The 56,176-nt window shown below is 68.6% G+C and carries 53 protein-coding genes and 1 riboswitch (1 of these 54 cut by a window edge); of the genes, 38 read left to right on the forward strand and 15 right to left on the reverse strand.

The window, feature by feature from the left end; translation table 11 throughout:
- On the reverse strand, positions 1-221 hold a 221-nt coding region (locus BLR75_RS21765; protein WP_175469379.1), incomplete at its 3' end, for a transposase domain-containing protein.
- A 142-nt stretch (positions 222-363) separates the two neighbouring features.
- Here BLR75_RS21765 and BLR75_RS21770 point away from each other — a divergent pair.
- Positions 364-2,082: a C13 family peptidase gene (locus BLR75_RS21770; protein WP_084313282.1), complete on the forward strand. Its 1,719-nt coding sequence runs from the start codon at positions 364-366 to the stop codon at positions 2,080-2,082.
- Between the two features lie 43 nt (positions 2,083-2,125).
- Positions 2,126-2,767 (forward strand): Rossmann-fold NAD(P)-binding domain-containing protein, encoded by a 642-nt coding sequence (locus BLR75_RS21775; protein WP_084313283.1) that lies wholly within the window; start codon positions 2,126-2,128, stop codon positions 2,765-2,767.
- Positions 2,768-2,962: 195 nt separating this feature from the next.
- Here the strand turns inward: BLR75_RS21775 and BLR75_RS21780 are convergent, their stop codons facing one another.
- From BLR75_RS21780 to mpl, 3 genes are read right to left on the reverse strand one after another with little or no spacing between them, the layout of a single operon-like run.
- Positions 2,963-3,250, reverse strand: a complete 288-nt coding sequence (locus tag BLR75_RS21780) for a YceK/YidQ family lipoprotein (protein ID WP_084313284.1) — start codon at positions 3,248-3,250, stop codon at positions 2,963-2,965.
- 58 nt (positions 3,251-3,308) lie between these two features.
- On the reverse strand, positions 3,309-3,938 hold the full coding sequence (ubiX, locus tag BLR75_RS21785; protein ID WP_084313285.1) for a flavin prenyltransferase UbiX: 630 nt from the start codon (positions 3,936-3,938) through the stop codon (positions 3,309-3,311).
- A gap of 3 nt (positions 3,939-3,941) precedes the next feature.
- A complete protein-coding gene (mpl, locus tag BLR75_RS21790) occupies positions 3,942-5,294 on the reverse strand; it encodes a UDP-N-acetylmuramate:L-alanyl-gamma-D-glutamyl-meso-diaminopimelate ligase (protein WP_084313286.1) in 1,353 nt (450 codons plus the stop codon).
- A 348-nt stretch (positions 5,295-5,642) separates the two neighbouring features.
- Here mpl and BLR75_RS21795 point away from each other — a divergent pair, with 348 nt between their 5' ends.
- The 3 genes from BLR75_RS21795 (at position 5,643) to BLR75_RS21805 (ending at position 10,062) form a co-directional block, all read left to right on the forward strand.
- On the forward strand, positions 5,643-7,010 hold the full coding sequence (locus tag BLR75_RS21795) for a glutamine synthetase family protein (RefSeq protein WP_084313287.1): 1,368 nt from the start codon (positions 5,643-5,645) through the stop codon (positions 7,008-7,010).
- Positions 7,011-7,184: 174 nt separating this feature from the next.
- Complete coding sequence (locus BLR75_RS21800; protein ID WP_084313288.1) at positions 7,185-8,576, forward strand: aldehyde dehydrogenase family protein; 1,392 nt, start codon at positions 7,185-7,187, stop codon at positions 8,574-8,576.
- A 325-nt stretch (positions 8,577-8,901) separates the two neighbouring features.
- Positions 8,902-10,062, forward strand: a complete 1,161-nt coding sequence (locus BLR75_RS21805; protein ID WP_084313289.1) for an iron-containing alcohol dehydrogenase — start codon at positions 8,902-8,904, stop codon at positions 10,060-10,062.
- A 171-nt stretch (positions 10,063-10,233) separates the two neighbouring features.
- On the opposite strand, the gene BLR75_RS21810 is transcribed toward BLR75_RS21805, so the two are convergent.
- The gene (locus BLR75_RS21810; protein WP_084313290.1) at positions 10,234-12,138 is read right to left on the reverse strand and encodes a sigma-54-dependent Fis family transcriptional regulator; all 1,905 of its coding nucleotides are present in this window, start codon (positions 12,136-12,138) and stop codon (positions 10,234-10,236) included.
- A gap of 319 nt (positions 12,139-12,457) precedes the next feature.
- Between BLR75_RS21810 and exaC the strand changes: the two genes are divergently transcribed.
- From exaC to ispA, 12 genes are all read left to right on the forward strand, one after another.
- Positions 12,458-13,978 (forward strand): acetaldehyde dehydrogenase ExaC, encoded by a 1,521-nt coding sequence (gene exaC, locus BLR75_RS21815; protein ID WP_084313291.1) that lies wholly within the window; start codon positions 12,458-12,460, stop codon positions 13,976-13,978.
- A 185-nt stretch (positions 13,979-14,163) separates the two neighbouring features.
- Complete coding sequence (locus BLR75_RS21820) at positions 14,164-15,207, forward strand: methyltransferase domain-containing protein (protein ID WP_084313292.1); 1,044 nt, start codon at positions 14,164-14,166, stop codon at positions 15,205-15,207.
- Positions 15,208-15,467: 260 nt separating this feature from the next.
- The gene (locus BLR75_RS21825) at positions 15,468-15,932 is read left to right on the forward strand and encodes a GNAT family N-acetyltransferase (protein ID WP_084313293.1); all 465 of its coding nucleotides are present in this window, start codon (positions 15,468-15,470) and stop codon (positions 15,930-15,932) included.
- Positions 15,933-16,255: 323 nt separating this feature from the next.
- Positions 16,256-16,915, forward strand: a complete 660-nt coding sequence (locus BLR75_RS21830) for a DedA family protein (protein WP_084313408.1) — start codon at positions 16,256-16,258, stop codon at positions 16,913-16,915.
- Positions 16,916-16,921: 6 nt separating this feature from the next.
- On the forward strand, positions 16,922-17,740 hold the full coding sequence (locus tag BLR75_RS21835; protein ID WP_084313294.1) for a M90 family metallopeptidase: 819 nt from the start codon (positions 16,922-16,924) through the stop codon (positions 17,738-17,740).
- Positions 17,741-17,819: 79 nt separating this feature from the next.
- Positions 17,820-18,347, forward strand: coding sequence for an inorganic diphosphatase (ppa, locus tag BLR75_RS21840; RefSeq protein WP_084313295.1), 528 nt, complete (start codon positions 17,820-17,822; stop codon positions 18,345-18,347).
- Positions 18,348-18,609: 262 nt separating this feature from the next.
- Positions 18,610-19,359, forward strand: coding sequence for a hypothetical protein (locus tag BLR75_RS21845; protein WP_139207052.1), 750 nt, complete (start codon positions 18,610-18,612; stop codon positions 19,357-19,359).
- Positions 19,356-19,856 carry a hypothetical protein gene (locus tag BLR75_RS21850; protein WP_084313297.1) on the forward strand — a complete coding sequence of 167 codons (501 nt, stop codon included), beginning with the start codon at positions 19,356-19,358 and terminating at the stop codon, positions 19,854-19,856. The genes BLR75_RS21845 and BLR75_RS21850 overlap by 4 nt, the downstream gene beginning before the upstream one ends.
- A 106-nt stretch (positions 19,857-19,962) precedes the next feature.
- Positions 19,963-21,516, forward strand: coding sequence for a DUF3300 domain-containing protein (locus tag BLR75_RS21855; RefSeq protein ID WP_084313298.1), 1,554 nt, complete (start codon positions 19,963-19,965; stop codon positions 21,514-21,516).
- A 13-nt stretch (positions 21,517-21,529) separates the two neighbouring features.
- Positions 21,530-22,438: a DUF2950 domain-containing protein gene (locus tag BLR75_RS21860; RefSeq protein ID WP_084313299.1), complete on the forward strand. Its 909-nt coding sequence runs from the start codon at positions 21,530-21,532 to the stop codon at positions 22,436-22,438.
- Positions 22,439-22,530: 92 nt separating this feature from the next.
- Positions 22,531-22,773: an exodeoxyribonuclease VII small subunit gene (locus BLR75_RS21865; RefSeq protein ID WP_084313300.1), complete on the forward strand. Its 243-nt coding sequence runs from the start codon at positions 22,531-22,533 to the stop codon at positions 22,771-22,773.
- The gene (ispA, locus tag BLR75_RS21870; RefSeq protein ID WP_084313301.1) at positions 22,770-23,657 is read left to right on the forward strand and encodes a (2E,6E)-farnesyl diphosphate synthase; all 888 of its coding nucleotides are present in this window, start codon (positions 22,770-22,772) and stop codon (positions 23,655-23,657) included. Before BLR75_RS21865 ends, ispA begins: the two co-directional genes overlap by 4 nt.
- On the opposite strand, the gene BLR75_RS21875 is transcribed toward ispA, so the two are convergent.
- Positions 23,654-24,694 (reverse strand): helix-turn-helix transcriptional regulator, encoded by a 1,041-nt coding sequence (locus BLR75_RS21875; protein ID WP_084313302.1) that lies wholly within the window; start codon positions 24,692-24,694, stop codon positions 23,654-23,656. The two genes, ispA and BLR75_RS21875, sit on opposite strands and share 4 nt — an antisense overlap.
- Before the next feature lie 116 nt (positions 24,695-24,810).
- Here BLR75_RS21875 and BLR75_RS21880 point away from each other — a divergent pair, with 116 nt between their 5' ends.
- The 6 genes from BLR75_RS21880 (at position 24,811) to BLR75_RS21905 (ending at position 34,897) form a co-directional block, all read left to right on the forward strand.
- On the forward strand, positions 24,811-26,646 hold the full coding sequence (locus BLR75_RS21880; RefSeq protein WP_084313303.1) for a DUF1302 domain-containing protein: 1,836 nt from the start codon (positions 24,811-24,813) through the stop codon (positions 26,644-26,646).
- Positions 26,647-26,648: 2 nt separating this feature from the next.
- Positions 26,649-27,986, forward strand: a complete 1,338-nt coding sequence (locus tag BLR75_RS21885; protein ID WP_090416140.1) for a DUF1329 domain-containing protein — start codon at positions 26,649-26,651, stop codon at positions 27,984-27,986.
- A 61-nt stretch (positions 27,987-28,047) separates the two neighbouring features.
- Complete coding sequence (locus BLR75_RS21890) at positions 28,048-29,433, forward strand: DUF1254 domain-containing protein (RefSeq protein ID WP_084313304.1); 1,386 nt, start codon at positions 28,048-28,050, stop codon at positions 29,431-29,433.
- A gap of 198 nt (positions 29,434-29,631) precedes the next feature.
- On the forward strand, positions 29,632-30,675 hold the full coding sequence (locus BLR75_RS21895) for an AraC family transcriptional regulator (RefSeq protein WP_169720273.1): 1,044 nt from the start codon (positions 29,632-29,634) through the stop codon (positions 30,673-30,675).
- 108 nt (positions 30,676-30,783) lie between these two features.
- Positions 30,784-32,691 (forward strand): 1-deoxy-D-xylulose-5-phosphate synthase, encoded by a 1,908-nt coding sequence (dxs, locus tag BLR75_RS21900; protein ID WP_084313305.1) that lies wholly within the window; start codon positions 30,784-30,786, stop codon positions 32,689-32,691.
- A gap of 30 nt (positions 32,692-32,721) precedes the next feature.
- Positions 32,722-32,923, forward strand: a riboswitch (cobalamin riboswitch).
- Between the two features lie 90 nt (positions 32,924-33,013).
- Positions 33,014-34,897 carry a TonB-dependent receptor domain-containing protein gene (locus BLR75_RS21905; RefSeq protein ID WP_084313306.1) on the forward strand — a complete coding sequence of 628 codons (1,884 nt, stop codon included), beginning with the start codon at positions 33,014-33,016 and terminating at the stop codon, positions 34,895-34,897.
- 300 nt (positions 34,898-35,197) lie between these two features.
- On the opposite strand, the gene BLR75_RS21915 is transcribed toward BLR75_RS21905, so the two are convergent.
- From BLR75_RS21915 to BLR75_RS21935, 5 genes are read right to left on the reverse strand one after another with little or no spacing between them, the layout of a single operon-like run.
- Entirely contained in the window at positions 35,198-35,809 is a 612-nt protein-coding gene (locus tag BLR75_RS21915; protein ID WP_084313308.1) for an HAD family hydrolase, read from the reverse strand.
- Complete coding sequence (gene tesB, locus BLR75_RS21920) at positions 35,806-36,675, reverse strand: acyl-CoA thioesterase II (RefSeq protein ID WP_084313309.1); 870 nt, start codon at positions 36,673-36,675, stop codon at positions 35,806-35,808. Before tesB ends, BLR75_RS21915 begins: the two co-directional genes overlap by 4 nt.
- Positions 36,676-36,690: 15 nt before the next feature.
- On the reverse strand, positions 36,691-38,286 hold the full coding sequence (locus tag BLR75_RS21925) for a nitroreductase family protein (protein ID WP_084313310.1): 1,596 nt from the start codon (positions 38,284-38,286) through the stop codon (positions 36,691-36,693).
- Positions 38,276-38,839, reverse strand: coding sequence for a GNAT family N-acetyltransferase (locus BLR75_RS21930; RefSeq protein ID WP_084313311.1), 564 nt, complete (start codon positions 38,837-38,839; stop codon positions 38,276-38,278). The genes BLR75_RS21925 and BLR75_RS21930 overlap by 11 nt, the downstream gene beginning before the upstream one ends.
- A gap of 2 nt (positions 38,840-38,841) precedes the next feature.
- Positions 38,842-39,615 (reverse strand): GntR family transcriptional regulator, encoded by a 774-nt coding sequence (locus tag BLR75_RS21935; RefSeq protein ID WP_084313312.1) that lies wholly within the window; start codon positions 39,613-39,615, stop codon positions 38,842-38,844.
- A gap of 158 nt (positions 39,616-39,773) precedes the next feature.
- Between BLR75_RS21935 and BLR75_RS21940 the strand changes: the two genes are divergently transcribed.
- The 9 genes from BLR75_RS21940 (at position 39,774) to BLR75_RS21980 (ending at position 48,107) form a co-directional block, all read left to right on the forward strand.
- A complete protein-coding gene (locus BLR75_RS21940) occupies positions 39,774-41,273 on the forward strand; it encodes a class I adenylate-forming enzyme family protein (RefSeq protein WP_084313313.1) in 1,500 nt (499 codons plus the stop codon).
- Complete coding sequence (locus BLR75_RS21945; RefSeq protein WP_084313314.1) at positions 41,270-42,043, forward strand: citryl-CoA lyase; 774 nt, start codon at positions 41,270-41,272, stop codon at positions 42,041-42,043. Before BLR75_RS21940 ends, BLR75_RS21945 begins: the two co-directional genes overlap by 4 nt.
- Positions 42,044-42,120: 77 nt before the next feature.
- Complete coding sequence (locus BLR75_RS21950) at positions 42,121-43,074, forward strand: VOC family protein (RefSeq protein WP_084313315.1); 954 nt, start codon at positions 42,121-42,123, stop codon at positions 43,072-43,074.
- Positions 43,075-43,144: 70 nt separating this feature from the next.
- Positions 43,145-43,813 carry an alpha/beta hydrolase gene (locus tag BLR75_RS21955; RefSeq protein WP_084313316.1) on the forward strand — a complete coding sequence of 223 codons (669 nt, stop codon included), beginning with the start codon at positions 43,145-43,147 and terminating at the stop codon, positions 43,811-43,813.
- The gene (locus BLR75_RS21960; protein ID WP_084313317.1) at positions 43,810-44,874 is read left to right on the forward strand and encodes a maleylacetate reductase; all 1,065 of its coding nucleotides are present in this window, start codon (positions 43,810-43,812) and stop codon (positions 44,872-44,874) included. The genes BLR75_RS21955 and BLR75_RS21960 overlap by 4 nt, the downstream gene beginning before the upstream one ends.
- 15 nt (positions 44,875-44,889) lie before the next feature.
- Entirely contained in the window at positions 44,890-45,588 is a 699-nt protein-coding gene (locus BLR75_RS21965; RefSeq protein WP_084313318.1) for an NIPSNAP family protein, read from the forward strand.
- A 97-nt stretch (positions 45,589-45,685) separates the two neighbouring features.
- Positions 45,686-46,582, forward strand: coding sequence for a SphA family protein (locus tag BLR75_RS21970; protein WP_084313319.1), 897 nt, complete (start codon positions 45,686-45,688; stop codon positions 46,580-46,582).
- Between the two features lie 12 nt (positions 46,583-46,594).
- A complete protein-coding gene (locus BLR75_RS21975) occupies positions 46,595-47,140 on the forward strand; it encodes an antibiotic biosynthesis monooxygenase (RefSeq protein WP_084313320.1) in 546 nt (181 codons plus the stop codon).
- A 46-nt stretch (positions 47,141-47,186) separates the two neighbouring features.
- The gene (locus BLR75_RS21980) at positions 47,187-48,107 is read left to right on the forward strand and encodes a histone deacetylase family protein (RefSeq protein ID WP_084313321.1); all 921 of its coding nucleotides are present in this window, start codon (positions 47,187-47,189) and stop codon (positions 48,105-48,107) included.
- Here BLR75_RS21980 and BLR75_RS21985 read toward each other — a convergent pair whose 3' ends face one another.
- On the reverse strand, positions 48,108-48,608 hold the full coding sequence (locus BLR75_RS21985; protein ID WP_084313322.1) for a hypothetical protein: 501 nt from the start codon (positions 48,606-48,608) through the stop codon (positions 48,108-48,110).
- A 259-nt stretch (positions 48,609-48,867) separates the two neighbouring features.
- On the opposite strand from BLR75_RS21985, the gene BLR75_RS21990 reads away from it, so the two are divergent.
- The 6 genes from BLR75_RS21990 to BLR75_RS22015 all read left to right on the forward strand — a co-directional run bounded on the left by BLR75_RS21990 (position 48,868) and on the right by BLR75_RS22015 (position 54,746).
- Positions 48,868-50,103 carry a TIGR03862 family flavoprotein gene (locus BLR75_RS21990; protein ID WP_084313323.1) on the forward strand — a complete coding sequence of 412 codons (1,236 nt, stop codon included), beginning with the start codon at positions 48,868-48,870 and terminating at the stop codon, positions 50,101-50,103.
- 36 nt (positions 50,104-50,139) lie between these two features.
- Positions 50,140-50,589, forward strand: coding sequence for a DMT family transporter (locus BLR75_RS21995; protein WP_084313324.1), 450 nt, complete (start codon positions 50,140-50,142; stop codon positions 50,587-50,589).
- Positions 50,590-50,918: 329 nt separating this feature from the next.
- Positions 50,919-52,175, forward strand: a complete 1,257-nt coding sequence (locus BLR75_RS22000; protein WP_084313325.1) for a DUF1835 domain-containing protein — start codon at positions 50,919-50,921, stop codon at positions 52,173-52,175.
- 78 nt (positions 52,176-52,253) lie between these two features.
- Entirely contained in the window at positions 52,254-52,652 is a 399-nt protein-coding gene (locus tag BLR75_RS22005; protein WP_084313326.1) for a YkgJ family cysteine cluster protein, read from the forward strand.
- A 156-nt stretch (positions 52,653-52,808) separates the two neighbouring features.
- Positions 52,809-54,158 (forward strand): MATE family efflux transporter, encoded by a 1,350-nt coding sequence (locus BLR75_RS22010; protein WP_084313327.1) that lies wholly within the window; start codon positions 52,809-52,811, stop codon positions 54,156-54,158.
- Between the two features lie 111 nt (positions 54,159-54,269).
- A complete protein-coding gene (locus BLR75_RS22015) occupies positions 54,270-54,746 on the forward strand; it encodes a DUF2214 family protein (protein ID WP_084313328.1) in 477 nt (158 codons plus the stop codon).
- Here the strand turns inward: BLR75_RS22015 and BLR75_RS22020 are convergent.
- The 3 genes in view from BLR75_RS22020 to BLR75_RS22030 are tightly spaced (at most 24 nt apart) and all read right to left on the reverse strand, a layout consistent with a single transcriptional unit that may run on beyond the window.
- On the reverse strand, positions 54,736-55,563 hold the full coding sequence (locus BLR75_RS22020; RefSeq protein ID WP_371858134.1) for an arylamine N-acetyltransferase family protein: 828 nt from the start codon (positions 55,561-55,563) through the stop codon (positions 54,736-54,738). The genes BLR75_RS22015 and BLR75_RS22020 overlap by 11 nt on opposite strands.
- 24 nt (positions 55,564-55,587) lie before the next feature.
- Positions 55,588-56,061: a cupin domain-containing protein gene (locus tag BLR75_RS22025; protein WP_084313330.1), complete on the reverse strand. Its 474-nt coding sequence runs from the start codon at positions 56,059-56,061 to the stop codon at positions 55,588-55,590.
- 3 nt (positions 56,062-56,064) lie between these two features.
- Positions 56,065-56,176, reverse strand: partial view of an NAD-dependent epimerase/dehydratase family protein gene (locus BLR75_RS22030; RefSeq protein WP_084313331.1) — the 3' end only. 620 nt of this gene lie beyond the right edge of the window; only the last 112 of its 732 coding nucleotides appear in the window; its start codon lies beyond the right edge, outside the window; it ends in the stop codon at positions 56,065-56,067.

Here is a 56,176-nt window from a genome sequence, read left to right on the forward strand (position 1 = left end):
CGCCTGGCCACTTCATGGACGGGCTCATCGCGGAATAGCGCCATGCCCAGTACCAGCCAGAGCACCTGATCGGCAGGCAGGCGCCGCCGCCGGATGGTGGCCTGCGAGGAAAGGTGCAGCGCGGATTCCACCCACTCGACCGGAATGTTCTGGGTGAAGGTGCTCAGATCGGAGAAGTTGAACAGGTCGCCCAAGTCGAGCAGATGCTGTTGGAAAGACATAAAAAATCCGATGCCAGAAGTCTGGCATCGGATTTTCAGGGAAGGCCCCGCTGAGGCTCAAATGCTTAAGTGAACAGCATTACGCGAAATGCGGGCTTTTTTGCGCCACACTGGAAAGCCCCTCCTCCGCTCCGACCGTCCCATGCTCCAGCGCCTGCTTCCCCTGACCCTGATCGCCCTGCTCGCCGCCTGTGGCGAAGGCGAACCCCTCATCCCGCCGGATGCGCGGCTGCCGGATGGCGCGCGCTATCGCGGCGAGCTGGTGGACGGCCGGCTGCAGGGCGAAGGCCGGCTGGACTATGACAACGGCGCCTGGTATCGCGGCCAGTTCGACCGGGGCCTGCAGAACGGCCGGGGCGAATGGCACGGCGCCGACGGCTCGCACTATAGCGGCGAATTCCGCAATGGCCTGTTCGATGGCGAAGGCCGCCTCGAACTGCCCGGCGGCGGCGTCTACCAGGGGCGCTTCCGCAAGGGCGAATTCGACGGCGAGGGCCGTCTGGAACAGGCCGGCACCCGCTACAGCGGCGGCTTCCGAAACGGCCGCTACGATGGCCTGGGCATGCTGCAACTGCCCGACGGTTCGCGCCACCAGGGACAGTTCGCCAGGGGCGAGGCCAGCGGCCAGGGCGTGCGCGACGATGGCCTCGGCAACCAGTTCAGCGGCAACTTCAGCAAGGGCACGCTGGAAGGCGAAGGCACCTTCCGCGACGAAGCCGGCGACCACTACAGCGGGCAGTTCCGCAACGACCAGTTCGACGGCCCGGGGCGCTTCGAGAACGGCGACGGCGACGTGTGGATCGGCCGCTTCCGCGAGGGCGCGCTGAGCGGGCCGGGAGAGTTCCTCGGTGCCGACGGCAGCCGCTACAAGGGCCAGTTCTTCAACTGGCAGTTCGACGGCCAGGGCACCCTCAGCCAGGCGGATGGCCGCATCTACCAGGGCAATTTCGCCCGCGGCCGCTACTCCGGCGAAGGCACCCTCACCCACGGCGACGGGCGCATCGAGAAAGGCAACTGGAGCGGCGGGCGGCTGCTGCGCGACGCCAGCGGCCGCAGCCTGCCCAATCCGCTGGAAATCGGCCTGCTGGAACAGGGTGGGCTGCTGGAGAAGACGCTGGCGGCGATTCCCCGCTCCACGCCGAAGGTCGAGCTCTATGCCCTCACCGTCGGCGGCGACGGCCGGCAGAGCGTGTTCCTGCGCGAGGCCGACTATGTCGCCGACCTGCTCGGCAAACGCTTCGGCGCCCTCGGCGTGGCGCGCCTGGTCAACCATCGCGACCACATCGCCGACCGCCCGCTGGCCACCCGCGAAAGCCTGGCGCGCACGCTGCGCACCCTGGCCGAACGCAGCGGCCTGGAGGACATGCTGTTCATCTACCTCACCAGCCACGGCTCCCATGACCACCAGTTCGTCCTCGACATGCCGGGCATGCGCCTCGACGACCTGCCCGCCGCCGAACTGGCGACGCTGCTGGAACCGCTGAAGGATCGCTACAAGGTGCTGGTGATTTCCGCCTGCTACAGCGGCGGCTTCATCCCGCCGCTGAAGGACGAGCGGACCCTGATCATGACCGCCGCGCGCAGCGACCGGGTGTCCTTCGGCTGCTCCGAGGACGCCGACTTCACCTACTTCGGCCGCGCCCTGTTCGCCGAGGCGCTGAGCAGCACCGACGACCTGCAGAAGGCCTTCGCCATGGCCAGCGACAGCGTCGCCCGCCGCGAGAAGGAGGAAGACTTCGAGCCCTCCGAGCCGCAACTGTGGGCGCCGCCGGCAGTCCTGCAACGCTGGCAGGCGCTGCGCGAGGAGCGGGCGCGCTTCGCCATGGAAACCCCGGGCGTGAGCGTGCAGGCGAAACATTAGGCTGACAACTAAGCTGTAACTGTGTATCAGGAGAGAAGCACAGATGGCCTCGACTCCCACTCATGTACTGCTCGCCGGCGCTCTGGGACTCACCGGCGAACATCTGCTGGACCGCATGCTCAACGAGCCGACGGTCCGCCGCGTACTGGCGCCTACCCGCCGGCCGCTGGCCGAGCACCCGCGCCTGGACAATCCCAACGGCACGCTGGCCGAGCTGCTCCCGCAGCTGAAGGGTCCCATCGACACGGTGTTCTGCTGCCTCGGCGGCAGCCTCAAGGAGGCCGGCTCGGAGGCGGCGTTCCGCGCGATCGACTACGAGCTGCCGCTGGCCGTCGGCAAGCGCGCCCTGGAGCTGGGCGCGAAGCACTACCTGGTGGTCAGCGCGCTGGGGGCGGACAGCAAGTCGCCGAACTTCTACGACAGGGTCAAGGGCGAGATGGAAGACGCCCTGAGGGAACAGGGCTGGCCGCAACTGACCATCGCCCGCCCGCCCGTGCTGCTCGGCCAGCGCGAGGAAGTCCGCCTCGCCGACGTGCTCGCCGCGCCCTTCTCGCGCATGCTGCCGGGCAAGCTGCATGGCATCGAGGCCTGCGCCCTGGCCCGCGCGCTATGGCGTCTGGCGCTGGAACAGGGCACGGGGATTCGCATCGTCGAATCGGCGGAGTTGAGGAAGCTGGGCAAGTAACCTCGCGGCCGGTCGCGGGCATGGCCCGCTCCTACGGGACGTTCGGCGTTTATCGTTCCCACGCTCCTGCGTGGGAATGCCGCTCTCGACGCTCCCGCGTCGATGGGACGCGGAGCGTCCCCGGATGGGTTCCCACGCGGGAGCGTGGGAACCATGAAATCTTGCAGGAGCGGGCCATGCCCGCGAAATGCAGGCTCAATACCCGCCCCACACCTGCAAGCCGATGCCCAGCTCCGCCGCCACCGAGAACGGCAGCAGCAGCGTATCCAGCAACGCGCTGCCCGGCAGGTCGACGGCCGGGTAGGCCGGGGGTTCGGCGCCGAAGCGGTCCATCGGACAGCAGCCGCCGTGCATGGCGTACCAGTCCAGGCGGGTGCCGGCGTAGATCAGCGGCGCGCCGGGTTTGGCTGCGTCGAGGGTCTTCACCGTGGCGCAGCCGCTCAACAGCAGCGCGAGGATGACCACCCCGCAGGAGCGGGCCATGCCCGCGACGCTCTTGTGCCGAAGCTGGTCGCGGGCATGGCCCCCTCCTACAACGAGTTCACTCATCGCTGACAAGATAGTGCTCGCCCCAGCGCGGCAGCATGACCTGCGGGATGCCCAGCTGGTTGAGGATGCGCGCGACGACGAAGTCGATCAGGTCGTCCACCGACTGCGGCTGGTGGTAGAAGCCCGGCGACGCCGGCAGGATCACCGCGCCGAGGTTGGACAGCTTGAGCATGTTCTCCAGGTGGATGCTGGAGAACGGCGCCTCGCGCGGCACCAGGATCAGCTGGCGGCGCTCCTTCAGGGCGACGTCGGCGGCGCGTTCGATCAGGTTGTTGCAGGCGCCGGTGGCGATGGCCGAGAGCGTGCCCGTCGAACAGGGCACCACCACCATCGCCGAAGGCGCGCCGGAGCCGGAGGCCACCGGGGCCATCCAGTCTTCCTTGCCGTAGACGCGGATCTGCCCCGGCGCGGCGCCGGTGTATTCGCTGAGGAACGCCTGCATCGCCTGCGGCTTGCCCGGCAGGGTGACGTCGGTCTCGGTGGCGATGACCAGTTGCGCCGCCTTGGAGATCAGGAAGTGCACCTCGCGGTCTTCCTGGATCAGGCAGTCCAGCAGGCGCAGGCCGTACTGGGCGCCGGACGCGCCGGTCATGGCGAGAGTGATGCGTTCGGCTCCGACCATGCTTCAGCCCTCCAGCGCCTTCGCCAGCTTGCCATGCAGGCCGCCGAAGCCGCCGTTGCTCATGATCACCACCTGGGTGCCCGGTGCGGCCTGGGCCTTCACCTGCTCGATGATCGCCTCCAGCGAATCGCACACCTGCGACGGCACGGTGCACAGCGCTGCGGTGGCGGCCAGGTCCCAGCCGAGGTTCGGCGGCGCGTACCAGTACACCTGGTCGGCCTGCAACACGCTGTCCGGCAGGCCGTCGCGGTGGGCGCCGAGCTTCATGGAGTTGGAGCGCGGCTCGATGATGGCGATCACCGGCGCATCGCCGACGCGCTTGCGCAGGCCGTCGAGGGTGGTGGCGATGGCGGTCGGGTGGTGGGCGAAGTCGTCGTAGATGGTCACGCCCTGCACCTCGGCGACCTTCTCCATGCGCCGCTTCACGCTGCGGAAGGCCGACAGCGCGGCGCAGCCCAGCTCCGGCACCACGCCCACATGCCGCGCGGCGGCGAGGCAGGCCAGGGCGTTGGCGACGTTGTGCTGTCCGGTCAGCTCCCAGTCCACGGTGCCCTGCGCCTGCCCCTCGAACGACACCTCGAAGCGCGAGCCGTCTTCCGCCAGCAGACGCGCCTGCCACTGGCCGCCTGCGCCGGTGGTCTGCACCGGGGTCCAGCAGCCCATGCCGAGCACGCGCTTGAGCGCGGCTTCGCTTTCCGGATGGATGATCAGGCCCTCGCCGGGGATGGTCCGCACCAGATGATGGAACTGCCGCTCGATGGAGGCGAGGTCAGGGAAGATGTCCGCGTGGTCGAATTCCAGGTTGTTGAGGATCGCCGTGCGCGGGCGGTAGTGGACGAACTTGGAGCGCTTGTCGAAGAAGGCGCTGTCGTACTCGTCCGCCTCGACCACGAAGAACGGCGTGCCGCCGAGCCGCGCCGAGACGCCAAAGTTCTGCGGCACGCCGCCGATCAGGAAGCCCGGGCTCATGCCGGCATGCTCCAGTACCCAGGCCAGCATGCTGCTGGTGGTGGTCTTGCCGTGGGTGCCGGCCACGGCGAGTACCCAGCGGCCCTGCAGCACGTGGTCGGCCAGCCACTGCGGGCCGGATACGTAGGGCAGGCCCTTGTTCAGTACATGCTCCACCGCCGGGTTGCCGCGCGACAGCGCGTTGCCGATCACCACCAGGTCCGGCGCCGGCTCCAGGTGGGCGGGGTCGTAGCCCTGCATCAGCTCGATGCCCTGGGCTTCCAGCTGGGTGCTCATCGGGGGATAGACGTTGGCGTCGGAGCCGGTCACCCGATGGCCGAGCTCCTTGGCCAGCACGGCCAGCGAGCCCATGAAGGTACCGCAGATGCCGAGAACGTGGATATGCATGAAAACTCCTGCGGGAAAGCAGCGAAGGTGCCTTGATTGCGCGGCAGATTAGCACAGCGCCGGCCGCGGGCGGCGGGGCTCCGGACGGATCAGACGGCGGCCGGCGGCGAGGGTTCCGCACGCTCCGGCCGTGGCGACGAAAGCGCCGGACACTGCCGTCTCGCCGGCTTGCCGACGGATTCTGGACTAGAGTTCGTTGCATCCCCCGCATGCATCCGGGCGGCATGCCGTTTCCATGTCGTACAGGCCCGAGCCCCGCTTTTTCGGTGCTTTTCCAGCCAACAGGGGGAAGTCGTCTTCGACGGGCCGGCGACCCGCAACGCCAGGACTTTCAGGAGGACCGCCAGGATGACTGCCCCCCTTACCCTCGCCGAGCTGCGCAAGCTGGCCGAAGCCGGCAGCGTGGACACCGTGATGGCCTGCATCGTCGACATGCAGGGCCGGCTGATCGGCAAGCGCTTCCAGGTCGAGTTCTTCCTCGACAGCGCCCACGAGGAAACCCACGGCTGCGACTACCTGCTGGCCGACGACATCGACATGGAGCCGGTGCCCGGCTACGCCGCCGCCAGCTGGCAGAAGGGCTACGGCGACTTCGTGTTCAAGCCCGACCTCTCCACCCTGCGCCTGGTGCCCTGGGTGGAGGGCGCCGCGCTGGTGCTGTGCGACGTGCAGGACCACCACGGCCACGACCTGCCGCACAGCCCGCGGGGCATCCTCAAGCGGCAGATCGCCCGGCTGGAGGAGCGCGGCTACAGGGGCATGTTCGCCTCGGAGCTGGAGTTCTACGTGTTCGACGAGAGCTACGAGGCCATCCACCGGCGCAACTACCACCAGCCCCGGCCGATCAACTACGACATCGAGGACTACAGCATCCTGCAGACCATGCGCGAGGAGCCGGTGATGCGCGCCATCCGCCGCAACCTGCAGGCGGCAGGGATTCCGGTGGAGAACTCGAAGGGCGAATGGGGGCCGGGGCAGGAAGAGATCAACGTGCGCTACGCCGATGCGCTGACCATGGCCGACCGCCACAGCATCATCAAGCACGCCTGCAAGGAAATCGCCATGCAGCACGGCAAGGCGCTGACCTTCATGGCCAAGTGGCGCTACGACCTGGCCGGCTCCAGTTGCCATATCCACAGCTCGCTGTGGAGCACCAAGCGCAGCAAGCCGCTGTTCCACGATCCAAAGGCGGAATACGGCATGTCCGCGCTGATGCGCCAGTGGGTCGCCGGGCAGCTCAAATACGCCCGAGACATCACCTGGTTCCTCGCGCCCTACATCAATTCCTACAAGCGCTTCCAGGTCGGCACCTTCGCCCCGACCCGCGCGGTGTGGAGCCGCGACAACCGCACCGCCGGCTTCCGCCTGTGCGCCGAGGACAGCGCGGCGATCCGCATCGAATGCCGCATCGGCGGTGCCGACCTGAACCCCTACCTGGCCTACGCCGCGCTGATCGCCGCCGGTCTGGCCGGTATCGACGAACAGCTGGAACTGGGCAAACCCTATGCAGGAGACGCCTACCAGAACAGCCGCCTGCCGGAAGTGGCGAAGACCCTGCGCGACGCCGCCAGCGCGCTGAAGGGTTCGAAGATGCTCAAGCAGGCCTTCGGCGACGAGGTGGTCGCCCACTACCTGCACACGGCCAACTGGGAGCAGCTGGAATACGACCGGCGCGTGACCGACTGGGAATTGCGCCGGGGCTTCGAGCGGTATTAGCCGTGCCGCTTTTGGCTTTTCGTAGGAGCCAGCTTGCTGGCGATAGCCATCCTTTCCGGCAGCTTCGTCGTAATGAGCGGCAACGGATCGCCAGCAAGCTGGCTCCTACAGGTACGGAGTTTCATATGCAGGGCGGGTGCAACCCGCCAACCCAACGATCGAGGGGGTACCCGCATGAGCGACGCCATCCGCCTGATATCCCCGGTCGACGGCAGCCTCTATGCCGAACGGCCGTACACCAGCGCCGCCGCCATCGACCATGCCCTGCACGCCGCCGAGCAGGCGCAGCACGCCTGGCGCCGGCGCCCGCTGGAGGAACGCGCGGCGTTCTGCAACGCGGCGGTGCAGGCGATGCTGGAGATGGGCGACGAGATCGTCCCCGAGCTGGCCTGGCAGATGGGCCGCCCGGTGCGCCATGGCGCCGGCGAGCTGCGCGGTTTCGCCGAACGCGCGCGGCACATGATCGAGATCGCCCCTGCCGCGCTGGTCGATATCGAGCCGGAGCCGAAGACCGGCTTCCGCCGCTACATCCGCCGCGAGCCGCTGGGGCTGGTGCTGGTCATCGCGCCGTGGAACTACCCCTACCTCACCGCGGTGAACTCGCTGATCCCGGCGCTGATGGCCGGCAACGCCGTGCTGCTCAAGCACGCCAGCCAGACCCTGCTGGTCGGCGAGCGCTTCGCCGAGGCGTTCCGCCGCGCCAACCTGCCGGAAGGGCTATTCCACAACCTGCTGCTGAACCACGAGCAGACCGCCTCGATCATCGGCTCCGGGCGCATCCAGCAGGTCAACTTCACCGGCTCGGTGGTCGGCGGCGCGGAAATCCAGCAGGCCGCCTGCGGGCAGTTCCTCGGCCTCGGCCTGGAACTCGGCGGCAAGGACCCGGCCTACGTGCGCGCCGACGCCGACCTCGGCCACGCGGTGGAAAACCTGGTGGACGGCGCCTTCTTCAATTCCGGGCAGAGCTGCTGCGGCATCGAGCGCATCTACGTGGACAGGGCCATCTACCCGCGCTTCGTCGAAGCCTTCGCCGAACTGACCCGCCAGTACGTGCTCGGCAACCCGCTGCAGCAAGCCACCACCCTCGGCCCGCTGGTCAGCCCCAGGGCCGCCGCCTTCGTCCGCGGCCAGATCGCCGCCGCCCAGGCCCAGGGCGCCAAGGCGCTGATCGACCCCCACGGCTTCGCCGCCATGCCCATCGACAGCGCCTACCTGGCGCCGCAGGTGCTGGTGGACGTCGACCACCACATGGCGGTGATGCGCGAGGAAAGCTTCGGCCCGGTGGTCGGGATCATGCCGGTGTGCTCCGAGGAACAGGCCATCACTCTGATGAACGACAGCCCCTTCGGCCTCACCGCCTCGATCTGGACCGCCGACCTCGCCGCCGCCGAACGCATCGGCGACGCGCTGGCCACCGGCACCGTGTTCATGAACCGCTGCGACTATCTCGACCCGGCGCTGGCCTGGACCGGCGTCCGCCACAGCGGCCACGGCGCCACCCTGTCGCGGGTCGGCTACGAGTGCCTGACGCGGCCGAAGTCGTTTCACCTGCGGCATGAGTTGTGAGGGCATGGGATGGACGCAGGAGCGTCCAGGGATGCATTTCCACGCGGAAGCGTGGGAACGATGAGCATCGGCGTTGCCTGTTTCCCCTCACCCTAACCCTCTCCCCGAGGAGAGGGGACCGTCCGGAGTTGCCAGTTGGCACGGCATTCATCCCGACGCCAATCTGCCCCCTCTCCCTCCGGGAGACGACTACAGGGATGTAGGAGGTAGGGCGACGCAGGAGCTTAAGCCGAGGGTTGGGGTGAGGGAACCCCAGCGCCAGGCTTTCCGTAGGGTGGATGGCGCTCTTCCCATCCACCATCCCGCCCACCACCGAGGACCGTCGATGACCAAAACCGCCAACTGGACCTACCCCACCGCCGTCCGCTTCGGTGTCGGCCGCATCCGCGAGCTGCCCGAACTCTGCCGCACCCAGGGCATCCTCCGCCCGCTGCTGGTCACCGACCGCGGCCTGGCGAGCGCGCCCATGACCACGGATATCCTCGCCTCCCTGCACGACGCCGGTCTGCCGGCGGAGCTGTTCAGCGACCTCAAGCCCAACCCGGTGGAAGCCAACCTCGCAGCCGGGCTGGCCGCCTACCGCGCCGGCGGGCACGACGGCGTGGTCGCCCTCGGCGGCGGCAGCGGGCTGGACATGGGCAAGCTGATCGCCTTCATGAGCGGGCAGACGCGGCCGGTATGGGACTTCGAGGACATCGGCGACTGGTGGACCCGCGCCGACGCCAGCGCCATCGCCCCGGTGATCGCCATCCCCACCACCGCCGGCACCGGCTCGGAAGTCGGCCGCGCCGGCGTGCTCACCGACGACCGCACGCACACCAAGCGCATCATCTTCCACCCCGGAATGATGCCGAAGGTGGTGATCAGCGACCCGGCGCTCACCGTCGGCATGCCGGCCAGGATCACCGCCGGCACCGGCATGGACGCCTTCGCCCACTGCCTGGAAGCCTACTGCGCGCCAGGCTTCCATCCGCTGGCCGACGGCATCGCGCTGGAAGGCATGCACCTGGTGGCGGGCGCCCTGCGCCGCGCGGTGCACACGCCGGACGACCTCGACGCCCGCGCCGACATGCTCGCCGCCGCCGCCATGGGCGCCACCGCCTTCCAGAAGGGCCTCGGCGGCATGCATGCGCTGTCGCACCCGGTCGGCGCGCTGTACGACACCCACCACGGCATGACCAATGCCGTGTTCATGCCCTACGTGCTGCAGTTCAACCGCCCGGCGATCGAGGAAAAGATCGCCCGCGTGGCCGCCTACCTCGGCCTGCTGCCGCCGGGGTTCGATGCGTTCCTGGATTTCGTGCTGGAGCTGCGTGACGAGATCGGCGTGCCGCATACCCTGGCGGAGCTGGGTGTGGATAACGGACAGGCAGAGCTCATCGCGAAAATGGCGGTGGTCGATCCGTCCGCCGGAGGCAATCCGCGGCCGTTGAGCGAGGCGGATACGGCGGCGATTTTCGCGGCGGCGATGGAGGGGAGGATTTGAACTTGGGAGCGCGCCATGCGCGCGATCGCGGGCATGGCGCGCTCCTACAGGCTCCGCCGGCCCGCGGCGATGGTGGGGCAGGTGTAGGGTGGATCACGCTCCACCGATCCACCATGGCCGCGCATGCGGCCCCGAAACTGGTGGATGAAAAGAACCTCATCCACGCCTGGGTCACGGTTCGGCGCGGCTTATGCCATGCCGGCGCAGCTTGCGATACAGCGTATTGCGGCTGATCCCCAGCTTCTCCGCCACCCGGCTCATGTGCCAGCGCTGGCCTTCCAGCACCGCCAGCAGCGCCGCGCGTTCGGCGGTCTGGAGGGCATCCTCGGCGGGTTCCGATGATGGTTTCGCAACGGCGGGAGGCCGGCGAATCTCCGCCGGCAGGTCGTCCAGACGAATCCAGCCGTCCTCGCACAACGCCACCAGCGTGCGCAGCACATTGCGCAGCTGCCGCACGTTGCCCGGCCAGTGGAAATCGAGCAGTTGCCGGCGCGCATCCTCGCCGAGCAGCGGCGGGCGGCCCTTCGATTCCTCGCGCAACAGGTGGTCGAGCAGATCGGCCTTGTCCGCCCGTTCGCGCAGTGGCGGCAGTTCCAGCACCAGGCCGTTGAGGCGGTAGTAGAGGTCCTCGCGGAAAGTGCCGGCGGCGACCAGTTCGCCGAGGTCGCGGTGGGTCGCGCTGATCAGGCGCAGGTCTACCGACTGCGCCGCGCCGTCGCCCAGCGGCAGCACCTGGCGCTCCTCCAGCACGCGCAGCAGGCGGGTCTGCAGACTCAGCGGCATGTCGCCGATCTCGTCGAGGAACAGGGTGCCGCCGTCGGCCTGCTGGATCTTGCCTTTCATGCCTTCCTTGCGCGCGCCGGTGAAGCTGCCGCCGCGGTAGCCGAACAGCTCGCTCTCGATCAGCGCTTCCGGGATCGCCGCGCAGTTCAGCGCGACGAATGCCTTGCCGGAGCGCTCGCCGGCCTGGTGCACGGCCTTGGCGAACGCCTCCTTGCCGGAGCCGGTCTCGCCGTGCAGCAGCAGCGGCACGTCGTGGGCATAGACCTTCAGCGCACGGCGGAAATCCTTGGCCAGTTGCGGATCGCCCAGGCACAGGCCCGGAGCGCGTGGCGCCGGCGGAATCGCCTGCGGCACGCTGCGCGGCCGACCGCGCAGCAGCGCATGGAACTGCCGCCCGGAGTGCGCGCGCAGCGGCCAGCTCGCCAGCGGCTGCAGTTGCGCACGCGCCAGCAGGTCGTCGAGTCGGCAGTCGAAGAAGTGTTCCAGCGAGCGGCCGACCAGGCTTTCGCGGCTGCTGCCGAGCAGGTTGATGGCGCTCTGGTTGGCCGCCTGGATGCGCCCGTCGCCGTCGAAGGCCAGCAGCGCCTCGCTGAACAGGCCGAGGTACTCCGCCTGCAGGTGGAAGCGCAGCAGCCAGCGGTCCTCGAACTGGCGCAGGAAGTAGCAGCTCTCGATGGTCTTCGCCGACAGGTTGACCAGCGCCATGGTGTGGAACTGGCTCTGCCGCGACAGCTCGCGGCGCGCGGCGGAGACGTCGAGCACCGCCAGCAGGTCGCCGTGGGGATCGAACACCGGGCTGGCGGAACAGGTGAGGCCGGTGTGGCGGCTGCGGAAATGTTCGTCGCGGTGGATGGTCAGGGCCTGGCGCTCGACCAGGCAGGTGCCGATGCCGTTGGTGCCTTCCCGTGCCTCGCTCCAGTCGGCGCCGAGGCGCAGGCCGGCCTGCTCGAAGGTGCGACGGTCGGCGTCATCGTTGATGCAGTCGAGGATCACCCCGCGCGCATCGGTGAGCAGCACCGAATGGCCGGCGCCGGAGAGCTGCTGGTGCAGGCTGTTCATCTCGCCGCTGGCGATCTCCAGCACCGGGTGCAGATGTTCGCGGCATTCGAGCATGCGCGCGTGTTCGAGCACGCTGGGCGGCAGCGCCTGGCCCGGGTCGAGGCGGTACTGCTCCAGGCAGCGCAGCCAGGAGCGGGCGATGGACGGGTCGGCCGCCGGTCCGCTGGCCTGCAGACGGCCCTCGGCCACGGTCATGACCTGGCGGGCGTGGCGACTCGAATCGTTCGCACTCATTGTTGTTCTCCGCAGTTCTCGGTGCTGCAGCGAGGTCGGATTCTTCAGGCAGTTTCCGACGCAGTTTCCGCAGCATCCTCCGACTTCGGAGACATTGCAACGCCCTGCCGACCGTCAGGTCACGACTGTCACGGAAAGGGGACAAAGTGTCACCCGGGACTGTGCCAAGGGCGGTACGACGGCCTCTTCCGCGTCTTCGCCGGAACGCGACGGAACCAGCAACGGCGCGGCTTTCGCTGGCATGGCCCAGCCCTTGCACTAGGCTTGGATAACGCCCCAAGCGTCCTCCCGAACAACGACAAGATCCAGGAGACCCACCATGCGTTACGCCCATCCCGGTACCGAAGGCGCCCTCGTTTCCTTCAAGTCCCGCTACGGCAACTACATCGGCGGCGAATTCGTCGCGCCGGTGAAGGGCCAGTACTTCACCAACACTTCTCCGGTGAATGGCCAGCCGATCGCCGAATTCCCCCGTTCCACTGCCGAAGACGTCGACAAGGCCCTCGACGCCGCCCATGCCGCGGCCGATGCATGGGGCCGCACCTCGGTGCAGGAGCGCTCCAACGTGCTGCTGCGCATCGCCGACCGCATCGAACAGAACCTGGAAAAGCTCGCCATCACCGAAACCTGGGACAACGGCAAGCCGATCCGTGAAACCCTGAATGCCGATATCCCGCTGGCGGTCGACCACTTCCGCTACTTCGCCGGCTGCATCCGCGCCCAGGAAGGCGGCGCCGCCGAGATCAACGAATCCACCGTGGCCTACCACATCCACGAGCCGCTGGGCGTGGTCGGGCAGATCATCCCGTGGAACTTCCCGCTGCTGATGGCCGCCTGGAAACTCGCGCCGGCGCTGGCCGCCGGCAACTGCGTGGTGCTGAAACCTGCCGAGCAGACCCCGCTGGGCATCGCCGTGCTGATGGAAGTGATCGGCGACCTGCTGCCGCCGGGCGTGCTCAACATCGTCCAGGGCTTCGGCAAGGAGGCCGGCGAGGCGCTGGCGACCAGCAAGCGCATCGCCAAGATCGCCTTCACCGGCTCGACCCCGGTGGGCTCGCACATCCTCAAGTGCGCGGCGGAGAACATCATCCCGTCCACCGTGGAGCTGGGCGGCAAGAGCCCGAACATCTACTTCGAAGACATCATGCAGGCCGAGCCGACCTTCATCGAGAAGGCCGCCGAGGGCCTGGTGCTGGCCTTCTTCAACCAAGGCGAGGTGTGCACCTGCCCGTCGCGGGCGCTGGTGCAGGAATCCATCTATCCGGCGTTCATGGCCGAGGTGCTGAAGAAGGTGAAGGCGATCAAGCGCGGCGACCCGCTGGACACCGACACCATGGTCGGCGCCCAGGCTTCGCAGCAGCAGTACGAGAAGATCCTTTCCTACCTCGACATCGCCCAGCAGGAGGGCGCGGAAGTGCTCGCCGGCGGTGCGGTGGAGCGCCTCGACGGTGACCTGGCGACCGGCTACTACATCCAGCCGACCCTGCTCAAGGGCAACAACAAGATGCGCGTGTTCCAGGAGGAAATCTTCGGCCCGGTGGTCGGCGTCACCACCTTCAAGGATGAAGCCGAAGCCCTGGCGATCGCCAACGACACCGAGTACGGCCTCGGCGCGGGCCTGTGGACCCGCGACATCAACCGCGCCTACCGCATGGGCCGCGGCATCAAGGCCGGCCGCGTGTGGACCAACTGCTACCACCTGTACCCGGCGCACGCCGCGTTCGGTGGCTACAAGAAGTCCGGCGTCGGCCGCGAGACCCACAAGATGATGCTCGACCACTACCAGCAGACCAAGAACCTGCTGGTGAGCTATGACATCAATCCGCTGGGCTTCTTCTAAGCCTTGTCAAATCTCTCCCAGCTCTCTTCTTCGCGGCCTTCGGGCCGCGTTTTTTATGCCTGCGCGGGGCCAATCGTCGGCCCGTACTACCCGCCTCCAGCGCAGCGCTAGACTGGGGTTCCGCCCCGTCCGGCGCACGCGCGGACGGATTCCGCACGGCGGTGCTCCGCAACGGAGGACATGCCATGGACGAAGCAAAACTCAACGACTTCATGGGCCGTCTGGTCGCCGACATGGGCGGCGCGGCCATGCTCGCCAGCGTCCTGCTCGGCGATGAACTGGGCCTGTACAAGGCGATGGCCGACAACCAGCCGGTCAGCCCGGAAGAGCTGGCCGAACGCACCGGCTGCAATCCGCGGCTGCTGCGCGAATGGCTCAGCGCCCAGGCCGCTTCCGGCTATATCGAACATGCCGACGGCCGCTTCCGCCTGCCCGAGGAACAGGCCCTCGCCCTGGCCGTGGAGGACTCGCCGGTGTACGTGGCCGGCGGCGCCGGCGTGCTGGCCGCGCTGTACCAGGACAAGGACAAGCTGGTCGCGGCCATGCGCGGCGACGGCGCCCTGCCCTGGGGCGACCACCATCCCTGCCTGTTCCGCGGCACCGAGCGCTTCTTCCGCCCCGGCTACCGCGCGCACCTGGTGGAGGAATGGCTGCCGGCGCTGGACGGCGTGGTCGACAAGCTGCGCGCCGGCGCACGGGTGGCCGACATCGGCTGCGGCCATGGCGCGTCCACTGTGATCATGGCCCAGGCCTTCCCGGCCTCGCGCTTCTTCGGCTTCGACTACCACGCGCCTTCGGTGGAAACCGCCAGCCAGCGCGCCCGGGACGCCGGCGTCGGCGAGCGCGTGGAGTTCGCCCGGGCCAGCGCCAAGGACTATCCCGGCGAATACGACCTGATCTGCTTCTTCGACTGCCTGCACGACATGGGCGACCCGGTGGGCGCGGCGCGCCATGCCGGCGAACGCCTGGCGGAGGGCGGCACGGTGCTGCTGGTCGAGCCCTACGCCGGGGACAGCCTGGAGGAAAACCTGACGCCGGTGGGCCGGCTGTACTACGCCGCCTCGACCTTCATCTGCACGCCCAACTCGCTGTCCCAGGAGGTGGGACTGGGCCTCGGCGCCCAGGCCGGCGAGGCGCGCCTGCGGACGGTGTTCGAGGAGGCCGGCTTCAGCCAGTTCCGGCGGGCAGCGGAGACGCCGTTCAACCTGATCCTCGAAGCACGGCGGTGAAATATCGCGAACGGGCGGGATAGGCGTAGGGTGATTCGGGGAATTTACGATGGGTATCGCTTCGCTCGACACCATCCTACGGAGCGCGAGCTTTACGTAGGATGGGTTGAGCTTGCGATACCCATCGATCCGCCACGTCCCAAATTTCAAACGCCCGCTTTGATTGCGCTTTCCACCCGTTCTGTGCAGCATCTGGCGCATTGCTGGCATGGTCTCTGCAGTACTCCGGCATCCCGACCACGAAACAGACGAGGACCGTCATGCGCATCGTGCAAGCCACCCTCGAGCACCTCGACCTGCTCGCGCCCCTGTTCGTCAAGTACCGCGAGTTCTACGGCATGCTGCCCTACCCCGAATCCTCGCGGAAATTCCTCGAGAACCGCCTCGCCCGCAAGGAATCGGTGATCTACCTGGCGCTGCCGGACGACAGCGACGACAAGCTGCTCGGCTTCTGCCAGCTCTATCCGAGCTTCTCCTCGCTCTCGCTCAAGCGCGTGTGGATTCTCAACGACATCTACGTCGCCGAGGACGCCCGCCGCCAGCTGGTCGCCGACCATCTGCTGCAGAAGGCCAAGCAGCTGGCGCGCAAGACCAACGCGGTGCGCATGCGGGTTTCCACCAGCGTCGCCAACCAGGTGGCGCAGAAGACCTACGAGTCCATCGGCTTCCACGAAGACCGCGAATTCAAGAGCTACATCCTGCCGATCAGCGACGAACTTGCCTGAGCCTGTCCATGATCTGCTGCGCGCCGGCATAACTGCGTTGCAAACGGGCTCGGGCTCATTTACTGCGTGTAAACTCCGCGCCCTCGCCCGTTTGCGCGGGGCCGCCTAGGCCTTGTTCTGCTCTAGCTCGCGAGATCATGAGCATTCTTTCTCGGCGGCCGCCGCGCGCCCTCTCCTTTCGCCGCATTTACCCCGCCGCACACTGTAATATCCTGCAATCAGTAGCCGATGGCGGGATGCGATAAAGCGCGCTCCACTGCCGGAAACCGCCCCCTATAATGCGCGGCCTGGCAGTCCGCCACGTCGTATTTCACAGGCGCCTCATGGATTTCAACCCGATCGACCTCGTCCTGCACCTCGATACCTACCTGTCCCTGCTGGTAAGCAACTATGGCGTGTGGATCTACGCCATCCTGTTCCTGGTGATCTTCTGCGAAACCGGTCTGGTGGTGACGCCCTTCCTGCCCGGCGACTCCCTGCTGTTCATCGCCGGCGCCATCTGCGCCACCGGCGGCATGGACCCCTGGCTGCTCGGCAGCCTGCTGCTGGTCGCGGCGATCAGCGGCGACAGCACCAACTACGTGATCGGCCGAACGCTGGGCAAGCGCCTGTTCAGCAACCCGGATTCGAAGGTGTTCCGCCGCGACTACCTCGACCAGACCCACGCCTTCTACGAGCGCCACGGCGGCAAGACCGTGACCCTGGCGCGCTTCCTGCCCATCGTGCGCACCTTCGCGCCCTTCGTCGCCGGCATGGCCTACATGCCCTACCTGCGCTTCCTCGCCTTCAGCGTGGCCGGCAGCGTGCTCTGGGTCGGCGGCCTGGTGACCCTCGGCTACTTCTTCGGCAACGTGCCGTTCATCAAGCAGAACCTGTCGCTGATGATCCTCGGCATCATCGCCTTCTCCCTGGTGCCGATGCTGATCGGCGTGATCCGCCACAAGATGCGCCCGGCAGCCAAGCCGCAGACCAGCCAGCGCTGACTCTCCATGTGGTCCTTCAGCGCCTGGCGCCGGCGCCGCACCCTCGCCCGCAACCCGCTCGATCCGGCGCTGTGGGCGCAAGTGGTGCAGCAGCTGCCGATCCTCGACGGCCTCGGCACGGACGAGTTGGAACTGCTCGGCGAGCGTTCCGTGCTGTTCCTCCACACCAAGCACCTGTCCGCGCTGCCCGGCGTCGAACTGGACGACTTCCACCGCCTGCTCCTCGCCGCCCAGGCCCAGCTGCCGCTGCTGCACCTGCCGGAGCTGAACTGGTACGGCGGCTTCCATGAGCTGGTGCTGTACCCCGACGACTTCGTCAGCCCGCAGAAGCACCGCGACCCGGCCGGCGTGGTGCACGAGTTCGACGACGAGCGCAGCGGCGAGACCTCCCACCAGGGCCCGGTGGTCCTCGCCTGGCCGGGCGTGGCAAGCGGCGGCGGCTGGGACGCCTACAACCTGGTGATCCACGAGCTGGCGCACAAGCTGGACATGCTCAACGGCGGCGCCAACGGCCTGCCGCCGCTGCACCGCGACATGCGCGTGAGCGACTGGGCCAGCGCCATGCAGGGCGCCTACGACGACCTCAACCGCCAGCTCGACCGCGATCCGCAGGCGCACACCGCCATCGATTCCTATGCCGCGGAAGACCCGGCGGAGTTCTTCGCCGTCACCAGCGAATACTTCTTCTCCGCCCCGGACCTGCTCGACGGGGCCTATCCCCGGGTCTACGCCCAGCTCCGCCTGTTCTACCGCCAGGACCCGCTGGAGCGCCTGCGCCGGCTGCAGCGCGAACATCCCGATTATCAGGAACAGCCAAAAGGATGAGTGAAAGCCTGTGGCCTGCACTCGCCAATCTGCCTATAATCGCGCCCACTTTTTTCGGCCAGACCCCTTGGAGTCGACCATGAGCTACAGCAAGATCCCGGCTGGCAAAGACCTGCCGAACGACATCTACGTTGCCATCGAGATCCCGGCCAACCACGCGCCGATCAAGTACGAGATCGACAAGGACAGCGACTGCCTGTTCGTCGACCGCTTCATGGCCACCCCGATGTTCTACCCGGCCAACTACGGCTACATCCCGAACACCCTGGCCGACGACGGCGACCCGCTGGACGTGCTGGTGGTCACCCCCTATCCGGTGGCTCCGGGCTCCGTGATCCGCGCCCGTCCGGTCGGCGTCCTGAACATGACCGACGAAGCCGGCGGCGACGCCAAGCTGATCGCCGTTCCGCACGACAAGCTGAGCCAGCTGTACGTCGACGTGAAGGAATACACCGACCTGCCGGCCCTGCTGCTGGAGCAGATCAAGCACTTCTTCGAGAACTACAAGGACCTCGAGAAGGGCAAGTGGGTGAAAGTCGAGGGCTGGGGCAATGCCGACGCCGCTCGCGCAGAAATTCTGAAGGCGGTTGCTGCTTACCAGAAGTGAGTACGGACCACCCCCTGAAACCCGGCCACAAGCCGGGTTTTTTATTGCCCGCGTTTCGCCCCGGCACCGTTCGACCAGATCACCTGGCTTTCGGCCCATCATCCTGCGCCAGCATCTAGACTGACCGGGCGACTTCCTTTCGGCCCGAGAAATTCCCGTCTCAGGCGATCTGGCTGAGAGTGGCAACGGCCGTGGCCGCCTCTCTGCCTTGCTGCCACGAATACTGCCCCTTCCATCCGCCCCGTGCGGAAGGAGTGCCATCGTGGCGCCTGTCCACCGGTTGCTTCGAGCCACGCCCCTGCTGGGGCTCGTCCTGAGCCTTTGCGGCTGCCTCATATCCAAGGCCCCGCTGATCCGCTCCACCGACACCCCGCTGCCGGTCGGCGCCCATCTCGTGCAGCAGACTGAGCAGGGCGGCAAGCTGGTCGCCGATGTCAGCGAGGCACCGCTGCAACTCAGCCTCCGCGACGGCTGGTATGTGGCGAGCCGGAACGGCAAGCCGGTGCACCTGTTTCGCCTGGGCCGGATCGACGAATCGACCTGGCTGGTGATGCTCGACCAGCGCCCGTTGGGCAAGCATTTCGTCTATCACTGGGCGTACCGGCGCAATGACCTGTTCTATCTGCGCGCTGCGGATGAAAAGGATTTCAAGGCCTGGGCCAATCAGCAGGGCATCGCTGCCGGCTGGAGCGAGTCAGGCGAGGATGACGTCGAGATCCAGGATATTGCGCTGCTGGTGCGCGCCACCCCGGCGGATATCGGGCGGGTTTCCGGGCCCGGGGCCCGGAGCATGGCGTTCAGGCTGTTGCCCGCCTCCGCTCCCGAACCGGCCGTGGCGCAAGCGCAGGGCGCAGGCCGCAACGCCACTCCCGCTCCGGCCGACCTCTGCGGGGGCCGCCACTGCCTGATGCTCGACGACGGCAGGCTCATCTACCGCACGGAAGGTTACGAGACCCCCATGTGGTACTACGAGGATGGCCGGCTGATGCCGCAGGCGGAGCGACCGCAATGACGATGCCCTGGACCGGACTGGCGCTCGCCGTCCTGCTGCAAGTCGCCGCCGCGCTGCCGGCGCAGGCGGAATCCTCGCTGCGCATCTGCAATCGCTCCACCGAGCGGAGCATGACGGTGGCCGTGCTGTTCCAGCAGGATCCCTTCTACCCGGTCAGCCAGATCTGGCACATTTTCGGCTGGACCGCGCTGGGGCCGGGGAACTGCACCGATGCCGCATCCGCCTACGGCGGGACGATCGCCTACATTTCCCCGATCGACTCCTCGGTGAGAGATCGTCCGAAGGTCATGCATTACCCGCTGTACGAAGGCGAGATGCCCTACGACAAGCCGATCGGAGTCGAGACCTTCTTCTGCGTGAAGAGCGATGGCTTCGAACGCCACGAGGCGAGCCGGGCTGCCCACCAGTCCTGCCCTTCGGGCTGGTATCTGCAGTTGTTCAGCCTGTTCATCTATGTCGGCAAGGACACCGACTTCACCCTTAACCTGGGCAATTGATCCGTCTCGCGTCGATACCGCCACGTACTATTCTCAAAGCCGTACTTCACGAACGGCCGCCACGGCCCCTGCGTCGCGACCCTCCCGGCCCCTGAGGAGAAGCGTCATGCGTGTCAGTCCGTCATTCCGTGTTGCCCTCCTCGCCCTGCTCGCCCTCGCCGGCTGCGACGACAAGGACGACATCGCCGCCAAGGCGCCCCAGGCCGCGCCGGTCGCCGAGACGCCCGCAGCGGCGCCTGCCGCCCCTCCGCCCGCCGCCCCAGCCGAAGCCCCGGCCACGCCGCCGCGCGATCCGGTGTTCAGCGCCGAACAGCTCGACCAGATGCTCGCCCCGCTGGCGCTGTATCCGGACTCGCTGCTGGCCCAGGTGCTGATGGCGACGACCTACCCCGGCAATGTCGCGGATGCCGTGGCCTGGTCGAAGGCCCACCCGGACGCCAAGGGCGACGACGCCGTGCGCCAGGTGGCGAACCAGCCGTGGGACCCGAGCGTGCAGTCGCTGGTGGCCTTCCCCGACGTGCTGGTCACCCTCGGCCGGGACCCGGCCTGGGTGCAGCGCGTCGGCGACGCCTTCCTCGCCCAGCCGGACGCGGTGATGGATTCGGTGCAGCGCCTGCGCCGACATGCCAGGGCGGCGGGCAACCTGGAATCCAACGACAAGCAGACGGTGACCGTGCAGGAAGCACCACCCGCGGCGCCGCCCCCCGCAGCCTCATCCGATTCCACCGTCGTGGTGCAGCAGCCGGCGCCGGCGCAGACCATCGTCATCCAGCCGGCCGATCCGCAGGTCGTCTACGTGCCCAGCTACAACCCGAACACCGCCTACGGCAGCTGGCCCTATCCGTCTTCGCCGCCGGTCTACTATCCGCCGCCGCCCTCGGCCCTCGAACAGGTCGGCACTGCGCTGGCCACCGGGCTGGCGTTCGGCGCCGGGGTGGCCATCGTCAACTCGCTGTGGGGCGACTGCGACTGGGGCCGCGGCGACGTGGACATCGACGTCAACCGCTACAACAACATCAACGTCAACCGGCGGATCGACAACAACGTCTGGCGCCACGATCCGCTGTACCGCAACGGCGTGCCCTATCGCGACCGGGTGAGCCAGCAGCAGTTCGACCGGCGCCTCGGCGACAGCGCCCAGCGCGACGCCTACCGCGGCTTCGACCAGCAGCGCAGCGCCGAACGCGCCCGTGCCCGCGAGAGCCTGCAGCAGCGCGGCATCGCCGCCCCGGCGACGAGCAATCGCGAAGCCATCCAGCGCGCGCAGACCGCCGGCCGCGACCTGCGCAACGATCCCCAGGCCCGCCAGCGCGCCCAGGCCACGCTGCGGGAACGCCAGCATGCCGGTGCCGGCCAGCAGTGGCGCCAGCGCCAGCAGGCGTCCGGGCAGAACCGCCCGCTGGCCCGCGACGGCAGCCACCAGCGGCAGACCTCGCAGCGCAACCTGCAGGCCCGCCAGCAGGTGCGCCAGCAACACGCCGCGGCCGTCCAGGGACCGCGCAACAATGCCTTCGCCGGTTCGCGCAACCCCAGCCAGGCCCGCGCCAACATCGATCGCGGCCGCGCCAGCCAGCTCGCCGCCAGCCGGCCACATGCGTCGGGCGGCGGACGCCAGGTCCATCGCCCCGCCCGTGGTGGCGGCGGATTCCATCGGCGCTGACAGGAGACACGCAATGAAAGCCGCAATCCGGATTGCCGCCGTCCTGCTGTCGTTCCTGCTGGCGCAGGCCCCGCACGCCCAGCAGCAGAGCTTCCCCAGCGCGGATGCCGCCGCCGAAGCCTTCGTCGCCGCGCTGGGAACGCAGAAGGCTGACGAGGCGAAACTCGCGAAGTTGCTCGGCGCCGACTGGCGCACCTACATCCCCACCGAAGGCGTGGAGCGCAAGGATGTCGATGCCTTCCTCGCGCTCTACGAGGAGAAGCACGTCATCCATACCGATGCCCCGGGGCGCGTGCACCTGCAGGTGGGCAACGATCCCTGGACCCTGCCCATGCCGATCCGCCAGGAAAAGGCCGGCTGGAGCTTCGATACCAGGGCCGCCGGCGCGGAAATCCGCACGCGGCGCATAGGCCGCAACGAGGATGCCGCCATCCATGCGGTGGAGGCCTATCACGACGCGCAGATGGACTACGCCGAGGCCGACCGCAACGGCGACGGCGTGCTCGAATACGCGCAGAAGTTCATCAGCAGCGACGGCCAGCACGACGGCCTGTACTGGCCCGACGAAGCCGACGGGGATGAAAGCCCGCTCGGCCCGCTGTTCGGCGACACCAATCCGGGCGAGGCCAAGCGCGGCGAAGGCTGGCACGGCTACCACTACCACATCCTCACCGCCCAGGGCCCGTCGGCGCCCGGCGGAGCCTACGACTACATGCTGGGCGAGCACATGAGCCGCGGCTTCGCGCTGGTCGCCTGGCCGGTCAGGTACGGCGACAGCGGGATCATGAGCTTCATGATCAGCCACGACGGCCAGGTGTTCCAGAAGGACCTCGGGCCGAACGGCGGGAAGACCGCGCTGGAGATGAAGCGCTTCGATCCGGACAGCAGCTGGAGCGAGGTCGCGGAACCGGCAGCGCCCTGAGCGGCGGGCCCGCCGGGAGGGCCGGCGAGTTTGCCCGCAGGCCGCGTCTCTGCTAGTGTCCGCAGGTTCAGAGCCCGCCGCCGAGAAGTACCATGGCCCGCAAGAAAGCCCCCATCGATTTCGAACAGTCCCTCGCCGAACTGCAGACGCTGGTGGAGCGCCTGGAGAGCGGCGAACTGTCCCTGGAAGACTCCCTCGGCGCCTTCGAGCAGGGCATCCGCCTGACCCGCGAATGCCAGACGGCACTGAGCCAGGCCGAGCAGAAGGTGCAGATCCTCCTCGAACGCGACGGCGAACTCAGCGAGGCGCCCTTCGACCCGGCAGACGAAGCATGATCGCGACGTACCAGGCGCGCTGCCAGGCGCGCGTCGATGCCGCGCTGGAAAGCCTGTTCATCCCGCCCCGTGAAGAACTCGCCCGCATCTACCAGGCCATGCGCTACAGCGTGGTCAACGGCGGCAAGCGCGTGCGCCCGCTGCTCGCCTACGCCGCCTGCGAAGCCCTCGGCGGCGACATCGCCCGCGCCGACGGCGCCGCCTGCGCGGTGGAGCTGATCCACGCCTATTCGCTGGTGCACGACGACCTGCCGGCGATGGACGACGACGACCTGCGCCGCGGCCAGCCGACCACCCACATCGCCTTCGACGAGGCCTGCGCGATCCTCGCCGGCGACGGCCTGCAGGCGCTGGCCTTCGAGGTGCTGGCGGACAACAAGCTGAACCCGCAGGACGCCCAGACCCGCCTGGACATGGTCCTCTGCCTGTCCCGCGCCGCCGGTTCCGCCGGCATGGTCGGCGGCCAGGCCATCGACCTCGAAGCGGTGGGCCGCAGGATCGACCAGGCCGCCCTGGAAACCATGCACCGGCACAAGACCGGCGCGCTGATCGAAGCCAGCGTGCGCCTCGGCGCCCTCGCCAGCGGCCAGGCCGGCGCCGCCAGCCTCGACGCGCTGGCCCGCTACGCGCAGGCCATCGGCCTGGCCTTCCAGGTGCAGGACGACATCCTCGACGTGGAAAGCGACACCGCCACCCTCGGCAAGACCCAGGGCAAGGACCAGGCCCACGACAAGCCCACCTACCCCGCCCTGCTCGGCCTCGACGCGGCCAAGGCCTACGCCGTCGACCTGTGCGAGCAGGCGCTGGCGGCGCTGCAGGGCTTCGGCGAGCGCGCCGAACTGCTGCGCGAACTGGCCCGCTACATCGTCGAAAGACGCAGCTAACCGCCGCCCCTTTCCTGTCTGAACGCCCCCGGACTGGTGCCGTACCAGCGGAGGAATGCGCGGGTGAAGCTCCTCAGTTCCCGGTAGCCGAGATGTTCGGCCACTTCGCCGATATCCAGCGCGCCCTCGCGGAGCAGGTCGCTGGCCAGATAGCGGCGCTGTATTTCGACGATCTCGCTGAAGCTCCATCCTTCGCGCAGCAGGGCGCGGTGCAACGTGCGCGGCGTCATGTGCAGGCGTTCGGCGAGCCGCTCCAGGCTCAGCCCATGCTGCATACCGGCCAGCACGGCAGTCGCCACCTGCTCCAGCAGCGTGCCCTGCGAACTCTGCTCGGCGTAACCGAGCAAGGCGCCTTCCAGCGCATTGCACACCGCCGGACTGCCAGCGGTGCGCTCGACCCGCAGGGCGGAGAGGTCCAGTAGCAGCTCGTCGCGCTCGGCGCCGAACACCACCGCGCCGCCAGTGATCTTCTGCCAGGGACCGGGATCGTTCGGCATGGGGCGGCGCAGGCGCATTTCCAGCAAGGTCGGCGGCATGCCCGGCTCGCTCTTCTGGTAGCGGATCTGGTTGGCGAACCAGTAGTCGATCTCCTCGGCGGCGGACTGCAATGGCTGCGCCGCCAGCACCACCAGGTGGAATCGGCCGCCCTCCACCTCGTAGTGCAATCGCAGGTGCCCGCACAGCAGCGGCCAGTAGCGCTCCATCACCTCCAGCCCGGCGAGGCGGCTGGGCATCAGTTGCATCAGGTAGGCCAGGCCGAGCAGCTGGCCGGCATCGCTGTGGCGCGCCGCGATCAGGCCAATGGCCGGGTCGCCGCTGAGTTCGCGGGCCACTTCCCAGAAGCGCCGGACGAGAAACGCGGGCAGCCGCTGGTTGCCCTGGCGCAGGCCGGCCAGGGCGGCGCCCCACTCCTGCTGCTGCAGTTCGAGATCGACGCCGAGCGCCTCCAGGGCCTGCACCCCCGCGTTGATGATGGACGGACATACGGACGGTCGATTGCTGTGCAGCGGAAAAGTATTTGTCAGCCGATGACTCATGCCCCGTTTCCCAATGCTCCATTGTCGGTCCCCGGACCGCGCCGCCAGACAGCCAACTCTCCCCGCCCGGCGCGCTCCCGGCACCCCATTACAAAAACAACAGGTGATTCAAGAGCATGAAACACTTCACCACCTGCCGTACAGCCGACCGGCGCCAGCAACCCGGACTGCTGGCCGCGGCAATAGCCCTGGCGCTGCTGCCATCCTCGCCGCCGCAGGCCGCAACCTGGCAGCTCGACGATGACTGGAGCCTGACCAGCAACACCACCCTCAGCCTGGGCACAAGCCGGGCCCTGCAAGGCGCCGACAAGGACCTGCTGACCAGGGCCGACGCCGCCGGCATCGGCAGGAGCGGACGCGGCATCAACTACAACGGCGACGACGGCAGGCTCAACTTCGACAAGGGCGACAGCATTTCCACCCTGTTCAAGGGCCTGACCGATTTCGACCTGAACGACGGCAGCCAGGGCGCCTTCCTGCGCTTCAAGTACTGGTACGACCACGCCCTGGAAACGGGCGATGGCGACTTCACCGGATTCGACGATTCCGGCTGGCAGGACCTGGCGAAGTTCAAGGGCTTCGAGAACCTCGACGCCTACCTCTGGAAGGACTTCCAGGTGGCCGATCGCACGCTCGGCGTGAAGGTCGGCAAGCACGTGCTGAGCTGGGGCGAGGCGCTGTTCCTGCAGAACGGCGTGAACGCCATCAACCCGCTGGACGTCTCCGCCTTCAACCGCCCCGGCGTGGAGCTGAAGGAGGGCCAGCTGCCGGTGGAAATGCTCAGCTTCAACTACGACCTCTCCGACGCGGTCAGCCTGGAAGGCTTCTGGCAGTACAACTTCCGGCCCTCGGTGCTGGATGGCTGCGGCACCTTCTTCAGCGCCAACGACAACATCCAGGAAGGCTGCCAGGTCGATTTCATGATCGCCGGCGGCACCGGCACCACGCAGCAGGCGCTGGCCCAGGGCCGCTTCCTGCAGCGCACCGCCAGCGACATGCCGGGCGACACCGGGCAGTACGGCCTGGCCGCGCACTACGTGATCGGCGCGCTGAACGACGCCGACCTCGGCCTCTACTACGCCAGCTACCACAGCCGCACGCCGCAGATCAGCGGAGTGATTTCCCGCCGTGGTCCGTCGAGCGCCACGGCCACCAACATCGACACCGGCGACTATTTCACCGTCTACCCGGAAGACATCCGCATGTTCGGCGCCAGCCTCAGCGGCGTGGTCGGCACCACGGCGGTTTTCGGCGAGCTGAGCTATCGCCCGAACCAGCCGATCGGCTTCAACCCGGCCGACCTGGTGGCGCTGCTGACCGGCCAGACCAACACGACGATCGACCCGATGACCCCCGCGGAGCTGGCGGCGAAACGCGGCAGCGCGGTGCAGGGCTACGCACGCGAGGAAGTCTGGCAGTTCAGCCTGGGCGCCACCGACACCCTGTCCAACGTGCTCGGTGCCCAGCGCCTGGCGTGGGCCGGCGAACTCGGCGCGAACTGGATCGGCGGACTCGGTGGCCAGCGCTTCGGTCGCGCCGGCGGTTTCGGCCGCACGCCGACCAGCAACGGCGCGGCCTGCACCGCTGCATCCGCGGCCGGCATTCCGGGCGGCCTGAGCGCGGCGGAACTGGCGCAATACAACGCCGACAACTGCAACACCCACGGCCTGTACACCGACTACTCCTGGGGCTACCGCCTGCGCCTGGCGCTGAACTACGAGGCCCTGCTGCCGGCCACCGTGATCACCCCGTCGATCAACTGGCGTCACGACGTCGAGGGCAACGGCCCGAACTTCCAGGAAGGCCAGCAGGCCGCGGGCATCGCCCTGGCCTTCGACTACCGCAACGACTACTCGCTGGAGCTCGCCTACAACGAGTTCTTCGGCTCCAACGAGTTCTCCACCATCGATGACCGCGACTTCGCGTCCGTCACCGTCAAAGCGAGCTTCTGATCATGATGAGAAAACTGCCCTTCGCACTCGCCCTGCTCGCCGCCTGCGCCGTCGTCCAGGCCAGGCAGACCGACGCCGGCAAGCTCGACGCCGCGCTCACCCCGACCGGCGCCGAACGCGCCGCCAATGCCGATGGCAGCATCCCGGCCTGGGATGGCGGCATGCAGCCCGGCGCCGCGGCCATCAGCGCCAGCGGCGACTACAGCGACCCGTACGCCGCCGAGAAGCCGCTGTACAGCGTGACCCGGGACAACCTCGCCCAGTACAGGGCGCTGCTCAGCCCCGGCCAGCAGGCGATGTTCGCCCGCTTCCCGGAATACCGCATGAACGTCTACCCCAGCCATCGCAGCGCCAGCCTGCCCAGGGCCTACGTGGACGAGTCGCGCGCCAATCTCGGCAAGGTCGAGCTGAGCGACAACGGCTACGGCCTCAAGGGCTACGACTACGGCGTGGCCTTCCCCGAGCCCAGCGAAGCCCTGGAGGTCATGTGGAACCATCTGACCCGCTACCGCGGCGGTTCGGTGCGCCGTCAGTTCGCCTCGGCGACGGTACAGGCAAAGGGCGACTTCACCATCGTCGGCTATGACGCCCTGACGGCGTTCCGCGAGCGCGTGAAAGGCCTCGATCCCACCGAGAACCTGCTGTTCTTCAACCGCATCGTCACCAACAGCCCGTCGCGCTATGCCGGCGAGGTGACCCTGGTCCACGAGCCGCTGAACCAGGTCGCCGAAGCCCGCAACGCCTGGCAGTACATCCCCGGCCAGCGCCGCGTGCGCCGCGCGCCCACCGTCGCCTACGACAGCAGCGCGCGCTACAGCTTCGGCCAGGTGGTGGCCGACAGCGTCGACGGCTACAACGGCGGCCCCGACCGCTACGACTGGAAACTGATCGGCAAGCAGGAACTGCTGGTGGGCTACAACGCCTACAAGCTGGCCAGCAAGTCGCAGAAGTACAGCGACGTGCTCAAGCCCGGCTACCTCAACCCCGACCTGGCGCGCTTCGAGAAGCATCGCGTATGGGTGATCGAGGCGACCCTCAAGCCAGGCGCCCGCCATGTCTACGCCAAGCGCCGTTTCTACATCGACGAGGACACCTGGCAGGTGATGGTCGGCGACATCTACGACAGCCGTGGCGAACTGTGGCGCAGCTACGAGTCGCACCTGTACGTGATGCACGACATCCAGCTGCCGCTCACCGCCGTGGAAGCGACCTACGACCTGATCTCCGGCCGCTACGCAACCAACTACATGACCAACGAGATCGGCCAGAAGATGGAGTTCGGCGCAGAGATACAGGTCGCCGAATTCACCCCGGCCCAGCTCAAGCGACTCGGCAAGTGACCCCGCATGGAGTCCGCCTGCGGCGGGCTCTTCCAACCATCCAACAGTGGAAACCACAACAATGAACAAATCCAGGCTGCACTGGGGGCTTGGCCTCGGTGCCGGACTCGCGATTGCCGCCGGCCTGGCCGGCAAGAGCCTCTACGACCAGGCACAGGCCACCGCCGCCGGCTATCTGTACGGCTACCCGCTGGTGATGATGGAGCTGACCCGGCAGCATCAGCTCGCCATGGGCACCACCCGGATGAACGATCTTCAGCACAGCACGCGCTTCCCCGACGCCAACTTCAACAGCGTGGTATCGCCCAACGTCGACACGCTGTACTCCATCGGTCACTTCGACCTGCGTGCCGAACCGCTGGTGTTCAGCATTCCCTCGACCGCCGGGCACTACTTCATGATGCCGATCATGGATGCCTGGACCAACGTGGTCGCCAGCCCCGGCACCCGCACCATCGGCGATGCAGCCAGGACCTACCTCATTGCCGGCCCGACCTGGAAAGGCGAAGTGCCGGAAGGCATGGAGCTGATCCGCATGCCGACCCAACTGGCCTGGATGATCGGCCGCATCGAGAGCAGCGGGCCGAAGGACTATGCCGAGATCAACGGCCTGCAGAAGCGGTTCCGCTTCCAGACGCTGAGCGCCTGGCAAGGTCATCCGCAGCCGAAGGCGGATCTCCCGACCATCACGCTGCCGCGGCTGAACCGCAGCCAGCCGCCGGATCAGCAGCTGGCCACCTGGAGCCAGGAGGAATTCTTCTCCACCCTCTGCCGCCTGCTGCCGGACAACCCGCCGCGCGCCGCCGACACCGGGCAGATCGACAATCTGCGCGCCAGCGGACTGCTCCAGGGCGACTGCCAGGACGGCCAGTCGGCATGGCAACGTCTCGGCAGCGGCATCGGCTACCGCAAGGTGGTGGAGGTGCTGTCGGACAAGAACGGCCTGGTAGCCGGGCTACCAACGTACAACGGCTGGCACATCAGCTACGACCTCGGCGAATACTCCGACCGTTACAGCGAGCGCGCGGCGGTGGCGAAAATCGGCCTGGGCGCCAACAACGCGGAAGACGCGCTCTATCCCAACGCCTTCGTGGACCGCGACGGCCAGCGCCTGAACGGCAGCAATCGCTACGTGATGCACTTCGACAAGGCAGAACTGCCGCCGGTGAAGGGCTTCTGGTCGCTGACGCTGTACAACTCGAAACAGCTCCTCTCCGCCAACCCGCTCGATCGCTACGCCCTGGGCGATCGCGACGACCTGCACTACAACGCCGACGGCTCGCTGGACCTGTACATCCAGCAGGAGCAGCCGGAGAAGGCCGAGCAGCGCAGCAACTGGCTGCCGGCGCCGCAGGGCGAGTTCAGCCTGTTCCTGCGCCTGTACTGGCCGAAGGATTCGGTGCTGGACAGGCAATGGCTGCCGCCGAGGGTCGATCGCCAGAGCTGACAGGACAGTTTCAGCGAAGACGCTGCTCCAACCCGTGCCTGGGGCTCTGCCCCACCCTGCAACGCCCCGGAGACCTTCTCCGGGGTGATCTTTTTTTGCGGTGTGTGCAATGAGATGGCCTGCGATCGAGCGGCGTGCCTTGATCAATCGAACCGCAGCAGCCATGTTCCTTCACGCTATCCCGACAATCCCACGCGCATGACGACCCACACTCCCCGCTCGCCCGCCATGGTCCAGACGACCCTGGCGACCATAGTGCGCAGTATCGCCACCACCCTGCGCCACGACTACGGCCTCGACCCGTTGCCGGTCCTGGCCAGCGTCGGCATCGACCCGGCGGTGATGCAGGACAGCGAACTGCGCCTGCCGATGACCACCCTCAACCCCCTGTGGCTGCGCTGTGTCGAGGTGACCGGCGATGCGGACTTCGGCCTGCGCGTGGTGCGCTACCACCAGTCGGCCAACCTCTACGGCCTGGACCTGGCGCTGTACGCCTGCGCCAGTCTGGGCGAGGCGGTGCGGCGCCACGTGCAACTGATCAAGCTGATCAACACCTCCGCCGAAGCGCACCTGCTCCCGGGTGAAAATGGCGACTGGCGCCTGGAACTGCACCGTATCGGCCCGACCAGCCCGACCATGGCGGCGCGGGATTTCTACCTGCTGTTCCACGTGCGGATGTTCGAACGCCTGGCCGGTCAGCCGGCTAGCCGGCTGTTCCGCCAGCTGGAATTCTACCGGGAGGAGCTGGCGGAATCGTCGCCGTGGTGGCAGCTGGGTGTGCCGCTGCTGTTCAACCAGCCTCTCGCGGCCCTGGTGTTCAAACAGGGGGGCTGGGATCGCCCGCTGCCCGGCGCCAATCCGCGCCTGCTGGCGGAAGTCGAACAGCCGATCCTCCAGCACCTGGCCCGCCACGACATGCCCCTGCCGCTGAGCGCCCTGCGCGCACGCCTGGCCGGCATGCTCAGGACCAGCGTCAGCCTCGAACAGCTGGCCGCATCCCTGGAAATCGCCCCCGGCCAGCTGCAGGAAACCCTGCGCCAGCAGCAGGTCAGCTTCGCCCAGTTGCTCGACCAGACCCGCGAAGCCCAGGCCCTGCTGCTGCTCGGCAGCTCCGAACTGCCGCTGGAGCGGGTTGCCGAGCGCATCGGCTTCAGCAGCGCCAGCGCGCTGGTCAAGGCCTTCCGCCGCTGGCAGGGCACCACCCCGCTCAACTACCGCAAGGAGCGCCTCGGACGTGAATGAAGCCGCCTGCAGACCGTCTGGCATGCCGCTCGCACCGGCTTGCTTGGGCCAATCCAGTGCATCGGGTAAACTCCCGCATCTTCGAATGCCAGCATAACGATCAGCCTGATGCCGACCACCTTCCACGAGATTCCCCGCGTGCGCCCCGCCACGCCCTTGCTCGACCGCGCCAATACCCCGGTCGAACTGCGCCGTCTCGGCGAAGCGGAGCTCATCACCCTCGCTGACGAGCTGCGCCAGTACCTGCTCTACAGCGTCGGCCAGACCGGTGGGCACTTCGGCGCCGGCCTCGGCGTGATCGAACTGACCATCGCCCTGCACTACGTCTTCGACACCCCGGAAGACCGCCTGGTGTGGGACGTCGGCCACCAGGCCTACCCACACAAGATCCTCACCGGCCGCCGCGAGCGCATGTCCAGCCTGCGCCAGAAGGACGGCCTGGCCGCCTTCCCGCGCCGCTCGGAGAGCGAGTACGACACCTTCGGCGTCGGCCATTCCAGCACCTCCATCAGCGCCGCCCTCGGCATGGCCATCGCCGCGCGGATGCAGGGCTCCAGCCGCAAGTCGCTGGCGGTGATCGGCGACGGCGCGCTGACCGCCGGCATGGCCTTCGAGGCGCTGAACCACGCCTCCGACGTGCAGGCCGACATGCTGGTGATCCTCAACGACAACGACATGTCGATCTCGCGCAATGTCGGCGGCCTGTCCAACTACCTGGCCAAGATCCTCTCCAGCCGCACCTACAGCAGCATGCGCGAGGGCAGCAAGAAGGTGCTGTCGCGCCTGCCCGGCGCCTGGGAGATCGCCCGCCGCACCGAGGAATACGCCAAGGGCATGCTGGTCCCCGGCACCCTGTTCGAGGAACTCGGCTGGAACTACATCGGCCCGATCGACGGCCACGACCTGCCGACCCTGATCAGCACCCTGCGCAACATGCGCGACCTCAAGGGCCCGCAGTTCCTGCACGTGGTGACCAAGAAGGGCAAGGGCTTCGCCCCGGCCGAGGCCGACCCGATCGGCTACCACGCCATCACCAAGCTGGAGCCGGAAGGCACCCCGGCCCACGCCGCGCCGAAGAAGGCCGGCGGGCCGAAGTACTCCAGCGTGTTCGGCCGCTGGCTGTGCGACATGGCCGCCAAGGACCAGCGCCTGGTCGGCATCACCCCGGCGATGAAGGAAGGCTCCGACCTGGTGGCCTTCAGCGAACGCTACCCGGGCCGCTACTTCGACGTGGCGATCGCCGAGCAGCACGCCGTGACCCTCGCCGCCGGCATGGCCTGCGACGGCGCCAAGCCGGTGGTGGCGATCTACTCCACCTTCCTGCAGCGCGGCTACGACCAACTGATCCACGACGTGGCGGTGCAGAACCTCGACGTGCTGTTCGCCATCGACCGCGCCGGCCTGGTCGGCGAGGACGGCCCGACCCACGCCGGCAGCTTCGACCTGTCCTACCTGCGCTGCATCCCCGGCATGCTGGTGATGACCCCCAGCGACGAGAACGAGCTGCGCAAGCTGCTCACCACCGGCTTCCTGTTCCAGGGCCCGGCGGCGGTGCGCTACCCGCGCGGCACCGGCCCGAACGCGACGATCGAGCCGGAGCTGACCCCGCTGGAAATCGGCAAGGGCGTGATCCGCCGCCAGGGCCAGGCCGGCAAGGTGGCCTTCCTGGTGTTCGGCGTGCAGCTGGCCGACGCCCTGCAGGTAGCGGACAGGTTCGATGCCACGGTGGCGGACATGCGCTTCGTCAAGCCGCTGGACGAGGAACTGGTGCGCCAGCTGGCCGCCAGCCACGAGCTGCTGGTGACCATCGAGGAGAACTCCGTGATGGGCGGCGCCGGCAGTGCGGTCAGCGAATTCCTCGCCCGCGAGAACATCCTCAAGCCGGTCCTGCATCTCGGCCTGCCGGACTACTACGTGGAGCACGCCAAGCCGGCGCAGATGCTTGCGGAGTGCGGTCTTGACGCTGCGGGCATCGAGAAGGCGGTGAGCGAGCGACTGGCGCTGCTGAACGGCTGACGCCATACCTCGGCAGGAAGCTTGCCAGCGACGGGCGCACCCCTATAAGGTGCGCCCGTTTTCGTTCGAGGTAACGGGAAGCAGGTGAAAGACCTGCGCTGCCCCCGCAACGGTAACCGACCGCAGGCCACGCGCCTGCCGCGCTCATCAGACGTCACTGTGCCCGAGGGCATGGGAAGGCTTTGAGCGTGGGAGTCGGCAGCCCGGAGACCGCCCTCGACGCGATCCGACAGGTGTTGCGGAGGGCATCACCGTCAAGCGCGGTGCCATTCGTCCGCCTTGTCCACGCCCTCCTCGAAAGTCCACTTTTGAGGAACCATCCATGAAATTCACCCGCCTCGCCCTCGCCATGGGCCTGCTGCCCGGCGTGACCTGCGCCGCCGATGCGGCCACCGACGACGTCTACGCCATGGCACCGCTGGTGGTCACCTCCGGCCGCCAGGCCGAACCGCTGCCCAGGGCCACCGCCGCCACCACCGTCTTCACCCGCAAGGACATCGACCGCCTGCAGCCGCGCAGCGTCGGCGAGCTGCTGGAGCGCGTGCCGGGCGTCACCGTCAGCCGCACCGGCGGCGCCGGCAGCCTGACCAGCGTGCTGATGCGCGGCACCAGCAGCGCGCAGACCCTGGTGCTGGTGGACGGCCAGCGCATCGCCGCAGCCTCCAGCGGCACCAGCAGCCTGGAATTTCTCGACCCGCAGCAGATCGAGCGCATCGAAGTGGTGCGCGGCGCACGCTCGGCGCTGTACGGCTCCGATGCCATCGGCGGGGTCATCCAGATATTCACCCGCAAGGGCGAAGGCGACGGGCTGAAGCCCTACGTGCGCATGGCCGCCGGCAGCGACAGCAGCTTCGAACGCAATGTCGGCCTCTCCGGTGGCGACCAGCAGACCCGCTTCAACCTCGGCGCGTCGATGGACGAAACCGACGGCATCGACGCCACCCGCGACAGCTTCGGCGCCAACGGCGACGATGACGCCTACCGCAACCGCGCGCTGAGCATGAACCTGTCGCACCGCTTCAACGAGCGTCTGGAAGCCGGCATCAGCGCCCTCGACCAGCGCGGCCAGATCGAATACGACGACACCTTCTTCGGCTCGCTGCCGACCGTGGACTTCCAGCTCAGCAGCCTCTCCGCCTACCTCGACGGCAAGATTACCGATGCCTGGAGCAGCCGCCTCAACGTCGGCCACAGCGAGGACAAGCGCGACACCACCGATGACCTCGGCCAGACCGAGCCGAGCCAGTTCAATACCTATCGCGATTCGGCGAGCTGGGTGAATACCCTGGAGCTCGGCGCCGGCCACCAGCTGCTGGTCGGCGCCGACTGGTACGAGGACCGCCTGCACGGCAGCACCGACTTCGTCGAGGACTCGCGCTGGAACCAGGCCGCCTTCATCCAGCACCGCTACGCCGGCGAGGCCTTCTCCACCGAACTCGGCCTGCGCCACGACAAGAACGAGCAGTTCGGCAGCGAGAACACCTGGAACGCCGCGCTGACCCTGCCGCTGAACGACGCCAACGACCTGGTCTTCTCCTACAGCGAAGGCTTCCGCGCGCCGACCTTCAACGACCTGTACTTCCCGCCGTTCTGCGATCCGGACTTCGGCTGCTTCGAAAGCGCCAACCCGAACCTGAAACCGGAGACCTCGAAGAGCTACGAAGTGCAATGGCGCAGCCGCTACAGCGACAAGGGCTCGCTGGAGATGTCGGTGTACCGCACCGACCTCGACGACGCCATCGTCCTCGACCAGAACTTCATCCCGCAGAACATCCAGACCGCGCGGGTCAACGGCTTCGAGGCGGCGCTGCGGCAGGAACTGTTCGGCTGGCAGGGCGCACTCGCCGTCGGCATCATCGACCCGCGCGACCGCGACAGCGGCCACGTACTGCCACGCCGCGCCAAGCGCACGCTTTCCCTGGACCTCGACCGGCCGTTCGGCGACTTCTCGGTGGGTGCCGGCTGGCGCGCCGTCAGCAGCCGCTACGACGACGCCAACAACACCGTGCAGATGGGCGGCTACGGCCTGTTCGGCCTGCGCGGCCAATGGCGCGCCACCGACGAACTGGCGCTGGAGCTGAAGCTCGACAACCTGTTCGACAAGGACTACGCCGAAGCCACCTACAGCACCCCGAACGGCCGCTTCGGCTACAACACCGAAGGCCGCACCGCGCTGTTCGCGGTGACCTGGACGCCGGAGCTCTGACCCTCGGGTCGCGGGCATGGCCCGCTCCTACACCAGGGCCAAGCTCCTGTAGGAGCGGGCCATGCCCGCGACCAACAAGCCCTGCTCCAGCCCCCCCGCGAGAAACGTAGGGTGGATGAGGCTTTTTTCATCCACCGTTGCGGAGCCACATGCGCGGCCATGGTGGATCGGTGGAGCGTGATCCCCCCACACGCGGAGCCGGCAAAACCGTAGGGCGAATGACGCGTCATCCGCCATGAGGAGCATCGGTGGATAACGCTGGCGCGTTATGCACCCTACGGGAGGTCCACTGCAGCGGGGTTACCCCAGCACTCCCGCCATCCGCCCCAGCTCCGCGCAATCCCGCGCGTGCCAGTCGGTGAGCTCCGGCCAGGGATTTTCCGGTAGATGGTCCGGGAGGTTGACCAGCGCCGTGCGGGTGCCGGCGGCGCGGCCGCATTCGAGGTCGAAGCGGTAGTCGCCGACCATCAGCATCCGCGCCGGCTGCACCTGCCATTGCCCGGCCAGACGCAGCAGGCCGTCGCAAGCGGGTTTCGGCTTCGCCTCGCCGCGGCCGAAGATGTCCGCCGTGACGAAACAGTCGCCGATGCCGATGGCCTCCAGGGTCACCAGCGCCAGCTCATGGGCGTTGCGGGTGAGGATGCCGAGCCGGCAGCCGGCCTCGTGCAGCGCGCGCACCAGCTCCACCGCGCCGGGCGCCGCCTTCGACGCCACCGCCAGCTCGCGCTCGTGCTCCAGCAGCCAGGCGTGCTTGGCCGCCGCCTCGTCCTCCGGCAGCGCCGCCAGGTGGCCGAGGATGTCGTCCTCCTGGGGAATGCCCAGAGCGCGCTTGATCGCCGGGAAATCGTGCACGGCGAGGGTCAGGGTGCCGTCCATGTCGAACACCCAGTGGCGAATGTCGGCGAGTCTCACTCCCAGTCCTTGCGGTAGCGGATCAGCCCTTCCTGGGCGGTGGACGCCACCAGCTGGCCGGCGCGGTTGTAGATGCTGCCGCGGGCGAAACCGCGGCCATTGCCGGCCCACGGGCTGTCCATGGCGTACAGCAGCCACTCGTCCGCGCGCAGGTCGCGGTGGAACCAGATGGAGTGGTCGATGCTCGCCACCTGCATGGTTTCCTGCCATACCGAGACGCCATGGGGCAGCATCGAGGTGGTGATGAAATTGAAGTCGGACGAGTAGGCGAGCATGTACTTGTGCAACGCCGGGGCGTCGGGCAGCTTGCCGTTGGCGCGGAACCAGTAGTACTTCACCGGCTCCATCGGCTTCGGATCGTAGGGATCGTCCTGGGTCACCGGGCGTATCTCGATCGGCTTCGGGCACAGCAGCTTGTCGCGGATGCGCTCGGGTACCAGGTCGGCCTGGCGACGGGTCAGCTCGACCTCCGTCGGCAGGTTCTCCGGACCGACCACATCCGGCATCGTGCCCTGGTGCTCGAAGCCCTCCTCGTCGTACTGGAACGAGGCGCTGAGGAAGAAGATCGGCTTGCCCTTCTGGATCGCCGTCACCCGCCGGGTGCTGAAGCTGCCGCCGTCGCGCACGCGGTCGACGTGATAGACCACCGGCATGCCGACGTCGCCGGGACGCAGGAAGTAGCCATGCATGGAATGCACGTGGCGGCTTTCCTCGACGGTCTGGCTCGCCGCCGACAGCGCCTGGCCGATCACCTGGCCGCCGTAGAGCTGGCGGAAGCCGAGGTCCTGGCTGACGCCACGGAACAGGTTTTCCTCGATGGGTTCGAGCCTCAGCAAGGCAACCAGGTCGTCCAGAGTCTTTGTCATGAACACTCCTTGAATTCAGGCTTGATCGGGTGCGCCGCGACGGGGCGCCGGATATGCGGGCAGGCTGGTCAGGCGAGTGTCCCATACCGCGCGGCCGAGGGTGAAATGATACAGGCTGACCAGCGGGTCACCCGCCAGCCCCAGCAACTCGTGCACCGCCGGGTCGAAGTAGCAGCCGATGCCGGTGCCGGAAAGCCCCGCCGCCTCGGCTTCCAGATAGAGCAACTGGCCGATCTGGCCGCACTCCCAGTACAGCCGTGGATAGCACCAGGGCCCCTCGGCCAGCGCGGCGTCGAGATCGGCGAGCATGGCGACCGCCACGCAGCCGTCGCCGGCGATGTCCTGGCCGCAGGAGAGGAAGGCCGACAGCCCGCGCGCATCGCCTTCCAGCAGGCGGTACAGCGGCAGCTCGGCGTCGACCTTCTGCCAGAGGAAATCCTCGCGCAGCCCTCCGGCCGGGCGACCGCTGCGCCCCAGCCAGTAGAGCCCCGGCGCCAGCCCCTGCACGCGGTGGACGAACAGCAGCAGGTCGACCCGCGTCGGCTCGCCGGTGCAGGCGAAGGGCACCGGCGAGTTCGCCGGCAGCAGGCGGCGCAGCCAGGCCAGCAGCAGTTCCGCCAGGATGCCGCTGTGGCCGTCCATGTCCTGGGCGCTGCGGCGCCGATGCAGGATCGGGCGCAGCGGCAGGCCGGGATTATCCACAACCGGTTGCGCGGCCGGCGCCAGCCACGGCCGCGCGGGCAACGCCGGCGCGCGGCAGATTTCGTGCACCCGCTGCAGTTCCGGCCAGTCGCGGTACTGGCGCGACAGCCGGTTCGGCAGGCCGGCCAGTTCCAGCGCCTCCAGCCCGGCCAGCAGGCGCTCCGGCAGAACCGGCTCAGCGAGCCGCGCCGGACCTATCCACAGCAGCGCATCCACCGCCTCGCGCTCGTGGAAACCCTCGCGATCCAGGCCGAACAGCGCATCCAGCCGCACTTCGCCGATGCCACGCAGCAGGCGCACCTCCCAGCCCAGCGCGCTGGCGGCGATGGACAGGCAGGCCAGCGCATGGCCGAGGTCGTGGTTGCAGTAGCGATAGGCGCGCTCGCCGTACTTCCACGCCTCGCGCCAGGCAATGCTGGACAGCGCCAGCAGCACGCCGCCGGCCGGCAGGTCGCCCGCCAGCGCGGCGGGCAGTTCGGCGCGCACTTCCAGCACGTGTTCGTCGGCGCTGTAGTGCGCCAGCACGGCGGACTTGTCCACAGCCCCGGCCGGCAGCAGCAGGTAGGCCTCGGTCGGGTGCAGGTTGCCGCTGGACGGATTGACCCGCAGCGCCCAGCGATTGCCGCCGGCCTCCTTCCAGGCCGACAGGGCGAGGCTGTCGTAGAGCAGCTGCGAGACGGAATGCAGATCGAGCGCGGCCGGCTTGCCCTGCGGTCCGGCGAACACACTGTCGTAGGGCGGCGATTCTTCCTGCGGGCGATGCAGCAGTTCGATCGACCGGCTGCCGGCATAGCGGCGGAACGGCGCCGGCTGGGTCGCCCAGTCCAGCCGCCCCGGTCCGGGAGCGAACTGCTGCGGGCTGTGCATGCTCAGCGCGTGGTAGGCGCGCACCGCGTCTTCAGGTGTCATCGTGCTGCTCCCGCCATTCGTCGCGGCCGATCCGGTAGAGCACATGCCGGCGCAGCGGATGCCCGACCGGCAGGCGCGGATGCTCGAAATCGCCCTGCGCGTCGCGGCGCATCCCCAGCCGCTGCATCAGGCCCTGCGACGGCAGGTTGGCCGGCACGGTGAAGGCCACCACCTCTGCCAGCGCCAGCTCCTCGAAGGCGAAGCGCAAGGCCGCGCGCGCCGCCTCCAGCGCGTAGCCCTGCCGCCAGTGAGCGCGCATCAGCCGCCAGCCGATTTCCACCGCCGGGGTGAAGGCCGCCTCGAAGCTCACCCGCTGCAACCCCAGCACGCCGACGAACGCGCCATCCTCGCGGCGCTCGACTATCCACTGGCCGAAACCCTGCTCGAAGCAATGCACGCGGATGCGCAGGGCCAGCGCATCGCTGTCCGCGCGGCTCATGCATTCGGGGAAATGCCGCATCACCTCGGGGTCGGCATTCAGCGCGGCGAAGGCCGGCAGGTCCTCGTCGCGCCAGCGGCGCAGCAGCAGGCGCGGGGTCTGCAGTTCCTTCATGGCTACACCGCGCTCTGCGCCAGCTGGAAGGACATCGAGTAGCTGAAGCGGCTCGCCGGGTGCACGCCGGTGGTCACCTCGATCACCCGCTCGCGGACGAAATAGGTGCGGATGATCCGCAGCCCCGGCGACCCCGATGGCACTTGCAGCGCCTCGGCGGCCGCGCCCTCGATCAGCACGCCCTGGATCTCCTGCTCGACGCGGCTGACCCTGATGCCGTAGCGCTCCTCGATCAGCGTGTAGACCGGCACGTCCATGGTCGGGGTGATCCCCGGCAGGTCGGCGTAGGCCGCGTCGACGTAGATGTCGACCAGGGAGATCGGCTCGCCGCCATCGTCGGCGCTCAGGCGCGTGCCGCTCAGGTGCAGCCAGTGGCCGCCGGCCGCGCCGCGCAGCAGCTGGGCGTGTTCCGGCCCGGCGGTCAGGTCCTCGCGCCCGGTCAGGTGGAAGCGGGTGCCCTGGGCATAGCGGACCAGGTCGGACAGCGTGTCCATCGACTGGGTGTAACGCGAGGGCGGTCGGCTCGCCACCACCGTGGTGCCGACTCCGGCCTGCCGGGTGACCAGGCCCAGCGCGCAGAGTTTCTGGATCGCCTGGCGCACCGTGTAGCGGCTCAAGCCCCATTTCGCGCAAAGCTCGGCCTCGGTCGGCAGCAGCTCGCCGACCGCCGGCTGGCCGTTGCGGATGTCCTGCATCAGCGTGCGGGCAAGGTCAAGGTGGCGTGGCGCGGGCGCGCTCAACACGTCGTCGTCGAGATTGTCGTGCCGGGTCTTCATGGCGTGGTCGTGGCCTTTCGGAGAGCGATTGGAAGGCTTCCGATGATACAGCGGCAAAAGGGCATTGACATGAATATTCGAATGTTCGAACATTTTATCCAGCGAAGCCCTTCCGGCTTCCGCCCTGGGACCACCAGCCGCCACTCGCAGGAGCCCGCATGTACCCGATCGATTTTCTCTGGCGCTCGGCCGAGCGTTTCCCCCACCGCACCGCGCTGATCGGCGCCAGCGGAACGCTGACCTTCCGCGAACTGGCCGACAGCGTGCTGGCCCGCGCCACGACGCTCACCGCACTCGATCCGCTGCCCGGCAGCCGGGTCGGCATCGCCGCGGCGAACAGCGTGGACCACCTGCTCGCCCTGCTCGCCGTGCTGGCCGCCGGCAAGGTCTGGGTGCCGCTCAACCCGCGCAATGGCGATCCGGAACTGCGCCGCATCGTCGAGTTCGTCGAGCCGAGCCTGGTGCTGGCCGACGAGGCGATGGCCGCGCGGCTGGCCGGCATCCCGGCGCCTCTTGAACTGCTCGACGTGCTGCGCCGGCCGGCCGGCTCGGCGGTGGAAGTGGCGATGGGGCCGCGCTCGCGGGGCGGCGTGTCGCTGGAACGCGCCCAGGCGATCAAGTTCACCGGCGGGACCACCGGCATGCCCAAGGGCGTCATCCAGCCGCTGCGCGCCTGGAACACCAACATCGTCACGCAGATCCACGAACTCGGCCTGACCCCGGACGACCGCTACCTGGTCGCCGCGCCGATCACCCACGGCACCGGCACCTACATGCTGCCGCTGCTCGGCGCCGGCGGCGCGCTGGTGTTCCCCGACGGCAGCGGCCCCGCCGCCCTGCTGGATGCGGCGGCCCGCCACCGGGCGACGATCTTCTTCGCCCCACCGACGCTGATCCAGTCGCTGGCCGAGGAGCAGCGCCACGCACCGCGCGACCTGTCCAGCCTGCGCTATCTGGTGTACGGCGGCGCGCCGATGCGCCCGGAGCAGATCTGCGCCGCCCAGGCGGTGTTCGGCCCGGTGCTCTGCACTTCCTACGGGCAGACCGAGGCGCCGCAGATCATCACCTTCATGCCGCCGCAGGCGATGCACGGCGACAACCTCGCCTCCATCGGCCGCCCCTCGCTGCTGACCCGCGTGGCGATCGTCGATGCCGACGGCAACCCGCTGCCGGCCGGAGAGGAAGGCGAGATCGCGGTGCGCGGCGACCTGGTGATGGGCGGCTACCTGAACGCCGAGGAAGAAACCCGCAAGACCCTGGTCGACGGCTGGCTGCGCACCGGCGACGCCGGGGTGTTCGACGAGCGCGGCTTCCTGTTCCTGCGCGACCGCCTGCGCGACGTGATCATCACCGGCGGCTTCAACGTGTACCCCAGTGACGTCGAGGTGGTGCTGTCCTCGCACCCGGCGGTGGCCGACTGCGCGGTGGTCGGCATCGCCGATCCCAAATGGGGTGAGGCGGTGCACGCGGCGGTGCGCCTGCGCAGCGGCATGCAGGTCAGCGCCGACGAACTGATCGGCCTGGTCAAGCGCGAGCTCGGCTCGGTGAAGACGCCCAAGCACATCCACTTCTTCGACACCCTGCCGCAGAGCGCCGTCGCCAAGGTCCTCAAGCCGGCAGTGCGCGAGGCCATCCTCAGGGCGAGCCAGGCATCATGAGCACTCAAGCCCCCCACTCCCAGCTGTGCAGCCACGGCCCGGACGTCATCCACTACCGCGACGCCAGCCTGGTCGACGACCTGATCGGCAAGGCCGGCTTCGTCGAGGTGTTCCTGCGCCAGACCTTCGGCCGGCAGCCGAATGCCGCCGAACTGGCGATCGTCGACGCGGTGCTGGTGACGCTGATGGAGCACGGCCTGACGCCCAGCGTGATCGCCGCGCGGATGGTCTATTCCAGTTCGCCGGAGAATCTCCAGGCCGGCGTCGCCGCCGGCCTGCTGGCGGTGGCCAGCCGCTTCGTCGGAACCATGGAGCCGGCCGCCGAACTGCTGCGCAAGATAGTCGAGGCGGGTGAACAGGGCGTCGCCGAGGCCCGGCGCATCGCCGCCGACTACCGCAACCGGCGCCAGCCGATTCCCGGCTTCGGCCACCACCTGCACCGGCCGGACGACCCGCGCGCCGTGGCGCTGCTCGACCTGGCCCGCCGCGTCGGCACCTTCGGCCCGCATTGCGAGGCGCTGCAGATGCTGGCCGCCGCCGTCGACGAGGCCGCGGGCCGGCACATCACCATCAACGCCACCGGCGCGGTCGCCGCGCTGCTCGGCGACATCGGCGTGCCGGCGCAGCTGATGCGCGGCTTCGCCGTGCTCAGCCGCGCCGCCGGGCTGGTGGCGCACATCGCCGAGGAACAGCGCGAGCCTTCGGGCCGCTTCATCTGGGACCTGGTCGACCGGGCGATGGCGCCCGGCGAACACCCCGCCGATCATTGAGGACATCCGCCAAGCCCTCATGTGCAGTACCAACCTGACTTGGCCATCGACAACAATAAATTCATGAGGAAACCATCATGAACCAGGCAATTCAGCGTCATCACCACATCACCCTGAGCGTGGGTACTGCCCAGCAGGACTACGACTTCCACACCAGGGTCCTGTCCCTCAAGAGCGTCAAGAAGACCCTGATCTACGACGGTTCCAAGCCCTTCTACCACCTCTACTACGGCAACGACGTGGGCGAGGAAAGCACCCTGCTGACCTGCTTCCCGGTCGCGCACTTCGGCCGCAAGGGCCAGCGCGGCAACGGCCAGATCAACACCATCAGCCTGTCGGTGCCGGTGTCCAGCATCGGCTTCTGGGCCAGGCGCCTGGCCGACCACGGCTTCGAGGTGAAGCGCAGCGAGCGCTTCGGCGAGCAGGTGCTGAGCTTCGCCCACCCCTGCGGCATTCCCTACGAGCTGATCGGCATCGCCGACGACGACCGCAAGCCCTACTCCAACGGCGAAGTCCCCGCCGAACTGGCGATCCGCGGCCTGCACACCATCGTCATCAACGCGCCGGCCATGGAGCCCTCGCAGGAGTTCATGGTCGAGGCCTGGAGCGCCGGCGAAACCGACCGCGACGGCAAGTTCACCCGCTTCCAGTTCGGCGCGGGCGGTTCCGGCCGCTACGTCGACTTCGCCCTGGAAACCCGCCTGCCCCAGGCCAGCTGGTCGTATGGCGAAGGCACCGTGCACCACTGCGCGTTCCAGGTCGCCGACCACCAGGTGCAGGACGCGGTCAAGCGCCGCCTGGAGGGCCTCGGCTTCACCGACACCTCGGAACGCAAGGACCGCGGCTACTTCGAATCGATCTACGTGCGCACCCCGAGCGGCGCGATGTTCGAGGCCACGGTGTCGAAACCGGAAGGTTTCCTGATCGACGAGAGCTACGAGAACCTCGGCTCGGAAATCATGATCGCCCCGCAGTTCAACCATCAGCGCGAGGAAATCCTCGCCTCGCTGGAATCGCTGAAATACGACTGACGGCCCGCGCCTCCGGCCGCCGGCTACGGCGGCCCTGGCCAGGCCCGATCGACAGTTGCGGAGAACTGCCATGGCACTACCCAACCCCCACTTCGAACCGCCCGTCCGGGTCTTCGGCGCCGCGCCGCGCGACGCGCGCCTGGCGGTCATCCTCGTGCACGGCCGCGGCCAGTCGGCGGAGCTGATGCAGCAGTTGGTCGTCGAGCGTTTCGGCCGCGCCGACCTGGCCTGGTTCGCCCCCACGGCGGACAGCGGCAGCTGGTATCCGGAGCGCTTCATCGCGCCGCTGGACGCCAACGAGCCGCGCCTGTCCCAGGCCCTGGAACGCCTCGAACGGCTCTCCGCCGAGCTGGTCGAGCAGGGCTTCCCCTACTCCTCCCAGGTACTGATGGGCTTCTCCCAGGGCGGCTGCCTGTGCTGCGAGTTCGCCTGGCGCAGCGCCAATCGCTACCGCGCGCTGGTGAGCTTCACCGGCGGCCTGATCGGTCCGCCCGGCCTGCCGCGCGACGCCGTCCGCCCGGCGCTGCGCGACCTGCCGGTGCTGCTGTCGAGCTGGGACGACGACCCCCACGTGCCGCCGGAAAGCGTGCAGGAAAGCGCCGCACTGCTGCGCGCCGCCGGCGCCGAGGTGCATCTGCATATCGAGCCGGCCTTCGAGCACGGCATCCGCGACATCGAGATCGGCTACGCGCGCAGCCTGCTGGACGCCGAACCACTGCATCAGGAAACCAGAACATGAGCATCCAGGCCTTCCTTCATGACGAGCCCGCCTCGCGGGTGATCTTCGGCCGCGGCAGCCGCGCGCAGGTCGCCGCCGAACTCGACGCCCTCGGCGCGCGCCGCGCCCTGGTGCTGTCCACCCCGGACCAGACCGCCCTCGGAGAGCGCATCGCCGAACTGCTCGGCGAACGCAGCGCCGGGGTCCATGGCGGCGCGGTGATGCACGTGCCGCTGGAGGCCGCGCGCAAGGCCATCGCGGTGGCCCGCGAGGCTGGCGCCGACGCCTGCGTGGCGGTGGGCGGCGGCTCGACCATCGGCCTGGCCAAGGCCATCGCCCTGGAGTCGTCACTGCCGATCCTGGCCCTGCCAACCACCTACGCCGGTTCGGAAATGACCCCGCTGTACGGCATCACAGCCGACGGCGAGAAGAAGACCGGCCGCGACTGGAAGGTCGCCCCGCGCACGGTGATCTACGACCCCGAGCTGAGCGTCGGCCTGCCGCTGGCGATCAGCGTGAGCAGCGGCATGAACGCCATCGCCCACGCCGCCGAAGCGCTCTACGCGCACAACGCCAGCCCGGTGCACAAGCTGATGGCCGAGGAAGGCATCCGCGCCCTGGCCGCCGCCCTGCCGCAACTGCAGCGCGATCCCGCCGACCTCGACGCCCGCGGCGACGCGCTGTACGGCGCCTGGCTCTGCGGCGCGGTGCTCGGCCGCGTGCAGATGGGCCTGCACCACAAGCTCTGCCACGTGCTCGGCGGCAGCTTCAACCTGCCCCACGCCGAACTGCACACGGTGATCCTGCCCCACGCGCTGGCCTACAACGCCGCGGCCGCGCCGCAGGCGATGCAGGCGCTGGCCCGCGCATTGGGTGGAACGGATGGCATCGCCGCACTGGTCGCCCTCGGCCGCCAGCTGGACGCGCCGCGTTCGCTGCGCGAGATCGGCATGCCCGCCGACGGCCTGGAGCGCGCCGCCGACCTCGCCGTCGCCGCGCCCTACCCCAACCCGCGGCCGCTCGATCGCACGGCGCTGCGCGAGCTGCTGCAGCGCGCCTTCGACGGCGCCGAGCCACGCTGAACGGGAGATGCCGGCATGCTCATCGAATATCGCGCCTACACCCTGCACCTGGGCGCCGAGGAACTCTTCTGGGAAGCCCAGCGCGAACGCGGCGAGGGCCTGCGGCCGATCTTCGAGCGGCTGATCGGTTCTTTCGCCACGCGCAGCGGCCCCACCGACCAGATCGTCAGCCTGTATCGCTACGACAGCTTCGAGGACTGGCACGGGCGGCTCTTCGGCATCTACGGGCAGACCCGGCTGCAGCCGTACTTCCGCGTGATCCGCCCGCTGATCGCGCGCCAGGAGAGCAAGTTCCTGCTCCCCGCGCCGCTGCCCGAGCTGACCCCGCACTGGGGCAACGGCCACGACTGGCTACCGGCCGAGGGCCCGCTGTTCGGCGCCGACAGCCTGGTCGAGCAGACCACCCTGAGCTTCTCCGCCGGCGGCGTGCCGGCCTGCTGGGAGGCCTTCCGCCAGCACGCCCTGGGCGACGACCCGGTGGCGCTGAACGGCGTGTTCGCCGCCTTCAGCTCCATCGCCGGCGCGCTCAACGAGGTGCTGATCCATCGCCGCTTCCCCAGCCTCGCGGCGCTCCAGGAGCACCGCCAGCGCCTGCGCCATTCGCCGGCCTGGACCAGCTTCCTGCGCAGCCTGGCGCCGCTGACCGTCGCCAGCGACGTGCGCCTGCTGGAGCCGTCGCGGGTGGCGGACATGTCACCGCTGTTCGCCGACTAGCCGACCTCTTCAACCGCCATCGCCACCGCCCCGGCCAGCCCCGGGCGGAGGGCCGCGCTCGCCCGAAACGCACCACCACTGCCAGGAGACAACAACAATGAAAGCCTGCACCCTCGCCACTTCCGCCCTGCTGCTCGGCATCCTGAGCGCCGCGCCGCACGCCTCCGCCACCGAGGGCGGCGGCACCGTCTACGCGCCGGGCGTCAACGGCTTCGGCTGCTGCGCCCTGCCGCCGCCGGGCACCTACATGATGGTCGACGTGCAGCACTACCGCGCCGACGACCTCAAGGGCAACGACGGCCGCAGCGTGCCGGTGCCGGGCTTCAAGGTCCGCGCCGACGCCATCGCGCCGCGCTTCATCTGGGTCACCCCGCAGGAACTGCTGGGCGGCACCCTGGCGCTGCACACCATCGTGCCGGTCGTCACCCTCGACGTCTCCGCTGGCGGCCGCTCGCAACGCAACACCGGCGTCGGCGACATCGTCTTCGGTCCGGCCATCGGCTGGCACCACTCGGCGAACCTGCACACCGTGGCGGCCATCGACTTCTTCGCGCCGACCGGCGAGTACGACAAGGACGATCTCGCCAACATCGGCCGCAACTACTGGGCGACCCATCTGGTCGGCGGCATCTCCTGGATCGACGCGAAGGGCTTCAACGCCGACGCCAAGGTGATGTACGGCATCAACGCACGTAACGACGACACCGACTACCGCTCGGGCGATGAATTCATCGTCGATTACGCCGCCGGCTGGGCCTTCGGCAATGGCTGGACGGTGGGTGTCGGCGGCTACTTCTACCAGCAGATCACCGACGACGACCAGGACGGCCATAGCGTCCGCGACAACAAGGGCGCCGCCCGCGCCATCGGCCCCTCGGTGCGCTACGACAGCGGCCAGGGCTGGTTCCTTACCGCCAAGGCATACCAGGAAACCGGCGTGCGCAACCGCGCCGAAGGCGACACGCTGTGGCTGCGCGCGGTCTTCCCGCTCTAGGAGGCAGTAACCATGCATGACGCCGTGACCCTGCTGATCCGCCATCAGGTGATGGCTGAACACCACGACGACTACGAGGCCTGGATTCGCGAAGCCGCCGGCGCCTCCCGGCAGTTCCCCGGACACATGGGCGTGGCGATCATCCGTCCGCATGCTGCGGATGCGCCCTACTCCCTGCTGTTGCGCTTCGACACCCACGAGCACCTGCGGGCCTGGATCGAATCGCCCACCCGCCGGCACCTGGTGGAGCGCGCCCGACCCTGGCTGCAATCCATCGAGGAAGGCGAGATCGAGACCGGGCTGGAATTCTGGTTCACCCCGTCCAGCCTGGCGCCGCTGCGCGCCCGGCCGTTCAAGCAGTTCCTCGTCACCCTCTCGGCGATCTACCCGCTGACCCTGCTGATTCCCTGGGCGCTGCATCCGCTGCAGGCGCACGTCGCCCCGCTGCGCGCGCCCTGGCTGTTCGGCCTGCTGGTGGCGATGGTGCTGGTGTTCGTGATGGTCTACCTGATCATGCCGCGCTACACCCGGCTGGTCGCCAGATGGCTGTTCGAGTAGCCCGGCCGCTCGGGCATACTGCCGGGACCGTTCCGGAGCCCCCAGCATGCCCCTGCCACTGGTCTATCACGACGACTACAGCCCGCCGTTCCCGGAGAACCATCGCTTCCCGATGGAGAAGTTCCGGCTGCTGCGGGATCACCTCGTCGACAGCGGCCTGACCCGCGACGAGGAGCTGGTCCGTCCGCCGCTCTGCCCTGTGGACATCCTCGCCCTGGCCCACGACCGCGGCTACATCGAACGCTACTGCAGCGGCGAGATGAGCCGCGAGGAACTGCGCCGCCTCGGCCTGCCGTGGAGCGAGGCGCTGGCCCGGCGCACCGTGCGCGCGGTGGGCGGCTCGGTGCTCGGCGCGGAACTGGCGCTGCGCCACGGGCTCGCCTGCCACCTCGCCGGCGGTACGCACCACGCGCATTTCGATCACGCCTCCGGCTTCTGCATCTTCAACGATCTGGCGGTGATCGCCCTGCACCTGCTGGCAAGCGGCAAGGCCGGGCGGGTGCTGATCTTCGACTGCGACGTGCACCAGGGCGACGGCACCGCGCGCATCCTCGAAGACGTGCCGGACGCCATCACCGTGTCGCTGCACTGCGAGAAGAACTTCCCGGCGCGCAAGGCGCGCAGCGACTGGGACATCCCGCTGCCGCTGCATCTTGGCGACGCGGATTACCTGCGGGTGGTGGACGAGGCGCTGGACTACCTGCTGCCGCTGTACCAGCCGGACATCGTGCTCTACGACGCCGGGGTCGACGTGCACAGGGACGATGCGCTGGGCTACCTGCACCTGACCGACGCCGGCCTGGCGGCCCGCGACGAGAAGGTCATCCACAAGTGCCTGGCGCGGGACATTCCGGTATTCGGCGTGATCGGCGGCGGCTACGACCGGGACCGCCGGGAGCTGGCGCGGCGCCACGGCATCCTGCATCACAGCGCCCGGCGGGTGTGGAACTCCTTGGGCATGGCCTGATCAGGCGACACGGTAGAGCGGGCTGTCCGTGCGCATCCGCAACTCCAGCCGCTGCGCCTCCCAGCACATGAATTCCCGCGGCGTATAGCCAAGCAGGGCCATGGCGCGGGTCTTGTAGTCGTCGCCGTAGTGCCGCTGGCAGAACAGCAGCACCTGCTCGCCCACCTGGCATCTGAGCAGTTCGTCGGGCTCCAGCCGGCGCACGCCACGGCGGTACCTGGGCCAGAACTCGTCCCACATCATGTGCAGGTAGAGGTTGTGCAGGGCGACCCGCAGGCCGATCTGTTCCAGGCTGTTCTCCTCGAAGCGCAGCCTGGAACGCTCCAGGTTGCGCCGCAGGCGCTCCAGCATGAGGGCCACCGCCTTGTTGAGCATCTGGCGGATTTCCAGCTCCGGCATGTTGCGGATCACCGCCTCCATGCCGTTGAGGCGAACGCGGGTGTGGCGACCCTCCGGTTGCAGCAGCGCCTCGTGGGAGCGCAGGTAGTCTCGGATTTTCATTGGCTTCCGACCTTGCAGGTTTCGATGAAGCCGATACTGAAAGAGCCTTCCCGGGGCGTGTTGTCGGAAAGTCCTGAAAGGCGCGGGTGAAAATCCCCTTGCTGGCCGAACGGTCAAGCCGTTTCTGCGGATTCTGTGCGATCGCCCACGGATGACGCTTTTCTCGCCGATGCGCTGTCCATCCAGCCGCAAATCCGGACGCCGCTGGCGCGCGCGGCTAGGCTAGAATGCGCGCCCTTCCCCTGTCTGTCCGAAGCCGATGAGCCAGTCAACCGCCCCCGCTTCCCGCTCCGCCGTCATCGTCGGCGGCGGCCCCGCCGGCCTGATGGCGGCCGAAGTGCTGGCCCGCGCCGGGGTGCGCGTGACGCTGTACGACGGCATGCCCTCGGTGGGCCGCAAGTTCCTGCTGGCAGGCGTCGGCGGGATGAACATCACCCACTCGGAGCCGCGCGAGCCCTTCGTCGCCCGCTACGGCGCGCGCAGCCGGGAAATCGCCGCGCTGCTGGAGGACTTCGACAGCCCGGCGCTGCGCGAGTGGATCCACGGCCTCGGCATCGAGACCTTCGTCGGCACCTCCGGCCGGGTCTTCCCCCGCGACATGAAGGCTGCGCCGCTGCTGCGCGCCTGGCTGAAGCGCCTGCGCGAAGCCGGCGTGGTCATCCACACCCGCCATCGCTGGCTGGGCTGGAACGCCGACGGCAGCCTGCGGATCGCCAGCCCCGAGGGCATCCAGGCGGTGCAGGCCGATGCGCTGGTGCTCGCCCTGGGCGGCGGCAGCTGGCAGCGCCTCGGCTCGGACGGCGCCTGGGTGCCGCTGCTGGAGCAGCGCGGCATCGAAGTCGCGGCGCTGCGGCCGAGCAACTGCGGCTTCGAGGTCGCCGGCTGGAGCGCATTCTTCCGCGACAAGTTCGCCGGCGCGCCGGTCAAGCCGGTGGCGATGCGCCTGGGCGACGAGCCGGCGCGGCAGGGCGAATTCGTCATCACCGACTGGGGCGTCGAAGGCAGCCTGGTCTACGCGTTGTCGGCGACCATCCGCCAGCGCATCGAATCCGCCGGCGCGGCGACCATCCACCTCGACCTGCTGCCCAACAAGAGCCAGGAGCAGGTTTCCAGGGCCGTGGCCCAGCCACGCGGCTCCAAGTCCATGGCCAACCACCTGCGCGGCCGCCTCGGCCTGGACGGCGTGCGCGCCGGCCTGCTGCGCGAGTTGTCCACGAAGGACGACTACGACGATCCGGCGCGGCTGGCTGCGGCGATCAAGAACCTGCCGCTGACGCTGCTGCGCCCGCGCCCGCTGGACGAGGCGATCAGCAGCGCCGGCGGCGTGCCCTTCGAGGCCATGGACGCGCAACTGATGCTGAAGGCGCTGCCGGGGGTGTTCTGCGCCGGCGAGATGCTCGACTGGGAAGCCCCCACCGGCGGCTACCTGCTCACTGCCTGCTTCGCCAGCGGCCTCGCGGCCGGGCTGGGCGCGCTGGCCTGGCTCTCGCGCTGACCAGGCTTTCCGTTTTTCATTGCCAAGGAGTTTCCCATGCCCACACCACCCTGGTGGCTGTATGTCCTGCCGCTGATCGCCGGAACCTGCCTGCCGCTGCAGGCCGGGATCAACGGCCAGTTGGCCCGGCAGGTGTCCAGCGTGCTGGCCGCGGCGATGATTTCCTTCCTGGTCGGCACCGCCGGCCTGATCGCCCTGACCCTCTGGCAGCGGGAAATCCCCACCTTCGCCGCGCTGCGGGGGCTGAACTGGTGGCACTGGTGCGGCGGCTTCCTCGGCATGTTCTTCATCTTCATCGCCGCCTACTCGGCGCCACGGATCGGCGCGCTGATGTTCATGGTGCTGGTGCTGGCCGGCCAGCTGGGCATGGCGGTGACCCTCGACCACTTCGGCTGGGCGGGCTTCCGCGAGGCGCCGGCGAGCGCGCTGAAGATCGGCGGTCTGGCATTGATCGCCGTTGGCATCTGGATGATCCGCAAGGGCTGAAATCGGGTTCTTCGCGGATTATCGGAGGAAACCCGTAGGGTGGATCACGCTTCATCGATCCACCATGGCCGCGCATGCGGCCCCGTAATGGTGGATGAAAAAAACCTCATCCACCCTACGTTTCTGGCGAATGCATCGTTCATTGGAAACGATGGCAACGGTTTGGTTTCTGGGCAGGAAATTGCCGCATCCGGGCTCGGCCGCTATAGTCGGGACCGGCGTTCTCCACGCCTCCCGTCCGCGGAAAGGGCTGCGCCCAGGTGAATCCACAGCGTATTGCCGATACGACTCCCGGCCACCAGCGGACCAGGCCAGATCAAGGAGATCGTATGTCCGCACCCCGCTACGCCACGTCCTGCACCGACGGCCGCATCAATCTCGACCAGCAGCGCAAGCGCGCGAAGGAACTGTTCCGCGACCTGCTGCGGGACGTTCCGGCCGCCCACGCCATCCTTCTCCAGCACCTCCCCGCCGGCCTGCAGCGCCCGCCGCGCCTGGCCGATGCGCAATGGCTGATCGCCCGCGAGCTGGGTTTCGCCAACTGGCCGAAGCTCAAGGCCCACATCGACGCCATCGACTTCGCCGCGCGCCACCCCGGTTTCGCCGCCGATGACGAGGCGTCCTGCCTGCACCTGCGCTGCGGCAACGACATCGCCCACAACCTGCAGCTGGCCGGCTTCCGCGGCGAGTTCCGCATGTTCGCCGACCCGCTGGTGATGGGTCCGGTGCCGGACGTTGCGCTGGACGAATACCTCACCCTGCGCAGCGATTTCATCAGCCGCTCCTTCGCCATCCCGCCCGCCGATGCCCTGGGCCGCATGGGCGAGGAATACGCCGTGCTCGACGGCCTCGCCGCACGGCCGCAGGTGGTGCTCTGGTGCGAGGCGGATGCCTATGACCAACTGTTCCTGATCCGCGTGCTGGCCAGCCTGGAGCATCTGCCGCAGCGGCTGGAGCTGATCGAAGTGGACCGGGTGCCCGGCGTCGAGCGCTTCATCGGCATCGGCCAACTGGCGCCGGATCTGCTGGCCTGGCTCTGGCCGCAACGCCGCGCGCTGGACGAGGACGCCCTGCGACTGGCGCGGCGCGCCTGGTCCGCCTATTGCAATCCATCGCCACGGGACTGGGCGGAACTGGCGCAGCAGCCGACGCCCGCCCTGCCGCTGCTCGGCCCGGCACTGCGCCGCCAGTTGCAGGAGCTGCCATCCCTGCGCGACGGCCTGTCGCTGACCGAGCGCCTCGCCCTGCAGGCACTCCGCGACAGCGAGGGCCTGACCTTCGGTCGCGTGTTCGCCGAACTGATGAGCCACCGCGAACCGCTGCCCTATCTCGGCGACCTGATGTTCCATGCCCTGCTGCGCCCGCTGATCGACTCCTCGACGCCGCTGCTGCGCGAGCACGACGTCCACCTGCCCTGGCCGCAGCGGCCGCTGGAACTGACCGGACTCGGCCGGCAGGTGCTGGGCGGCGAGCGCTACTGGCTGGATCAGGATGCGCCGGAGCGCTGGGTGGGCGGCGTGCGCCTGCGTGCCGGACAGCCGCACTGGGCGCTGGACGACGGCTTGCGCCCGGTGTGGAAAGACTGATCGTCGAAACAACGCGCAATCTGCCGGCAACATCACTATGATTGCGCGCCTTTCCGCAGCTCCACCACGAACACCGCCATGAAGAAAATGCTGGTCGCCGATGCCGACGTCGAACGTCTGGAAACCTGGGCGAAATACACCTCGGGCCTGTGCCGCGATTGCCACGCCACCTGCTGCACCCTGCCGGTGGAAGTGCGTATCGGCGACCTGATCCGCATCGGCGTGGTCGACGAGTTCGAGCGCGAGGAACCGCCGAAGCACGTCGCCAAGCGCCTGCTCAAGGAAGGCGTGATCGAGCGCTTCAACCAGAAGAGCGGCATCTTCACCCTGACCCGCACCAGCAACGGCGACTGCCTCTATCTCGACCGCAAGTCGCGGCTGTGCACCATCTACCAGAAACGCCCGGACACCTGCCGCAACCACCCGCAGATCGGCCCGCGGCCGGGGTATTGCGCGTATCGCAAGAAAGCCGGCTGACGCTGTCATGGCGGATAACGCTGGCGCGTTATTCGTCCTACGCGCCTCGCCGCCCGACGTAGGGCGCATGACGCCTCAGGCGTCATCCGCCGCCAGCCCGGCGGGATCGATGAAACATCCCAGCCGCTATACTCCGCCCTTTCCCGGAGCCCGCCGATGCACGTGCTGAGCGACGCCTGGCGCCATCGCCCGACCCACCGCAGGGTCTGGGGGCTGGCCGCGCCGATGATCCTGTCCAACGTTTCCGTGCCGCTGGTGACCCTGGTCGACAGCACCGTGGTCGGCCACCTGCCCCATGCGCACCAGCTGGCGGCGGTGGCGGTGGGCGGCAGCCTGTACACCCTGCTGGTCGGCGTACTCGGTTTCCTGCGCATGGGCACCACCGGCTTCGCCGCCCAGGCCGCCGGACGCTCGGATGGCGGAGCGCTGCGGCTGATCCTCGGCCAGGGGCTGGTGCTGGCGATGGTCCTGGCATTGCTGCTGGGGCTCCTGGCGATCCCGCTGACGCCGCTGGCGCTGGGCCTGATGCAGCCGTCCGCCGAGCTGGACGCGCTGGCCCGCGAGTTCTTCCATATCCGCCTGTTCGGCCTGCCGGCGGCGCTGGCGAGCTATGCGCTGGTCGGCTGGTTCCTCGGCACGCAGAACGCCCGCGCGCCGCTGGCGATCCTGCTCGGCACCAACCTGGTGAACATCGTCCTGGAGCTGTGGTTCGTCCTCGGCCTCGGCTGGGGCGTGCCCGGTGCCGCGCGCGCCTCGGTGATCGCCGAATGGAGCGGCGCGCTGCTCGGCCTGTACCTGACCCGCGGCGCGCTGCTGCGCTACCCCGGCGTGCCGGACTGGGCGCGACTGCGCCGCTGGGCGAGCTGGCGGCCGCTGCTGATGGTCAACCGCGACATTTTCATCCGCAGCCTGGCGCTGCAGGGCGTGTTCTTCCTGGTCACGGTGCAGGGCACCCGCCTGGGCGCGGCAACGGTGGCGGCCAACGCGCTGCTGCTGAATGGCCTGATGATCACTTCCTACGCCCTCGACGGCCTCGCCCATGCGGTGGAAGCGCTATGCGGCCACGCCATCGGCGGCCGCGACCGCACCGCCCTGCGCCGTTCGCTGGTGGTCGCCGCCGGCTGGTCGCTGCTCGCCAGCCTGGGCTTCGTGGTCTTCTTCGGTTTCGCCGGGCACCTGTTCATCGCCATGCAGAGCGACATCGCCGAAGTGCGCGCCACCGCCGATCACTACCTGCCCTATCTCGCCTGCCTGCCGCTGATCGGCATGTGGAGCTACCTGCTCGACGGCCTGTTCATCGGCGCCACCCGCGCCCGCGAGATGCGCAACTCGATGCTGCTGGCCTGCGCCTGCGCCCTGCCGCTGGGGCTCGCCCTGCAGCCGCTGGGCAATCACGGGCTGTGGCTGGCGTTCCTCGGCTTCATGCTGCTGCGCGGGCTGATCCTCGCCGGCTACGCCTGGCGTCTCACCCGTATGGATGCATGGCAGGCGCCCGCCAGCGCCTGAAAGCGGGCGTCAAGGAAAACGGCGTCGCGCCGGGGAACTGGCGCGGCCGGGGCCGGGTTACTAGAGTCCCCAGAGAGTCGCTGTCCGTCGTTGCATAGAAGGACCTAGCCCATGGCCGCCGCCATCGCCGCCTACCTGCACTTCATCTCGATCTTCATGCTGTTCGCCCTGCTGGCGCTGGAGCACCATCTGTTCCGCCTGCCGCTGGACCTGCAGCGCGCGCGCAGCCTGGTGATCGTCGATCTCGCCTACGGCCTGTTCGCCGGGCTGGTGCTGCTCACCGGCGTGGCGCGGGCGATCTGGTTCGCCAAGGGGCCGGAGTACTACCTGTACAACGGCCTGTTCATCACCAAGGTCGGGCTGTTCATCCTGGTCGGGCTGCTGTCGAGCTACCCGACCTTCACCTACCTCAACTGGCGCAACGAACTGAAGGCCGGCCGCGAGCCCGTGGTCGGCCCGCGCCAGGGCAAGGCGGTGCTCTGGACCATCCGCCTGGAACTGCTGGTCCTGCTGTTCCTGCCGCTGCTGGCGACGCTGATGGCGCGCGGCTACGACCTGAACGCCCTGGGCATCACCTTCAGCCCCTGAGCCCCGCCAGTCCGCCCAGCCGGCTGCGCAGCGGCGCGATATCGGCGGCGTCGATGCGGATGCGGAAGCGTTCGCGCAGCAGCACGATCAGCTCGTCGGGATCGTCCACCCGGCGCTGCTCCACTTCGCCATCCGGCTTGCGCTGGTTGAACTGGCCGTCGTTCAGGGTGAGACGCACGCCATCCTCGCTGATCGCGGCCTTGAGGAAGCGGCGGAACACGCTGTCCGGATGGGTCGAGGTGTACCAGTTGCGCTGCAGGTAATCGAGCCAGAACTGGGGAACGAGGCTGAAGTGGTAGAGCGCCTGGCCGCACACCGACAGCGCCAGTTCGCCCTCCCGCGGGCCGGGATCGATGCGCCAGCCGCCAGGCAATTCCTCGCCGATCGCCAGCGGCAGCGCGCGGGACGGCGCCGGGCCGCCGAAGCCGATATCCACCAGATGGCTGCCCTCCTCCAGCTCGACGCGCAGCAGCAGGTGCGATTGCACGGTCAGCCCGACATCCGCCGGCACGCCCCAGCGCACCCGCGCCACCAGCAGCGTGACGCGGTAGCCGAGGCTGGCGAGCAGGCGGGCGAACAGGCTGTTCAGCTCGAAGCAGTAGCCGCCGCGGCCACCCCCGACCAGCTTGGCGAACACCGCGTCCGGCTCGATGCGCACCGGCCGGTCGAGCAGCACGTCGAGGTTCTCGAACGGCAGGTGGTGCAGGGCCGCGTCGATCAGCCGGTCGAGATTCGCGGCGGTGGCCGGCACGGGCTGCGGCGGCAGGCCGAGACGCGCCAGGCAGGCGGCCAGCTGTTCGGCGGTGAAGGGCGTCAGCGGGGTCATGGCAATGTCCTCTTCTCAGTGATCTTCCGGGATCAGCAGCGGGCCGCAACCCTCGTCGGTGACGAAGGTCGCCAGCAATTGCGCCGGCTCGCTGGCGCTGGGGTTCTCGGCGAACAGGTGCAGTTCGCCCGGCGGCTCGAACCAGCCCTGCCCGGCGCGATAGTCCTGCGCCGGCAGGCCCTGCATCTGCGAGCGTACCCTGCCCCGCACCACGAAGGCGCTGACCGCGCCGGGGTGGCGGTGCGCGGGGGTGTAGGCGCGCGGCGGAAAGTCCACCAGCAGGGTGGTCAGCACCTTGCCCGGCGCATTCGCCAGCGGCTCGCAGGAGAGCTGCGTCTGTGTGGTGGCCGGACACGCCCGGGCGTCTTCCCCGCTGGCGCTGGCCAGATGCACCTGGGGCGTCAGCGCCAACTGCCAGGCCAGCACTCCGGCGGCGGCCAGCAGGCCCAGCGCGATGGCCGGGCGCGGAAGGACGGAATCGATCTGCATGGCTCAGCCCTCCAGACGAAAACCGGGTCGCCAGCCCAGCGCATGGCGGGCCCTGGCCGTGCAGACCTCGACGTCGCTTTCCGCCAGGTTGTAGCGCCCCGGCGCGCCCCACTCC

The organism is Pseudomonas jinjuensis (genome assembly GCF_900103845.1).
GTDB lineage: Bacteria > Pseudomonadota > Gammaproteobacteria > Pseudomonadales > Pseudomonadaceae > Pseudomonas > Pseudomonas jinjuensis.

Bases quoted from the DNA above. Each gene is read 5' to 3' on its own strand.
- BLR75_RS21950 (WP_084313315.1), top strand. From the start codon at position 42,121: ATGAACCAGGCAATTCAGCGTCATCACCACATCACCCTGAGCGTGGGT.
- dxs (WP_084313305.1), top strand. From the start codon at position 30,784: ATGCCGACCACCTTCCACGAGATTCCCCGCGTGCGCCCCGCCACGCCC.
- BLR75_RS21905 (WP_084313306.1), top strand. From the start codon at position 33,014: ATGAAATTCACCCGCCTCGCCCTCGCCATGGGCCTGCTGCCCGGCGTG.
- ppa (WP_084313295.1), top strand. From the start codon at position 17,820: ATGAGCTACAGCAAGATCCCGGCTGGCAAAGACCTGCCGAACGACATC.
- BLR75_RS21875 (WP_084313302.1), bottom strand. From the start codon at position 24,694: ATGAGTCATCGGCTGACAAATACTTTTCCGCTGCACAGCAATCGACCG.
- BLR75_RS21940 (WP_084313313.1), top strand. From the start codon at position 39,774: ATGTACCCGATCGATTTTCTCTGGCGCTCGGCCGAGCGTTTCCCCCAC.
- BLR75_RS21795 (WP_084313287.1), top strand. From the start codon at position 5,643: ATGACTGCCCCCCTTACCCTCGCCGAGCTGCGCAAGCTGGCCGAAGCC.
- BLR75_RS21985 (WP_084313322.1), bottom strand. From the start codon at position 48,608: ATGAAAATCCGAGACTACCTGCGCTCCCACGAGGCGCTGCTGCAACCG.
- BLR75_RS21800 (WP_084313288.1), top strand. From the start codon at position 7,185: ATGAGCGACGCCATCCGCCTGATATCCCCGGTCGACGGCAGCCTCTAT.
- BLR75_RS21890 (WP_084313304.1), top strand. From the start codon at position 28,048: ATGAACAAATCCAGGCTGCACTGGGGGCTTGGCCTCGGTGCCGGACTC.
- BLR75_RS21835 (WP_084313294.1), top strand. From the start codon at position 16,922: ATGTGGTCCTTCAGCGCCTGGCGCCGGCGCCGCACCCTCGCCCGCAAC.
- BLR75_RS21830 (WP_084313408.1), top strand. From the start codon at position 16,256: ATGGATTTCAACCCGATCGACCTCGTCCTGCACCTCGATACCTACCTG.
- BLR75_RS21850 (WP_084313297.1), top strand. From the start codon at position 19,356: ATGACGATGCCCTGGACCGGACTGGCGCTCGCCGTCCTGCTGCAAGTC.
- BLR75_RS22000 (WP_084313325.1), top strand. From the start codon at position 50,919: ATGTCCGCACCCCGCTACGCCACGTCCTGCACCGACGGCCGCATCAAT.
- tesB (WP_084313309.1), bottom strand. From the start codon at position 36,675: ATGACAAAGACTCTGGACGACCTGGTTGCCTTGCTGAGGCTCGAACCC.
- exaC (WP_084313291.1), top strand. From the start codon at position 12,458: ATGCGTTACGCCCATCCCGGTACCGAAGGCGCCCTCGTTTCCTTCAAG.
- BLR75_RS22015 (WP_084313328.1), top strand. From the start codon at position 54,270: ATGGCCGCCGCCATCGCCGCCTACCTGCACTTCATCTCGATCTTCATG.
- BLR75_RS21805 (WP_084313289.1), top strand. From the start codon at position 8,902: ATGACCAAAACCGCCAACTGGACCTACCCCACCGCCGTCCGCTTCGGT.
- BLR75_RS21770 (WP_084313282.1), top strand. From the start codon at position 364: ATGCTCCAGCGCCTGCTTCCCCTGACCCTGATCGCCCTGCTCGCCGCC.
- BLR75_RS21865 (WP_084313300.1), top strand. From the start codon at position 22,531: ATGGCCCGCAAGAAAGCCCCCATCGATTTCGAACAGTCCCTCGCCGAA.
- BLR75_RS21935 (WP_084313312.1), bottom strand. From the start codon at position 39,615: ATGAAGACCCGGCACGACAATCTCGACGACGACGTGTTGAGCGCGCCC.
- BLR75_RS22010 (WP_084313327.1), top strand. From the start codon at position 52,809: ATGCACGTGCTGAGCGACGCCTGGCGCCATCGCCCGACCCACCGCAGG.
- BLR75_RS21880 (WP_084313303.1), top strand. From the start codon at position 24,811: ATGAAACACTTCACCACCTGCCGTACAGCCGACCGGCGCCAGCAACCC.
- BLR75_RS21810 (WP_084313290.1), bottom strand. From the start codon at position 12,138: ATGAGTGCGAACGATTCGAGTCGCCACGCCCGCCAGGTCATGACCGTG.
- BLR75_RS21775 (WP_084313283.1), top strand. From the start codon at position 2,126: ATGGCCTCGACTCCCACTCATGTACTGCTCGCCGGCGCTCTGGGACTC.
- BLR75_RS21965 (WP_084313318.1), top strand. From the start codon at position 44,890: ATGCTCATCGAATATCGCGCCTACACCCTGCACCTGGGCGCCGAGGAA.
- BLR75_RS21820 (WP_084313292.1), top strand. From the start codon at position 14,164: ATGGACGAAGCAAAACTCAACGACTTCATGGGCCGTCTGGTCGCCGAC.
- BLR75_RS21980 (WP_084313321.1), top strand. From the start codon at position 47,187: ATGCCCCTGCCACTGGTCTATCACGACGACTACAGCCCGCCGTTCCCG.
- BLR75_RS21895 (WP_169720273.1), top strand. From the start codon at position 29,632: ATGACGACCCACACTCCCCGCTCGCCCGCCATGGTCCAGACGACCCTG.
- BLR75_RS21825 (WP_084313293.1), top strand. From the start codon at position 15,468: ATGCGCATCGTGCAAGCCACCCTCGAGCACCTCGACCTGCTCGCGCCC.
- BLR75_RS22005 (WP_084313326.1), top strand. From the start codon at position 52,254: ATGAAGAAAATGCTGGTCGCCGATGCCGACGTCGAACGTCTGGAAACC.
- BLR75_RS21990 (WP_084313323.1), top strand. From the start codon at position 48,868: ATGAGCCAGTCAACCGCCCCCGCTTCCCGCTCCGCCGTCATCGTCGGC.
- BLR75_RS21945 (WP_084313314.1), top strand. From the start codon at position 41,270: ATGAGCACTCAAGCCCCCCACTCCCAGCTGTGCAGCCACGGCCCGGAC.
- BLR75_RS21885 (WP_090416140.1), top strand. From the start codon at position 26,649: ATGATGAGAAAACTGCCCTTCGCACTCGCCCTGCTCGCCGCCTGCGCC.
- BLR75_RS22025 (WP_084313330.1), bottom strand. From the start codon at position 56,061: ATGCAGATCGATTCCGTCCTTCCGCGCCCGGCCATCGCGCTGGGCCTG.
- BLR75_RS21855 (WP_084313298.1), top strand. From the start codon at position 19,963: ATGCGTGTCAGTCCGTCATTCCGTGTTGCCCTCCTCGCCCTGCTCGCC.
- ispA (WP_084313301.1), top strand. From the start codon at position 22,770: ATGATCGCGACGTACCAGGCGCGCTGCCAGGCGCGCGTCGATGCCGCG.
- mpl (WP_084313286.1), bottom strand. From the start codon at position 5,294: ATGCATATCCACGTTCTCGGCATCTGCGGTACCTTCATGGGCTCGCTG.
- BLR75_RS21925 (WP_084313310.1), bottom strand. From the start codon at position 38,286: ATGACACCTGAAGACGCGGTGCGCGCCTACCACGCGCTGAGCATGCAC.
- BLR75_RS21975 (WP_084313320.1), top strand. From the start codon at position 46,595: ATGCATGACGCCGTGACCCTGCTGATCCGCCATCAGGTGATGGCTGAA.
- BLR75_RS21960 (WP_084313317.1), top strand. From the start codon at position 43,810: ATGAGCATCCAGGCCTTCCTTCATGACGAGCCCGCCTCGCGGGTGATC.
- BLR75_RS21860 (WP_084313299.1), top strand. From the start codon at position 21,530: ATGAAAGCCGCAATCCGGATTGCCGCCGTCCTGCTGTCGTTCCTGCTG.
- BLR75_RS21780 (WP_084313284.1), bottom strand. From the start codon at position 3,250: ATGGCCCGCTCCTGCGGGGTGGTCATCCTCGCGCTGCTGTTGAGCGGC.
- BLR75_RS21930 (WP_084313311.1), bottom strand. From the start codon at position 38,839: ATGAAGGAACTGCAGACCCCGCGCCTGCTGCTGCGCCGCTGGCGCGAC.
- BLR75_RS21970 (WP_084313319.1), top strand. From the start codon at position 45,686: ATGAAAGCCTGCACCCTCGCCACTTCCGCCCTGCTGCTCGGCATCCTG.
- BLR75_RS21995 (WP_084313324.1), top strand. From the start codon at position 50,140: ATGCCCACACCACCCTGGTGGCTGTATGTCCTGCCGCTGATCGCCGGA.
- ubiX (WP_084313285.1), bottom strand. From the start codon at position 3,938: ATGGTCGGAGCCGAACGCATCACTCTCGCCATGACCGGCGCGTCCGGC.
- BLR75_RS21955 (WP_084313316.1), top strand. From the start codon at position 43,145: ATGGCACTACCCAACCCCCACTTCGAACCGCCCGTCCGGGTCTTCGGC.